Raw genomic sequence first — 54,602 nt, 5'->3', positions numbered from 1 at the left:
AGCAGCGCGAAGCCCGTGCCGACCATGCCGAGGTCCAGCCCGAGCACCTTGCGCTGCTGCGGCATCACACGGTTCAGGACGATCAGGGCGGCGCCGATGACGGCCCCCATGTACGTGCCGAGGCCCGTTCCCAGGCTCTCCCAGGCGTCCTGGCTGCCCGTGTAGCCGGTGACCGAGACGGAGTAGTAGGCGAGGAACGACGAGATGAACAGCAGCACCGCTGCACCGATCACCACGCCGTCGCCTCTAGTGAGGGAGCGGATATTCACTTCAGGTCCTTCGTCAGTCGTCTCGTCGTCGATACTGGCTCGGTAGAGGGACGACATTATCGTCCGCACGATCAGGCTGTCCGCCGGGATCAGCGCGCCGACCACTACCCGCGCAGGAAACTCACGATTCCGTCGGAGATCCCCTGCGCCGCTTTCTGCCGCCAGGCGCCGCTGGTCAGCAGTGCCGCGTCCTTGCTATCGCGCATGTTGCCGCACTCGATGAACACCTTGGGAACCGTTGACAGATTGAGACCGCCCAGGTCCTTACGCGTGACGATGCCGCTGCCGTCGCCGACGTAGTTGGAGGGCGCGGTGCCCGTGGCCCGGCCGAAGCCGGCGGAGACCAGCCGCCCCAGTTCGCGCGAAGGGCCCACGACGGCACGGGTGTCGGCGCCGCCCGCGCGCACCTCGCCCGGGAGGATCACGTGGTAGCCGCGGTTGCCGCTCCCGGAGCCGTCGGCGTGGATGGAGACGACCGCGTCGGCGTGCGCCGCGTTCCCGATCCGGGCCCGCTCGTCCACACACGGCCCGTACGGCCGGTCCGCGTCCTGCGTCAGTTTCACGGTGGCGCCGCGCTGTTGCAGCAGGGCGCGCAGCCGGTGCGCCACGTCCAGGGTGAACGCGGCTTCGCTGTAACCGGAGTTGGTGGAGGTGCCGGTGGTGTCGCACTCCTTGCGGTTGGTGCCGATGTCCACCTGGCGGTTGATCTCCGCGGTGTGCCGGTGGTTGGCGGGATTGTGTCCGGGGTCGATCACGACGACCTTGCCCTCGAGGGGCGTTGCGGCGGACTCAGGTTCGGGCTTGGCGCCGGCGCCGATCCCGCCGTTCGCGGACGTCCCGCCGGACGGGGCGGTCCACCCGCTCGGCGCCGCGCTCTTCACCCGGTCGGGCCCGCCGTCCCGCGGTCCGCCCAGGGCCGCGTACGCCCCCCAGCCCAGCAGCGCCCCGGGCACGACCACGGCGAGCGCCACGGCCGACGCCCGGCGCATGCGGGAGCGGCGGGGGTGCGGGGATTCGAAGTCAGGACCTGCGTAAGACACGCCTGCCACCCTAACGGCCACCCCGGGCCGCCCCGGGGAAGCCGCGGGACGCGAGGCCGGGGCACGGGGCGAGGGTCAAGAGAAGGTCAAAGATTCGTTAGTGTGGCGAAGCATCGGAATAGTTGCCCACGCATACGGGGTTCAGGCTGCACGTATCCCGCGATCCTCACCCGCGCATCCCGTAGCCCACCTCAGGCCGGAGGCCCCGCTCCATGACGCACACACCGACCGACCCACCCCGCCGCGCGGCGAGCGGCGCCCTCGTGCCGGTGCTCGCCTTCGCGGGCATCGTGGTCGCGGTGATGCAGACCCTGCTCGTCCCGGTCATCAAGGACCTGCCGCAACTGCTCGACACCGAACCCAGCGACGCCACGTGGGTGCTCACCTCCACGCTCCTGTCCGGCGCCGTCGCCACGCCGATCATGGGCCGCCTCGGCGACCTGTACGGCAAGCGGCGCATGCTCGTCGCCAGCCTCGCCGTGATGGTCGCGGGCGCGCTGGTCAGCGCGGTCACCAGCGAGCTGATGACGATGATCGCCGGCCGCACCCTCCAGGGCTTCGCGATGGGCGCGATCCCGCTCGGCATCGGCCTGATGCGCGACATGCTGCCCCGCGAGCGGCTCGGCTCCGCCATGGCCCTGATGAGCTCCTCCATCGGCGTCGGCGGCGGCCTCGCGCTGCCCGCCGCCGCCCTGGTCGCCCAGCACGCCGACTGGCACACCCTGTTCTACGGCGCGGCGGGCCTCGGCGCCCTCGCCATCGCCCTCACCCTGATCGTCGTCCCCGAGTCCCCGGCCCGCGCCGCCGGCTCCTTCGACCTGCCCGGCGCGCTCGGCCTCTCCGCCGGCCTCGTGCTGTTCCTGCTGCCGATCACCAAGGGCAGCGACTGGGGCTGGACCTCCGGCACCACGCTCGGCCTGTTCGCCGCCGCCGCCGTCGTCCTCGTCCTGTGGGGCGTGATGGAACTGCGCCTCTCCGCCCCGCTGGTGGACCTGCGCACCACCGCCCGGCCCGCCGTGCTCTTCACCAACCTCGCCTCGATCATGGTCGGCGTCAGCTTCTACGTCGTCTCCCTCGTCCTGCCGCAGCTGCTCCAGCTGCCGAAGAGCACCGGCTACGGCCTCGGCCAGTCGATGGTCGTCGCCGGCCTGCTGGTCGCCCCGCTCGGCCTGACGATGATGTTCACCGCGCCCGTCTACGCCCGTCTGTCCGCCAAGTACGGCCCCAAGGTCACGCTGATCATCGGCATGCTGATCATCGCGATCGGCTACGGCGCCGGCCTCGGCCTGATGAGCGCCGCCTGGCAGAGCCTCGTCATCGCGGTCGTCCTCGGCGCCGGCATCGGCCTCGCCTACTCCTCGCTGCCCGCGCTGATCGTCGGCGCGGTCCCCGCCTCCGAGACCGGCGCGGCCAACGGCCTCAACACGCTCATGCGGTCCATCGGCACCTCCGTGTCCAGCGCCGTCGTCGGCATGGTGCTCGCCAACACCGCGAACACCGTGAACGGCGTCGCGATCCCCACCCTCCACGGCTTCCGCGTCTCCTTCCTGATCGCCACCGCCGCCGTCGCCGTCGGCCTGCTCCTCGCCCTCCTCCTGCCCGGCCGCACCCCGGCCGCCGCCGAGCCGCGACTGCGCGCCAGCAGCGAGGAGGACGCCAACCTGGAGCGCGCCGAGGAGGCCCTGCGGGGCTTCCACGGCCGGGTCCTCGACGCCGGCGGCGCACCGGTCGCCGGCGCCCGGGTCACCCTCATCGACCCGCGCGGCCGCCGCGCCGGCTCGGCCCTGTCCGGCGACGACGGCGGCTACGTCATCGCCGTCCCGGCCCAGGGCGCGTACGTCCTCGCCGCGAAGGCCTCCGGCCACGGTCCCCTCGCCTCCGCGGTGACGCACGGGGGCGACGAGCGGGCCGTGGGCCTGGATCTGTCGCTGCCCGGCGAGACGGTGACCGCTTGACGCCGAATGAGCTGCCTGGCCCGGGCGTTCGGCGGGTGCGGGCATCGCTGTGGCTGGTCGCGCAGTTCCCGGCGCCCCTGCGGCGTGCTCCCCACGCACCCCCGGTCCGAACGCCGGCCGGGGGTGCGGCAGCATGGGGCGGCACACGTACGCACGACCGAAGAGGAGCCCCATGACCGCGGCGCCCGAGCCCGAGATCCTGGCCGCGTTCGAGGCCGCGAAGGGATTCATGCCCGTGGACGAGGGGCTGGCGCTGTACGCGGCGGCCGTGGACGCGGGCGCGCTCGGACTGCCGCTGCTCGAAGTCGGCACCTACTGCGGGCGCTCCACGGTCCTGCTCGCCGACGCCGCCCGCCGGGCCGGCGTCCCCGCGCTCACCGTCGACCACCACCGCGGCAGCGAGGAGCAGCAGCCCGGCTGGGACTACCACGACCCCGGCACCGTCGACCCCGAGCTGGGCCTGATGGACACCCTGCCCGCCTTCCGCCGCACCCTGCACCGGGCCGGCCTGGAGGAGCACGTGGTGGCGCTGGTCGGCCGCTCGCCGCAGATCGCCGCGTTCTGGAACTCGCCCCTGGGCCTCGTCTTCGTCGACGGCGGCCACACCGACGAGCACGCGAACGCCGACTACGACGGCTGGGCCCCGCACGTCGCCGACGGGGGCCTCCTCGTCATCCACGACGTCTTCCCGCACCCGGAGGACGAGTTCACCGGCCAGGCCCCCTACCGCGTCTATCTGCGCGCCCTGGAGTCCGGGGCCTTCACGGAGATCTCCGACACGGGCTCGCTGCGCGTGCTGCGGCGCACGGGCGCGGGGATCTGAAACGACCACGGGAACGGCCCCCACATCCCGGTGGTACGAGGATGCGGGGGCCGTTCGCGCTCACCTGCGCGGTGTGGTCCTACTCGCCGGCGCCGCGCCTGCGCTTGATCCAGACGAGTGCCGCGCCGGCGGCCAGGAGAGCCGCGGCGAGCCCGGCGATCGTCAGGACCTGGGTGCCGGTGTCGGCCAGGCTGCCGTCCGTGTCGCCTCCGCCGGTTCCTCCGGTGGGCAGGGGGGTGTGACCGCCGTTGCCGGACGGGGCCGGCGCCGGGGTGTGGGAGGGGGCCGGCGATCCGGTGGGCTGGTCGGTCGGCTTGCCCGTGGGCTTGCCGGTCGGGCTGGGCGACGGGCCGGGGCCGGGCTCGCCGCCGCCGGGCTGACCGCTGTTGTCGCCGCCCATCACCGTGACACCGGTCGCCTGGTAGTCGAGGGCCTCATGGCGCGAACCCTTGGTGACGGAGGGCAGGTTGGGCTTCTCGGCCTGGAAGCGGGCCTTGCTGACCTTCTCCTGGGGCTGCTGGGTCAGGTCGACGCCGCCGACCGTGTAGACCCAGATCTCGCCGCCGACGGGGATCTCGTACTTGAAGTCGCCCTCGGTGAACGACCGCTTCATCTCCTTCCAGACGGTCATCTTGTCCCAGGCGGCGTTCTTGCCGCGCAGCGGCCAGCGCTTCACCTGGTTACGGTCGATGATGCCCGCGAAGGAGCCGCCGAACGCCTTCTTGTCCCGGGCGACGGTCTGGCGGACGTACTCGGCGGCGATCCGGGCCTTGTAGACGCGCCGCAGGTCGGCGTACTTGGCGTCCTCGTTGACCTGCTTCTGGACCACCGGCAGGATCGTCCGCCCGTAGACGTCCATGTTGTGGGCGGTCTGCTCCTTGGTCAGGGTGCAGGGCATCCCGCCGCCGGGGCCGGGGGTGTTGTACTCCTGGGCGACGCTCTTCACCTCGAGCGGAGCGCTGAGGATGTAGGCGCCGTCGTCCTCGATGCGGACCTCGGCCTTCTTCGGGACGATCCAGTTGCGGGTGGAGCCCATGCAGGGCTTGCCGTCGACCTTCGTGATCTGGTCCCAGAACCGTTTCCCCGCGTCGGTCTTCGGGTCCTCGGCGCGACCGAAGTCCCGCTTCATCTCCATGTCGGCCTCGAGCAGGATCCGGCCGGCGTCGGTCTTGTCGAACGGCGCTTTCATGATCGTGTTCGGGTCGTCCGGGTTGAGGTTGACCCAGAAGTGGTCGGGGGTCAGAGCGAGCCAGGTGAAGAAGGCGTCAGAGATGAGCTGGGCCTTCTCCTGGCCTCCGTAGCCCGGTGCGCTCTCCTCGTCGGCGTTCTTCGCGCTGAAGGAGTAGGAGAGGTTCCCGGTCTTCGTCTGCCCGATGTAGGAGATGTCGAGGGTGGAGAAGTCGACGCCGCCGGGGCCGCGCAGGCTGTTGCCGGGCTGCTGGATCAGGCCCCGGGCTCGTTCGATCTGACGGCGGGCGTCCTCGGGGGTGGGCGCGGACCGGCGGGCCATGTCGCCGCCGGAGCCGAAGGAGGGCCGGTTCGGGTCCGGCGTCATCAACTGATTGCTGTTGGGGGTGTACTTGCCGACGGTGAACCGTGGGTTCGGCGTGGCGGCGTGCCGGTAGTGCTGCACGCCGGCGGCCCGGTACTTCTCGATCGTCTTCGCGTCGGGCTCCTGCCCGTTGATGTAGACGACCCTCCAGCCCCGGCGGACGAGCTCGGCGTCGATCTTCAACTGCCGGGCGTCGTAGCCGATCCCGGACTTGATCTCGTAGACGGTCCTGGTGCGCTGGTTGACCGCGTCGAAGACCCGGCCGTCCTTCATCACGTCCTTGCCGAGGGTCCGCTCGAGGTCCTTGTACAGGTTCGGGTTGAGGTCGCGGAGGTTCTTCTGGCAGATCCAGTCCACGCCGCCGAGGTCGAAGTACTTCACCACCTCGGACTCGAAGGCGTTGCCGCGCTTGTTGTTGCCCTCGTTGCGGGAGTAGACGTTGTTCAGCCACTCGTTGAAGGTGCCCGCGTAGGGCTTGGCTCCGGCCTGGTTCTGCCGCCAGGTCGTGACGGCGTTCTCGGGCGTCCCCCAGGCGTACTTCTTCGGGTCGTTCCCGGCCGGCAGGTCGATCAGACCCGGGTCGGTGAGCGCCTCGAAGCCCTTGGCGAGGTGGTCGTAGCCGTAGAAGCGGTCCTCGGCGTTCGGCGTCTTCCACTGGTTCGCGCCGGCGGGTCGGTAGCCGGGCAGCTTGTACGTCGGCGGCGGCGTCGCGCTCGTGCCGTACTTGTCCATGCAGCGGCCCAGCATCGGCTTCGGCGGTGCGGCGTCGGCGCTGTCGCGGACGCCGGGCAGCGGACCGGCGACCAGCACGGTCGCGCCGATCGCGACGATCGCCGCCCGCATCCTGAACCAGCCGCGTACGCGTATCGCAGAATGCATGTGTCTGTCCCTCGTGGGGGCGGATCTGAACCCCTGTGCGCAGGGCGAGGGTAGGCAACGGGGCGGTGGACAGCCCCCGTTGATGCCACCGCCTGCCCGGCACACTAGCGGCTGACGACCCGTCGAACACAGGAGTTGCACAGGCAAGCCGTGCAACAAACACGCATCGGTGAAACCCACTTGGTCTCGCCGCGGGTCCGCGGCCTACGCTTGCCGACCATGACCGCCGACGCGCATCCGCCCGCTCACGAGCAGCTTCTCGAACGGTGGCTGGACGATCTGCAGGTGCTGGCCGCACGGCTCCAACAGGTCCATCTTCCGGGCGACTTCCCCTTCGACTACACGCCCGCCTCGCTGGCCGAGCTCGAACACGAACTGCTCGACGAGGACCCCGACGACGGCTTCCGCCGGGCCGCGACCGCCTACCTCGGGGAAGTCCTGATGGACGTCTGCGGCGGCCGGTGGGACGTCGACCCCGACACGGGAGGCGAGGACGGCGATCCGCTCGTCCGCCCCGACCCCGCGCTCGGCCTGCCCCCGCTGTCCGTCGGAGTCCTCATCGACGTCGCTCTCGCCGAACGCTCCGGCGAGGTGTTCACCCGCGAACGGGAACGACTCGCCGACGCCGTGTCCGGCCTGCGCCGCACCGCCCCCGGCTGGGAGCCCGTCAAGGAGCGCTCCCCCCTGGACCCGATCGGCCCCCAGCCCGTGGACGACTGGCTCCGGCGGTGGCTCGCCGACCGGCAGGCCGCCCACCCCGACTGGGTGCGGCAGCTGACCGGGGCCGGGGAGACGCGGGAGTGGGACTTCTCCCCGGACAGCCTGGACGCCCTGGAACGACAGGTGCGCGGCCGGTACCGCACCCTCGCCGACTTCGACGCGGACCGGGAGGGGCCGTTCCTCCAGGGCGCCGTCTGGTACCTGGGACAGGTCATCTGCCTGCACCACGACAGCACTTGGGTGCACTGGGCGATCGAGCCCGACGCCCCGCGCGGCAGCCACCACCACGCCGACAACCCCTGGTCCGGCATCCCCTTCACCCACCAGCCCCACAGACGCCAGGCCCACCCCTGCGACCCCCTCGACATGCTGCGCGGCCTCGTCCGCTACGGCACCGCTCACCGCCTGGCCGGCCTCGTCTCCGAGATCTAGGACGGGCGGCGGAACTCAGAGCCAGCCCTGTTGACGTGCCTCCCGCATCGCCTCCATGCGGTTGCGGGTGCCCGTCTTGCCGATGGCCGAGGAGAGGTAGTTGCGGACCGTGGACTCCGACAGGTGCAGCCCGGCCGCGATGTCGGCCACGGTCGCGCCGTCCACGCAGGCCTTGAGGACGTCGCACTCGCGGCCCGTCAGCGGACTGGGCCCGGCGCTGAGCGCGGCGGCGGCCAGCGCCGGGTCGACGACCGTCTCGCCGGTGAGCACCCGGCGGACCGCCGCCGCCAGCTCCTCCACCGGCCCGTCCTTGACCAGGAACCCGGCGGCCCCCGCCTCCATGGCCCGGCGCAGATAGCCGGGCCGGCCGAAGGTGGTCAGGATCAGCACCCGGCAGTCGGGCGCCTGCGCGCGCAGTTCGGCGGCGGCGTCCAGGCCGCTCATGCCCGGCAGTTCGATGTCGAGGAGCGCGACGTCCGGACGGTGAACGAGGGCCGCGTCCACGATCGCGTCCCCGGCGCCCACCTGCGCCACGACCTCGATGTCCGGCTCCAGCCCCAGCAGCAGGGCCAGCGCCCCGCGCAGCATTCCCTGGTCCTCCGCCAGCAGCACCCGGATCGACTTGCCGGGGCGGTGGTCACGGGGCATCTCGTTCACGGGCCAAGCGTAGGACCGCCCGCCGGGCACGGCACCGGTCATGGCACACATCGCCCGGACCTCCGGCAGGCCTACGGGCGCAGTCACGGTGTGGCCGAGGAGGGGGCCAGGAGCCCGGCCGACGCGTGGGCGGAGGGCTCCGCCGGGGTGCCGGACGGGAGTTCCGCCGTGATCGTGAAACCGCCGTGGGGGCCGGGTTGGGCGGTCAGCGAGCCGCCGGCCGACGCGAGGCGCTCACGCAGGCCGATGAGACCGTTGCCGCCCCGACGCTCGCAGGGTTCGCCCGCGACCGCCGTACGGTCCGTGCGCGGGCCGTGGTTCGTGCCCGTGTCGCAGTCCGCACGCGCGCCGGGGGCCGTGGCCGCGACGGTCCTCGTGCCGTTGTCCGTGATCGTCAGGCGGGCCCGCTCCGGGGTGCCCGACACGGTGATCTCGCAGGCGGTGGCGTCGCTGTGGCGGACCACGTTGGTGGTCGCCTCGCGCACCACCCAGCCCAGCAGGGCCGCCGTCTGCGGCGCGAGCGCCGGGCCCGACCGCGTCACCGTCGGCTCCACGCCCGCCGCCGTCAGCGCCGAACGCGCCCGGTCCAGTTCGGTGGCGAGACTGCCCTCGCGGTAGCCGGTGACCGCCTCGCGGATCTCGGTCAGCGCCTGGCGGCCCACCGACTCGATGTCGGTGATCTGGAGGAGGGCCGCGTCCATGGCCGTCGGGGCCAGCCGCCGGGCCGCCTCCGACTTCACCACGATCACCGACAGGGTGTGCCCGAGCAGGTCGTGCAGATCGCGCGAGAACCGCAGCCGCTCCTCCTCCACCGCCCGCCGGGCCAGTGCCTCCCGGGCGGCGCGCAGATCCCGCACGGCCTCGGACAGGGACAGGATCGCGGCGGTCACCATCGTCGAGATCCAGGTCGCGTACGCCGTGCCCAGGCCGCTCCAGCCCTGGTGGAGGAAGGACACCACCCCCGCGAGGACGGTCACGGCGACGCCCGCGACCCGTAGGGGCCTGCCCCTCAGGGCAGCGCCGGCGGCGAGCCCGAGCAGAGGGAAGAACAGCAGCCAGTTGCCGCCGTAGGCGCCGGCCAGACCGCAGGTCACCGCCGCCATCGCCCCCAGGGCCACCCGTGTGCGGACGGCCTCGCGGTGCGGCTGGGAGAAGGAGCGCACGGCGACGTAGATGTAGAGGGAGTTGAACGCCAGCAGCCCCAGGCTGCCGACCCAGGGGTTCGGGGTGTCGCCCTGGAAGAGGTTGGAGAAGGCGCCCATCCCCAGCAGCAGCCACGGCAGCAGGGAGAACGCGTTGGGCGGCGGGCCGTCCGGGGACTCCCGCGCCTCCCGTGCCGAGGTGCGCCACGCGTGCCACCCGCACGTGACCGAATGCCGCAGCCTGCCTCGCGTCCGCTTCATGACTTCGTCCCCCTTCGCCGGGCCGTCCCCGCGCTGTCCGTCGTCCGGTTCCCGACGCTACGGCCGCGGGGGCCGGGTCCGGCAGGGGCGGGTGTACCGAACCCGGCGGGACAAATGTCATCGGTGCCGGGGTGCCGAGGCGGAGCGACGCGGTACGCCAGAGCTGTATCTGACGTGCCGTCAGGAGCCTTCACAAGTGCAGGGGCCTCGGCTATACAGAGGACGCCGCACTGGAACGCGTTCCAGAACGGGCGGGTTCCGCGGCCCCCATGACGACCTCGGTGCGGCCGACGGTGCGGACGGCCGTATCGGGGTCTTACGCCGCCCGGTCAGGAGCCCCATGCCCATCGACGCAGCCAAGGCCCTCGCCGCCGAACCCCGGTCCGGCGAGATCTCCTGGGACCGCAAGGACGTCCTGCTCTACCACCTCGGCATCGGCGCGGGCGTCCCCGCCACCGACCCCGACGAGCTGCGCTACACCCTGGAGTCCAGGCTGCACGTCCTGCCGAGCTTCGCCACCGTCGCCGGCTCCGGCGGGCCCGGCGTGATCAGCTCACTGTCCCTGCCCGGCATCGACGTCGACCTCTCCCGCGTCCTGCACGGCGGCCAGACCCTCACCCTGCACCGGCCGCTGCCCCCCGAGGGGACCGCCACCGCCACCGGCCGGATCGCCGCCGTGTACGACAAGGGCAAGGCCGCCGTCCTCGTCATGCGCACCGAAGTCGCCGACGGAGACGGCCCGTTGTGGACCAACGACTCCCAGATCTTCGTCCGCGGCGAGGGCGGCTGGGGCGGCGACCGCGGCCCCTCCGCCCGGCTCGACCCGCCCGCCGGTCCGCCCGACAGGACCGTCGAACGGCGGGTGCGCGAGGACCAGGCCCTGCTCTACCGCCTCTCCGGGGACTGGAACCCCCTGCACGCCGACCCCGAGTTCGCGAAGCTCGCCGGCTTCGAGCGGCCCATCCTGCACGGGCTGTGCACCTACGGGATCACCCTCAAGGCGGTCGTCGACACCCTGCTCGACGGGGACGTGACCCGGGTCCGGACGTACACCACGCGCTTCGCCGGGGTCGTCCACCCCGGGGAGACCCTGAGGGTGCGGATGTGGCGGGTCGCCGCCGCGCCGGGCGGCGCCGTACGGGTCGCCGTGAGCGCCGTCGAACGGGACGACGCGCCCGTCCTCGCCGACACCGTCGTAGAACACCTCTGAACCCGCCGGGGGAAGGCCTCCGTGACCGCCGGCCCTGCCCCGGACCCCGTTTGACACCCGTCCACAACGAAGCCGTCGAGGGGAGCCGCGCCATGCGCGCAGCGGTACTGCACGAGATCGGCCAGGACAAGCTGGAGGTCCTCGACGACGTCGAGGCGGTGGGCTTCGGCCCCGGCAGGGTCAGGATCCGGGTGCGCGCCACCGGGCTGTGCCACTCCGACCTGTCCGCGATGAGCGGGGTGCTGCCGCAGCCCGCGCCGTTCGTGCCCGGCCACGAGGGCGCGGGCGAGGTCCTGGAGGTCGGCGAGGGCGTCACCCGGGTGAAGCCCGGCGACCGGGTGGTGGTGTGCTGGCTGCCGGCCTGCGGCGCCTGTCCCGCCTGCAAGCGGGGCCAGACCGAACTGTGCCTGGCCGGGTTCATGAACGCGGGCACACCCAACTTCCGCCGTGCCGACGGAGGTTCGGACGTCTTCGGCTTCGCGGGCACCGGCACCTTCGCCGAGGAGGTCGTGGTCGACGCCGGCTGCGCCGTCCCCATCCCCGACGACGTGCCCTTCGACATCGCCGCGCTCATCGGGTGCGGGGTGACCACCGGGCTCGGCGCGGCGCTCAACACCGCCGACGTGGAAGCCGGTTCCTCCGTCGCCGTCATCGGCTGCGGAGGCGTGGGGGTGTCCGCGATCCAGGGCGCCCGGCTCAAGGGCGCCGCCGAGATCGTCGCCGTCGACCCGGTCGCCGCGCGTCGCGAGGCGGCGCTCAAGTTCGGTGCCACGCGCGCGGTTTCACCCGAAGAACTCGGCGACGCCAAGCAACAGGTCACCGGCGGCGAGGGCTTCGACTACGTCTTCGAGGTCGTCGGCCGCTCCGCCACCGCCCGCACCGCCTACGAGACCACCCGGCGCGGCGGAACCCTCGTCGTGGTCGGCGCCGGCGCCATGGACGACTTCCTCCAACTCAACATGTTCGAGCTGTTCTTCGACGAGAAGCGCATCCTGCCCTCGATGTACGGCGGCGGCGACGTGCTGCGCTCCTACGAGCGGACCGTCGCCCTGTGGCGGGCCGGCCGGATCGACCTCGAGGGCCTGATCACGCACCGCGTACCCCTCGCGGAGATCAACGAGGCGCTCGACCAGATGCGCACCGGGGCCGCCCTGCGCACCTGCATCGAGATCTGAGAGCGGGCGGGTCATGTCTCTTCCGCTCGAAGGGCTCTCGGCGATCGTCACCGGCGCCGGACGCGGCCTCGGCCGGGCCGAGGCGCTCGAACTGGCCCGGCTGGGCGCGGCCGTCGTCGTCAACGACTACGGCAGGCCCGGCCGCGACGGCTCCGGCGAGGCGTCGGCCGGCCCCGCCGAGGAGGTCGCCGCGCAGATCCGCGCAGCCGGCGGGACGGCGCTCGCCCACGCCGGGGACGTCTCCGACTTCCGCGTCGCCCGCGAACTGGTCGAGGCCGCGATCGACGCCTACGGCAAGCTGGACGTCGTCGTCAACAACGCGGGCATCCTGCGCGACCGCATGGTCTTCTCCATGACGGAGGAGGAGTGGGACTCGGTGATCCGGGTCCATCTCAAGGGGCACTTCAACACCACCCGCTTCGCCGCCGCCCACTGGCGCGCACGGTCCAAGGCGGCCGACGGTCCCGTCTACGGGCGGATCGTGAACACCTCGTCGGAGGCGTTCCTCGCGGGCTCCGCCGGACAGCCCAACTACGCCGCGGCGAAAGGCGGGATCGTCGGGCTGACGACGTCCACCGCCCTCGCCCTCGCCAAGTACGGCGTCACCGCCAACGTCATCTGCCCGCGCGCCCGCACCCGGATGACCGAGGACGTCTTCGCCGGGCTCGGCCGCCCCGAGGAAGGGCTCGACCCGCTCGCCCCCGAGCATGTCGCCCCGCTCGTCGGCTACTTGGCCTCGCCCGCCGCGGGCCGGATCAACGGGCAGCTGCTCGTCGTGCACGGAGGGATGGTCGCCGTCGTCGAACGGCCCCGGGTGCGGGCGAAGTTCGACAGCAAGCAGGAGGCGTTCAGCTACGAGGAACTGGACGCGGTGCTCGGCGCGCACTACGCGGAGCAGCCGGACGGCGAGACCTTCGCGGCGGCGGAGGTGCTGGGGCTGCGCCGGGGGCGGGACTAGCCAGGCTCGGAGCCCGGCCCTGTGGACTCGGTGGACATACGCAGGGGCCCCGTCCGTCTGGTGACGGACGGGGCCCCTCGGTGTGCCTCAGGCAGCCGTGTCGGCCTTCTCCTCGGCCGGCTTGCGGTGCCGGCCTCGCGGAGAGGTCCCGCCCTCGTGGGACGAGACCTGGCCCCGGTGCCGGCCGTGACCGGCGGACCCGGAGGCGTCTGCGGACAGCGGCTGCTCCTGCGGCTGCCGCGGCTGCGTGGTGCTTGCGTCGCTCATCGGAAGAGTTCACCCCGTCAAAACATGATCCTTCTTACAGCCGGGCGAGTGTATCCGGAGCCCGGCGGGGTGAATCCAGCCGACCACGCCACCGCTGCTAGTTCGTTACAAGGCGGTCCAACGGGGCCTGTTGGAGGGGCACCGGACGGGGGACGGCGGGCTCGGTGGGGGTGAAACATGAAGAGGGCGCGGGAGTCGAGGGGAGTGCGGAGAGCGTCGGCGTCGGCGTGAAGGCCGACGCCGGCGGAGCCTGGTGCGGGGCCTCCTGGGCCGGCGGGGTCAGCAGCGCCACCCCGCAGGGTTCCGCCGCCGTCGCGTACGGCAGGCGCAGCACGCCGTCCTCCGTCCACAGCCCGGCGCCCGCCAGCCAGCCGTCCGGCGCGGCGAGCCGGTGCAGCCGACGGTCCTCGGGACGCCACACCCCGACCCAGCCGCCGTACGGCCCGTCGACGTGCAGCGCGACCGCGCAGCTCTCCGGGCTCAGGACCTGGCCCGGCTGGATCGCGAACGGCGTCACCCGGAAGTCGGGCAGCCGCAGCGACTCAGGGAAGCGCACCGGCAGCGCGCTGCCCAGCACCCCCCAGCCCAGGCGGGCCACGCCGGGGGAGGCCGCGTCCGAGCTGACGAGCAGCAGCCCGCTGTCGGGGGCCGCGAGCAGGACGCGGTCGTCGCTGTCCGGTGCGATCTGCAGCAGCGGCGACACCTCGCCGCCGCGCGCCAGGTCCACCACGATCGCCTTCGTGCGGCCGTCGGCCCTCCGGTCCAGCGCCAGCATGCGGCCGGTGCGGTCCAGCCAGACGCCGCCCGTGCAGCGGCCGTCGATCTCGGCGACCCGCTCCGGGCCGAAGGCCCCGCCCGCCACCAGCCACAGCGCCGTCGTCCGCCGGCCCACGGCGAGGGCGTACGCGCGCCCGCCGCAGGGCGCCGGCGGCAGCAGGCGCAGGCCGCCGCCGTCCGGGCACTCCACCGCGCCCAGCGGCAGCTCGCCCGTGCCGGGGCCGGTCGGGTACAGCAGGGAGAAGACGTGCCGTCCCTGGAACCGGCGGTGGATGAGGACCCGTCCGTCGGCGAGCGGCTGCACCCGCGTGCCGGGCTCCTCCGGCTGGTTGCCCGGCAGCGGCACGGCGTACGGCTCGGGGCCGTCCAGCGTCCAGCGCTCCGGGAACCAGCAAGCGGGGTCGCCGCCGGGGGCACGGGCCAGGCGCGCCGCGTAGGCGCCGTCCGCCGTGATCACGCAGTCCGCGTGCGGCGGGGGGTCGTCGTCGTCCTCGGTCTCGGCGGCGGGTTCGATGGCACAGACCGTCATTGTTCGGTCACCTCCGGCGACGAAGCTAGTTTTCGGACGCGGGGGTGGGGGATCGGCGGACGGGGGCTTCGCTCGTAAGAGTGGCGCAGAACCGATTCTCCTCCGGCGGTTGAACGGCGTGTGCGTGCGGGGGTCGCGGTTTTTCGCCCACCCGTCCACCCGACTCGGTCGGTCAAGAGGTCCCCCCACGGGGCTGCGCCCCGGACCCCGGCGAGCCGGCCCCCCGTGTCGAACGAGCCCCCGCGCAACCGTGCGGTACGGGCGTCCGAACGGCCAGGTAGCCTTTTCCCGTGCCGCTGCCTCGTCTGTCCGATGTGATCGCCGCCCTCGAGAACCTGTGGCCCGCCGAGCGGGCCGAGTCCTGGGACGCGGTCGGAACCGTCGTGGGGGAGCCAGGACAGGAGGTCGGCCGGGTCCTCTTCGCCGTCGACCCCGTCCAGGACGTCGTCGACGAGGCCGTGAGGCTGGGCGCCGACCTGCTGGTCACGCACCACCCGCTCTACCTGCGCGGCACCACCACCGTCGCGGCCTCCACCTTCAAGGGCCGCGTCGTGCACACCCTCATCAAGAACGACATCGCCCTGCACGTCGCCCACACCAACGCCGACACCGCCGACCCCGGCGTCAGCGACGCCCTCGCCGGCGCGCTCGACCTGCGCGTCGTACGGCCCCTCGTCCCCGACCCCGCCGACCCCGACGGGCGGCGCGGCCTCGGCCGGATCTGCGAGCTCGACCACCCGCTCACCGTCCGCGAACTCGCCGCCCGCGCCGCCGAACGGCTGCCCGCCACCGCGCAGGGCATCCGCGTGGCCGGCGACCCGGACGCCGTCGTACGCACCGTCGCCGTCAGCGGAGGCTCCGGCGACAGCCTCTTCGACCACGTCCGCGCCGCCGGCGTCGACGCCTTCCTCACCGCGGACCTGCGCCACCACCCGACGTCCGAGGCCCGCGCCCACAGTCCTCTCGCGCTGCTCGACGCGGCGCACTGGGCCACCGAATGGCCCTGGTGCGAGCTGGCCGCCGCCCAGCTCGACGAGATCTCCGACCGCAACGGATGGGGCCTCAGGGTCCACGTCTCCCGCACGGTCACCGACCCCTGGACCGCCCACGCGGCGTCCACCGCCACCGAATCCCTGGGAGCCCCCAACTGAACGCCGCGCCCGCCGACCAGATCCGACTCCTCGACGTACAGTCCCTCGACGTCCGCCTCCAGCAGCTCGCCCACCGGCGCAAGTCGCTGCCCGAGCACGCCGAGATCGAGTCGCTGACCAAGGACCTCACGCAGCTGCGCGACCTCCTGGTGGCCGCGCAGACCGAGGAGAGCGACACCGCCCGCGAGCAGACCAAGGCCGAGCAGGACGTCGACCAGGTGCGCCAGCGCGCCGCCCGCGACCAGCAGCGGCTGGACTCCGGCGCCGTCACCTCCCCGAAGGACCTGGAGAACCTCCAGAAGGAGATCGTCTCCCTCGCCAAGCGCCAGGGCGACCTTGAGGACGTCGTCCTGGAGGTCATGGAGCGCCGCGAGGCCGCGCAGGAGCGCGTCGCCGAACTGACCGAGCGGGTCGGCTCCGTGCAGGCGAAGATCGACGACGCGAACGCCCGCCGCGACGCCGCCTGCCAGGAGATCGACGGCGAGGCCGCCACCGTCACCAAGGACCGCGAGGTCATCGCCGGCTCGGTCCCCGCCGACCTGCTCAAGCTCTACGACAAGCTGCGCGGCCAGCAGGGCGGCATCGGCGCGGCCAAGCTGTACCAGCGCACCTGCCAGGGCTGCCGCCAGGAGCTGTCGATCACGGACGTCAACGAGATCCGCAAGGCCGCCGCGGACACCGTCGTACGGTGCGAGAACTGCGGCCGCATCCTGGTGCGGACCTCCGAGTCCGGCCTGTAGCCGTGGGCGCGCGGGAGTTCGTCGTCGAGGCGGACGGCGGTTCGCGGGGCAACCCGGGGCCCGCCGGCTACGGCAGCGTGGTCGTCGACGCGGCGACGGGGGAGACCCTCGTCGAACGGGCCGAGTACATCGGTGTCGCCACCAACAACGTGGCCGAGTACCGGGGCCTGCTGGCCGGACTGCGCGCCGCCCGCGAACTCGACCCGGACGCGGTGGTCCGGGTGCGGATGGACTCCAAGCTCGTCGTCGAGCAGATGTCGGGCCGCTGGAAGATCAAGCACCCCGACATGAAGCCACTGGCGACGGAGGCGGCCCGGGTGTTCCCACCCGGCCAGGTCACCTACGAGTGGATCCCGCGCGAGCACAACAAACACGCGGACCGTCTGGCCAACGAGGCGATGGACGCGGGGAAGCGGGGCGAGCGGTGGGAGGCGGGGCCTCTCCGCCCCGGCTCAGCACAGGCCGACGCCCGGGCGGCCCGAGCCGTGGCTACCCCGGCGAAGCCCGAGGGTGCCGCGTCGGCGAAGCCCGAGGTCGCCGCCCTCGACACTGCTGACGGTGCCTCCCATGGGGCCGACGTCGGCGGCTCGGCCGGTACCGGCGCCGCAGCCCCGACCACGCCCGCCACGGGCGCCCCCTCTGCCGCCTCCTCCACCCCCCAGCCCTCCGTCGGCTGGGGTTCTGCTCCTGATCTCGGGGCTCCCGCCACCCTCGTTCTCCTGCGGCATGGCGAGACTCCGCTCACCCCGCAGAAGCGGTTCTCCGGTAGCGGCGGCAGCGATCCCTCCCTCTCCGCCGTGGGCCGGGAGCAGGCGGAGCGGGTCGCCGCGGCACTCGCCCGGCGCGGGACGATCCAGCACATCGTCGCCTCCCCGCTGGCCCGCACCAGGGAGACCGCCGACGTGGTCGCGGCCCGCCTCGGCCTGGAGGTCGCCGTCGAGGACGGCCTGCGCGAGACCGACTTCGGCGCGTGGGAGGGGCTGACCTTCGGGGAGGTCCGCGAGCGCCACCCCGAGGACCTCACCAGGTGGCTCGCCGACCCCGAGGCCGAACCCACCGGCGGCGGCGAGAGCTTCGCGGCCACCGCCACCCGGATCGCGGCCACCCGCGACAAGCTGGTCGCGGCCTACGCGGGCCGCACGGTGCTGCTGGTCACCCACGTGACACCGATCAAGACGTTCGTACGGCTCGCCCTGGGCGCCCCGCCCGAGTCCCTGTTCCGGATGGAACTGTCGGCGGCCTCCCTCTCGGCGGTGGCGTACTACGCCGACGGCAACGCCAGCGTGCGACTGCTCAACGACACGTCCCACCTGCGCACGTAGGGAAGACGGCGGCGCAGGGAAGACGGCGGGCCCGCCTCAGTGGATCTCCTCCACCAGGACGTCCAACGTCCACGCCGCCCCCGCCCGCGCCGGCGCCTTCTCCTCCACCGTGTAGCCGAGGTCGCGCAGCGCCACCACCAGCTCGGCCGGGTCCCTGGGCGCCGACCCCGTCGTCAGCAGGCTGCGGACGATCCGCCCCTTCGTCGCCTTGTTGAAGTGGCTGACGACCTTCCGGGTCGGCGCGTGCAGCACCCGCACGCTCGCCGTCCGCGCCGCGACCTCGCCCTTCGGCTTCCACGCCGCCGCGTAGGCCGCCGACCGCAGGTCAAGGACCAGCCCGTCCCCGGCCGCCTCCGGCAGCACGGCCGCCATCGGCGTACGCCAGTACGTCCCCAGCGCGCCGAGCCCCGGCAGTTTCACGCCCATCGAGCAGCGGTACGAGGGGATGCGGTCCGTCACCCGCACCGCCCCCCACAGCCCCGAGAACACCAGCAGCGACCTGGCCGCCCGCCGCTTCGCGGCCGAGTCCAGCGAGGCCAGGTCCAGGGCGTCGTAGAGAACACCCGTGTAGATCTCCCCGGCCGGACGCGCACCCGCCGTACGCAGCTCGACGTTCTTCGCGACCTCGCCGCGCAGCCCCTCGCTCAGCCCGAGCACCTCGCGCGCCTTCTCCTCGTCCCCGGCGCACAGCTCGACCAGCTCGGTCAGGACGGCCTCACGCGCGTCGGCGAGCCCCGGCAGGGCCAGAGCCTCCGGCTTCAGCGGCGCGCCACGGCCGGAGGCGGCCTTACCTTCGGACGGGGGCAGCAGGACGAGCACGGGCGTTTCTCCTTCGTTCAGGCTCCACGGCCAGGTCCAGTCAGCCTCCACGGCCGAGCCTGCGAGCCAGCGTACGGGGTCCCCCCGAGCCGCCTCATCCCCTCCCGGACCTCCCGCACGAGCACTCCCGGATCGTCCGCGTGCAGGCGCACCACACTCACCTCCCGCCGGCGCCCGAAGAAGCCGACGTGGGAAACCGGCTCGGTCAGCTCCAGCGTGACCGAGGTCATCGAGCCCACCGGCAGGTTCAGCTCGCGCGAGGAGTCCCCGGCGGGCTCGTGCGTGGTGCGCGACTCGTGCCGTACGGCGGCGATCCGCTCCAGCGGGACCGTCAGATCGACGTGGCCGGCATGACGTACGCGCAGACGGTCGCCGTGCAGGACGTGCGGGCGCACCCGCCAGGCCGCGTACAGGCCGATGACGACGAACACCGTGTACAGGTCGAGGACCAGCACCACCGTGTGCACGGTGGGCCACGTACGGAGCAGCAACGACATGGCGACCGTCTCGACCCCGCACACGAACGCGAGGCCCGCCGTCACCGCGCCCTGCCCCCGCGCGTACCCGAACGCCCGGCCGTCCCCGACCCCGTGCACCCGCCGGGCCGCCCAGAGCCACAGACTCACCAGCAGCCGCAGCTCGTGCCGCACGAGTGCGGTGGCCGCCGCCCTCAAGGCCGGCCGTCCCGCGCGAGGAGGCGCAGTGTCCGGCGGATCGCCTCCGCCTGGGCCGGGGCGAAGTCGGCGTACAGGGCGCGCAGGAAGGCGTGGTCCTGGTCGACGTCCGCGGTCTGCGGGAGCAGCTCCCTCGGGGTGCACTCGGCGAGCCGGCGGGCGGCCGCCTCCACGCGGGGGTCGTCGGGATCGGCGTCGGCGAGCGCGTCGAGCAGCGCGTACGCCTCGTGGGCACGGGCCACCGCCTCAGGGGACGCCACCACCGCGCCCACCGCCGCCATCAGCCGCTCCCGCTCCTCGGGAGCCGCGGCCGTATCGATCAGCGCGAGCACCTCGCGGTCCCGGGCGGCCATGGGGGAGTCGGAGGCGGGTATCCCGGCGAACAGCGCGGCCAGCTCGGGCGAGACCGGTCCCTCGGGGGGCAACTCCTCCGCCTCGAGCAAGGCCCGCAGCCGCTCCCGCCGTCGACGCAGGGCAGACTCCTGCCGGGCCAGGTCCTCGTCCAGCTCGGTGAGCACCTCGACGAGGTCCTTGCCCGCGTCGTCCGCGAGTACGTCCCGCACCTCGGCGAGCCCCAGCCCCAGCTCGGTGAGCCGCCGGATCCGGGCGAGGGTCACGGCGTGCCGGAGGGTGTAGTCCCGGTACCCGTTGGCACGCCGGTCGGGCTCGGGCAGCAGCCCCAGATGGTGGTAGTGCCGGACGGTCCGCGTGGTGACGCCGACGGCCTCGGCGAGTTCTCCGATCCGCATGCCACCAGTACAGACGTTGACGTCGCGGCAGGGTCAAGCGCCGGTCTCCGGTCGACGGAGGCGATCCTGTGCCACGATCGAGGGAACGGTTTCCGATCCTGCGGACAGGTGATCCGGCGATGTCCCAGTCTGGCGAGCGACCGAAGGAGGGGCGTGACATGACGTCCACGGCCCACGAGCCGCTCACGCAGGAAGAAGTCCTGCTGGAGGGCTTCCTCGCCCTGGACACACCGGAAGGTTTCCGGGCGGAACTCGTCGAGGGGGAGATCGTCGTGACGCCGCCGCCGGACGGGGATCACGAGGACTACATCGGGCTGATCGTGAGCCAGGTGATCAAGCGGTCCACGATCGACATGCAGTTCTCCGGGAACAAGGGGCTGAGGCTGGGGAAGGCGGAGGGATGCCCGAATCATGTGATCCCGGACGGCACGTTCGCGCCGCAGGCACTGCGGCTGTACCGGGGCGCCGAGCCCTGGATGCCCAGCCAGGGCGTCGCCATGGTGCTGGAGGTGACGTCCACCAGGCCGCGGGCCGACCGTGAGGTCAAGCGCCGGTGCTACGCGCGCGCCGGCATCCCCCTCTTCCTGCTCGTCGACCGGGAGACCTCGGAGGTCACGCTTCTCAGCGACCCCAGGCAGGACGACTACCGTCAGCGCTGCACGCTGCCCTTCGGCAAGCCGCTCGCGCTCCCCGAGCCCTTCGCCTTCGACCTGGACACGTCCGACTTCCTCTGAGAGCCCGGTACCATGGTCGACACGGCAGACGAGCCGGGCGGACGGCCGCGTGAGGTCCCCTAGGGGGCTTCCCGAGGAACGTCCGGGCTCCACAGGGCAGGGTGGTGGCTAACGGCCACCCGGGGTGACCCGCGGGACAGTGCCACAGAAAACAGACCGCCCGGCGCTCAGGCGCCGGGTAAGGGTGAAACGGTGGTGTAAGAGACCACCAGTGCCCAGGGTGACCTGGGCAGCTAGGTAAACCCCACCCGGAGCAAGGTCAAAAGGAAACACCTCGGTGTTTCTGCGCGGACGTTCGAGGGCTGCCCGCCCGAGTCCGCGGGTAGACCGCACGAGGCCGGTGGCAACACCGGCCCTAGATGGATGGCCGTCTCCCCGACCGCCGCGAGGCAGTCGGGCGACAGAACCCGGCGTACAGCCCGACTCGTCTGCCGCTCAGATCACTGACCTGCTGCGATGCCCTCCCATTCCTCGGATGATCTTGCGCTGGGGAGAATTCGGGGATTCAAAACCGAGGGAATCGCTGTGCCCCAGCCCCGCCGCCAATTGCGATGGTCTCGCCCGCCTGCAGCACGATCGACGCACGCACGGCCAGAGTGGGTTTCAGGACGCTCCCCTTCGTCCGTGTCGCTTGCGTGACAGCGGCCGCCTCGTGGGCTGCGGATCGACCGCGCCCATTGCCGCAGCTTGGGTCCAGAACCGGATTCGTTGGCCGATTGGCGCCCTTTCCGGCCTCGTCCCATGGTTTCACCCTGAAGGAAACAAGGATGAACACCGTGCACGGGCAGCGCCGAGGGGGACGCCATGTCCGTACCGCTCTACGTTCCCGTCCTGCCGACCCGGCCGCACGCCACGGCCGCCTACCGTGAGTTGACGCCGGACGCACAGCGCCGGGTCGCCCCGCTGTGGACGCTGCCTCCGCGTCCCGGCATGCTGCCGAAACCGCTGGCCGAACGGATCGGCAAGGACGCCGACGGGGTCACCGCGGCGCAGCGTCATGGATCGGCCTGGCTGGACGCGCCGTTCGCCGACGAAACCGAAGCCGTGGTCCTGGCCGAAACCCTCACCCCCGACTGGTGGGACCATCGCAACCTGCGGCCGGTCACCGGACCCGGGCGCCCCGGCCCGCAGCAGTCACTCGCGCTCGCCGTGGCGCGGCGGCGGGAAGAGCCGCTCGGTATCCGTGTGCGCCTACCCGGCGAGTGGAACGACGACACGGCGTCGGACGTGCGCGAGTTACTGGACCGGCTTTCCCCGGGCCACCCGGCCGCCCTCTTCCTCGACCTCTGTGCTGTCCTGCCCGACCGCCCCGAAGCCGCCAAGGAGGCGCTGCGCGCCCTGGACGCTCTCGTACCGCTCACCTCGTGGCGCACCGTGACCGTGGTGGCGGGCGGTTTCCCCGAGCCGCCCGCCGACTTCCGCGAGGGTGTCCCGTACGAAGCCCCGCGCACGGACTGGGAATCCTGGCACGAGATCCAGCACGGTGACCGCCCGTACCTTTCCCGACTCCATTACGGCGACTACGGAATCCACCCCGCCACCTACGTCGCACAACCCCCGCCCGCCCGCGGCGGCGGCCCGCCCTGGGGCATCCTCCGCTACACCGCTGCCCGCTTCTACCACCTGGCCAAGGTGCCGCACGGCAGGCAGTACGACGACGCGAACCGTGAGGCCGCCCAAAGCCTCACGCGCCTCACGGCCTTCCGGGGCCCCGAGGCGGGCCCGGGGGAGAGGTGGCTGCGCGACCGAGCTCAGGGCAGGACCAGTACGGGCAATCACGCCACATGGAACCGAGTGGGGAACGTCCAGCACATGACGTTCGTGGCGCGCAGCCTTGGCAGGTGAGTGGGCCTTGACGTCGCCGGATAGTTCCTGGGGGTGAGCCGCCTCGAAGTCCCACGCGACGGTAGGTGGTGGGGCTAACCGCCCACGGCCCACCGCACTGCCGCAACCGATGCAACAGCAGTGCGTGCGACGCCACCTGCTTGGCGATGTCCTCGGGCGTCCAGGGTGCCCGGGCCACTGACGTGACGAAGCCTCAACGAGGCGGAACATACAGGGCCCTTGTAGCACGAAGCTACTGTAGATTTTTCTGCCATGACGCACGGCAAAGATGTCGAGAACTCCGAGTCGCGTTTCTTCTCGGTGCTGTTGGCGGCGGCGAAGCTTCCGGGTGTGCGTATCGACAGGGGGGCGTACCTCCGAAGTGCGCTGGCGCGCCACTGCTCCGAGGAAGACATCCGGCGCGCGATAGATGAGACCCCCGCGGCGGCGGGCATCACCGTCGAGGTCCTCGACAAGGTGGCCAACGACTCCATCCGCTACGAGACCGCCAAGGTCAGCGCCCTCTCGGCCGCCGCCGGGATCCCCGGCATCCTCGCCCTTCCCGCCACGATTCCGGCCGACACGGCCCAGTACTTCGGCCACATGCTGCGCATCGCGCAGAAGCTCGCCTATCTCTACAGCTGGCCCGATCTGTTCTCCGACGAGGGCGATGAGGCCGATGACGCCACCATGGCGGTGCTCACGCTGTTCTTCGGAGTGATGTTCGGAACCCAGTCGGCGAACGCCGCTGTGGGGAAGGTCGCGGGGATGATGGCGGAGCAGGTCGCCAAGAAGCTGCCCCAGAAGGCGCTCACCAAGGGCGTCATTTATCCCATGGTGAAGAAAGTCGCAGCCTACATCGGCGTGAAGGTGACGAAGCAGTCGTTCGCGAAGAGCGTCTCGAAGGCCGTCCCTCTCGTAGGTGCCGCAGTCTCAGGCACTCTCACTTTTGCGACTTACCTTCCGATGGCAAAGAGGCTCAAGAAACACCTCGCCGGCCTGCCGCTGGCGGAACCGTCGCACCGAGTGATGGACGGGGAGGTCGTGGACGGCGAAGTCGTCGAAGAGCACGACTCCTTCGATGCAGCATCCGCCGAACAACTCGGCGCAGAGCACGCCGTCGTCAAGTTGGAGGGCCCTCAATCCTGACGCCGCAAAGTCCGCCGAGCCGTCAGTTCGATCAGTAGTGGTAGCGGGCCTTGACGATCACGACTTCCTCGTCGTCGGTCCGCCGCGACCAGTAGCCGGACAGGCCGCGCTTCATGGGCTCCGGCTTACCGACGCCCGTGAAGGAAGTGCACTGGATCTCGGCGATGAGCCGGGTGGTCCTTCGGACCATGGCGCGGTCCGAGCCGAGCCAGAAGAGGATGTCCTCCCAGCCTGCCGGGTCGAAGGGGACGCTCCTCACCCTTCACCTGCCGGCTCTTCCAGTTCTGCCGTGGTCCTCGCCGGCCCTGTCCCGCGCGACGGCTTCCATGAGACTTCGCGCGTTGGCGGGGGACCGCAGCAGGTAGACGGTCTCCTGCCAGGAGTCGTAGTCCTCGGCGGACATCAGTACGGCGTCGCCGCTCTCGGAGCTGATGCGCACGGGGGTGTGGTCGTCATTGACGCGCTTGATGAGCGGGAAGAGATCCCTGCGGGCCTCGCTGGCGCTGATGGTCATCGCGGCACCCTCCCTGGTGGTACTGGAAAACGGTACTGCGATTCCGGTGCCGGACTCCGGGTGAGTTGCCGCTCGCCCGGTCAGGGTAGTGAGCGTCGCGCCACTCGGTTCAGGTGATGGAGGAACACGTCCTCCGCCTCCGGGGTCAGGGTTCGCAGGGCCACCAGGGCTGTGATCGCCACGTCGCAGAGTTCCGCCTGGACGTGCTCCCAGGTGTGGGTGGTGCCCTTGCGCGGGTTCTCGCCCGTCGCGCCGATCACCGCCTGTGCCGTCTCGCCCACCTCCTCCGACAGCTTCAGGATGCGCAGCAGCAGGGCCTCGTGGCCCGTCCCGGCCGGCCGACCGGCGTCCAGCCACGTGTGCAGGGCGTCCACGGTGGTCCAGAGGTCGTCGGCCTCGGCGGCGCTGTCGGTCATGGGGCCAGCCTGCCCCACCCAGAGGCTCCCGAAGACCTCACTCCTCGAACAGCGGCTCCTGCTCGCCCTCCTTGCGCTGCCGCAGCCGCTTGTTGCGCAGGCCCACGATCACCGACGTGGCCGCCGCCGTCACGCCGAGCGCCACCGGCACCATCCAGTTCCGGTTGACCGCGTGGCCGAGGGCGTGGTCCAGGGAGAGGCGGCCGGGGCCGGTGACCGCGAGGGACGTGCCGGTCAGGGCGAGGGTCGCGGCGTACTCGTAGCCGCCGCTCTGCGCGAAGAAGCCGTTGGGGGCGTGCACCGCGGACGCGCCCGCCATCGCGCCGGCCGCCGCCGCGCCCGCCGCCGGGGTGGCCAGGCCCAGCGCCAGCAGCGCGCCGCCGCCGGTCTCCGCCAGGCCCGCCGCCGCCGCGCTCGCCTTGCCGGGCGCGTAGCCGACGGACTCCATGAACTGGCCCGTTCCCTCCAGGCCGTGGCCGCCGAACCAGCCGAACAGCTTCTGCGTACCGTGCGCGATCAGCACGCCGCCGGTGCCCAGCCGCAGCAGCAACAGGCCCAGATCACGTCGGTCGTATGCGGTCATGTTGACTCCCGGCTTCAGCCGCTTCCAGCGCGGACGGACATGGGTGGTCCCCCTCCGGTTGTCCACCGTCGCACCCCTCACACCCGTCCGGCCCGTCCTGGACGCCGTTCGGGTGGCGGGGTGCGGAGGGCGGTGTGAGGGTGACCGGTATGACGATCCAGACCGCGAAACTCCGCGACCCGGCCGTACGGGCCTTCGTCAGCGCCGTCAACTCCCATGACCGGGAGGCCTTCCTGCGCCTCCTCACCCCGGACGCGACCATGGCCGACGACGGCTCCGACCGCGACCTCGCCGAGTGGGTCGACCGCGAGATCTTCTCCAGCCACGGCCACCTGCGGGTCGACAACGAGTCCAACGGCGGCCGGGCGATCCTCGCCCACTACAGCAACGACACCTGGGGCGAGATGCGCACCGAGTGGCGCTTCGTCGTGGAGGAGGACGGGCGGATCTCGCGCTTCGAGACCGGCCAGGCCTGAGCGGCCCGGAAGGGGACGCGTCGTACGGCAGCCGTTCCACGGTGCGGTGTGTTCCTCGCGGCCCGCGCGAGACCCACCCCCAACCCGCGCCGTGGAACGGCTGCCGTCCTCCCCCTTCGGATGTGGTCGACGGGAGTCCGACACTCCGAGTGTGAAGCTTCTGTGGAGAGTGGGACGAGCATAAGCCCCCGACCGGTCACTATGGTGCGGAAGTTGACATTCCGTTTGTGCAGATCGATTCGGGCGTCAGTCGAGGGGCGGCCAGGGGTCGCCCCAGTCGGCGTCCCGGGCCGCCTTGTACAGGTCGCCGTGCCGCTTCGTCACCGTCGTGCGGTCCAGCCGCTCCTCGCTCTCGCACAGGTCCAGGAGCACCTGGCCCTTGCGGATCTGCGGCCGCCGGACCACCCGGGCGGGGGCCGGCGTCACGGGGAAGCGGGCGGCGGCGACGTAGCTGAACTTCTCGTCCTCGTACGGCAGTGAGCCGCCCTTGACCTGGCGGTGCAGCGAGGAGCGGCTGACCCGGGCCGAGAAGTGGCACCAGTCCGTGCCGGGGGCGATCGGGCAGGCGGCGCTGTGCGGGCAGGGCGCGGCGATCCGGAAACCGGCGGCGATCAGACGGTCGCGGGCCTCGATGACGCGGGCGTAGCCGTCCGGGGTGCCCGGCTCGACGATCACCACGGCCCGGGCGGCGGCCGCGGCGGCGTCGACGAGGGCGGCGCGGCCGGGGGCGGGCAGCTCGTTGAGCACGTAGGAGACGGTGACCAGGTCGACGGGGTCGAGGGTGAGCGACGCGTCGATGCGGGCGCGCTGCCAGCGGGTCTCACGCAGGTCGGGATGGGCCGCGGCGATCTCCCGGCCGAGGGCCAGGGCGGGTTCGGCCCAGTCGAGGACGGTGACCGGGCGGGAGCCGGGCCAGGTGGCGGCCGCCGCCCAGGTCGCCGCGCCGGTGCCGCCGCCGACGTCGGTGTGGCCGGCGGGGGCCCACTCGGGCACGGCGTCCGCGAACGCCTCCAGCGCGGAGCGGACCGCCTCGTACGTCGCGGGCATGCGGTACGCGGCGTAGGCGGCCACGTCGGCGCGGTCGCGCAGGATGGGCGCGTCGGTGGGGGTGGCGCCGCCGCGGTAGCTGGCGATGAGGCGGTCCACGGCCTGGGCGGCCTGCTTGGGCGGCAGCCCGTCGAGCAGGCCGGCGAGACTGCCGCGCAGGGCTTCCGTGGGGGTAACGGGGGCGTTCACCCGGAGATTCTAAAGGGGCGCACACCTCCTGGGCCCGCCCGGACGAACGCCCTCCGCGCACACCTCCTGGGCCCGCCTAGCCCAAACGGCCCCCGCGCACGCCTCCTGAGCCCGCCCAGCCGAACGCCCTCCGCGCACACCTCCTGAGCCCGCCCAGCTCAAACGGCCCCCGCGCACGCCTCCTGAGCCCGCCCAGCCGAACGGCCCCCGCGTACACCTCCTGGGCCCGCCCAGCCGAACGCCCTCCCCGCACCTCCTGGGCCCGCCCAGCCCGAACGGCCCCCGCGCTCACCTCCTGAGCCCGCCCGCACGAACGCCCCCCGCGCCCCGCCGTCCCGGCACACCCCCCTCACCGCACCGCCCGCCGCAGTCGTGTCCCCGCCCTCGCCCGGGGCCCGCTGTCCGGCGGGCGGCGGCGCGGGTGGACCGTGTTCGCCAGGAGGATCAGGAAAGTGTCCGTCGCCCGGTCCAGGACCAGGGACGTGCCCGTGAAGCCGGTGTGGCCCGCCGCGCCGCGGCCCGCCAGCTCGCCCATGAACCAGGGCTGGTCCACCGCGAAGCCCAGCCCCGGCGGGGCCAGGAGCAGGTCCACGAAGTCGGGGCCGAGGATGCGCGCCGTCCCGTAGGAGCCGCCCGACAGCAGGGTGCGGCAGAACACCGCCAGGTCGTCGGCGGTGGAGAAGAGGCCGGCGTGGCCGGCGACCCCGCCGAGGGCCCAGGCGTTCTCGTCGTGCACCTCGCCCCGCAGCATGCCCCGGTCCGCCTTGGCCCAGGGGCGGCGCTGGTCCTCGGTCGCCGCCGCGCCGGGACACGGGCCGAAGCGGGTGGACGTCATCCCCAGCGGGCGGGTGATCCCGTCGCGGACGAGGACGTCGAGGGAGCGGCCGGTGAGGCGCTCCAGGAGCTGCTGGAGGAGCAGCAGGTTCACATCGGAGTAGACATGCCGGCCGGGCTCGGCGACCGGGGCCTCGGACCGCAGCCGCTCCAGGCGTTCGGCGTCGTCCGCGCAGTCGTACAGCGGCAGCTCGGGACGCAGCCCGGAGGTGTGGGTGAGGAGCTGGCGGACGGTGAGGCCGTGCGCGGCGGCCGCGTGGAAGTCGGGCAGGTAGGCGCCCACCCGGGCGTCGATGCCCAGCGTGCCGCGCTCGATCTGCTGCACCGCCGCGACCGACGTGAACAGCTTGGTGAGGGAGGCCAGGTCGAAGGGGGTGCCGACGCTCATGGGGACGCGGGCCGCGGGCGGCGCTTCCACACCGGCGTCGGCCTGGGGGTCGTAGGCCGTGTAACGGACCGCCCAGCCGGCCGCCTCCCGCACGGCGATCACCGGGCCGCGCCCGGCGACCACGACCGCACCGGCCGCCCAGGGGCGGTCGCCGGCGGTGAGGGCCCGGACCTCGCGGGCGAGCCGGCGCGTCTCCTCGCGGTCGAGCCCGGCCCGTTCCGGGGTGTCGGCCCGCAGTCTCGCTGTGCTCAGCTGTCCTCCCCGGGCCGTGAGGCCGCCGCCGCCCCCGCGGGGCCGCTGTCCTCGGCCGCCGGGTCCGCCCACGGGCGGCACAGCCCGACGAAGCAGGCCGCCGCCGCCAGCGCGGCCGTCAGCTGGACGACGGCCATCGGGACGGCGGTGTCCTCGCCCGCGACGCCGACCAGCGGAGTGGCGATCGCGCCGATGAGGAACGACGACGTGCCGAGCAGCGCGGCGGCGGAGCCCGCGGAGTGCCGCACCCGCATCAGCGCCATCGTCTGGGTGTTGGGCAGCGTGACGCCCATCGCCGACATCAGCACGAACAGGGCCGCCGCCACCGGCGTCAGCCCCACCTCGCCGAACACGCCCGCCGACATCAGCAGCAGCGCCGTCGCCGCCAGCACGACGACCGTCAGGCCGACGGCCAGGACGCGGTCCAGGCGGACCCGGCCCACCAGCACCTTGCCGTTGAGCTGCCCGACCGCCACCAGCCCGACCGAGTTCACGCCGAACAGCAGGCTGAACGTCTGCGGGGAGGCGCCGTAGATCTCCTGGATCACGAACGGCGACGCCGAGATGTAAGCGAACAGCGCGGCGAACGCGAAGCCGCCGGTGAGGAGATAGCCCGCGAAGCGCCGGTCGGTGAGGAGGCCGCGCATCGCGCGCAGCGCCTCGCCGACGCCGCCCGAATGGCGTTCCGCCGGCGCCAGCGTCTCCGGGAGCCTCACCGCGACCAGCGCCGCCAGCCCGGCCCCGACGGCGGCCAGGACCACGAACACGCCCCGCCAGTCGGTCACCCGCAGGACCTGCCCGCCGATCAGCGGCGCCACCACGGGGGCGACGCCCGAGACCAGCATCAGGGTGGAGAAGAAGCGGGCCATCGCCACCCCGTCGTACAGGTCGCGCACCACCGCCCGCGCGATCACTATCCCGGCGGCCCCCGCCAGCCCCTGCACCAGCCGGAAGGCGACCAGCGCCTCGACGGTGGGCGCCAGCGCGCACAGGACCGTCGCCACGACGTACACGGCCAGGCCCGCGAGCAGCGGACGGCGGCGGCCCCAGCGGTCGCTCATCGGACCGACCACCAGCTGCCCGAACGCCATCCCCGCCAGACAGGCGGTCAGGGTGAGCTGGACGGTCGCCGCCGGCGCGTGCAGGGAGCGGGTGACCTCCGGGAGTGAGGGGAGGTACATGTCCATCGCCAGCGGGGGAGTGGCCGTCAGCCCGCCGAGGACCAGCGTCACGAGCAGCCCGGTCCGGCGGCGCGCGCCCGACGCCCCTTCCGCGGCCCCCCGGCCCGCTTCCGCGAGCCCCGCCGCCGTGTCCCGTCCGCCGTCCTTCGGCCCGCGCCGCGCCGCGTCCGGCGCCGGCGCCCCGCCCTCGGGCATGTGACCCCTCCCTCTCAGACATCCGAGCCACCTATGCTCTCAGCTCGGACGGACTGCTGGGACGGCACACGAGGGCGGGCGGGATGACGAGGGACACAGTGCGGTGGGGGATCCTCGCGACCGGCGGGATCGCCGCCGCGTTCACGGCGGACCTGATCGACCTGCCGGACGCGGAGGTCGTCGCGGTCGCCTCCCGCACCGAGACCGCCGCGAAGGCCTTCGCCGAACGCTTCGGCATACCCCGCGCCTACGGCGACTGGGCCGCGCTCGCGGACGACGAGGACGTCGACGTCGTCTACGTCGCCACCCCGCACGCCGCGCACCGGACCGCCGCCGGGCTCTGCCTGGAGGCCGGCCGCGGGGTGCTGTGCGAGAAGCCGTTCACGCTGAACGTGCGCGAGGCCGGGGAACTCGTCGGCCTCGCCCGCGACCGGGGACGCTTCCTCATGGAAGCCATGTGGATGTACTGCAACCCGCTGATCCGCCGGCTCAAGGCGCTGGTCGAGGACGGCGCGATCGGCGAGGTGCGCACCGTCCAGGCCGACTTCGGGCTCGAAGGGCCCTTCCCGCCCTCGCACCGGCTGCGCGACCCCGCCCAGGGCGGCGGCGCCCTGCTCGACCTCGGCGTCTACCCGGTCTCCTTCGCCCACCTGCTGCTCGGCGAACCCGACGGCGTCGCCGCGCAGGCCGTCGTCTCCGCCGAGGGCGTCGACCTCCAGACCGCGGCCGCGCTGTCCTGGGACTCCGGCGCGCTGGCCGCCCTGCACTGCTCCGTCGTCGGCGGTACGGGCACCTCCGCCTCCGTGACCGGCTCGCGCGGCCGGATCGACATCCCGAACGGCTTCTTCCACCCCGACCACTTCGTCCTGCACCGCGCCGGCCGCGACCCCGAGAAGTTCGCCGCCGACCCGGCCGACGGACCCCGCTCGACCATGCGGCACGAGGCCCTCGAGGTCATGCGCGCCGTGCGCGCCGGCGAGACGGAGTCCCCGCTCGTCCCGCTGGACGGCACCCTCGCCGTGATGCGCACCCTGGACGCCGTACGGGACCTGATCGGGGTCCGCTACCCGGGCGAGAGCTGACCGAGACGTCCCGTCTCACCACCTTGGTACGGTCGACGCATGGTCACCCAGTCCGGAAAGCCGGCCCCCGACACCGCCCGGCGCAGCGAGCGGTCCCGCCGCGCGATCTACGACGCGGCACTCGACCTCGTCGCGGAGGCCGGCTACCCGAAGACCACCGTCGAGGGCATCGCCGCCCGGGCAGGCGTCGGCAAGCAGACGATCTACCGCTGGTGGGGGTCGAAGGCCGACGTCCTGCTGGAGGCGTTCCTCGACCTGTCCGAGCAGGCCGCCGCGGACGCCGGACAGGTGCCCTACGCCATCCCGGACACCGGCGACCTCGCCGCCGACCTGAAGCTGGTGCTGCGCCTCACCGTCGACCAGATGGCCGACCCCCGGTTCGACGCCCCCTCCCGGGCCCTGGCCGCCGAGGGCCTCGTCAACGAGCAGCTCGGCCGCGAGTTCGTCGCCAAGCTGCTCGAACCGCAGCTCCAGCTGTACGTCACCCGCCTGCGCTCCGCGCAGCACGCCGGTCAGGTCCGCGCCGACGTCGACCCGCGCATCGCCTTGGAGCTGTTCGTCTCCCCGCTCGCCCAGCGCTGGCTCCAGCACACCGGGCCCATCACCCACGAGTACACCGACACCCTCGTCGACTACGCCCTGTTCGGCCTCGCTCCGCGCTGACGCCCGCGCCCCATCCGCACCGCTCGTCCCACCTGCCCCGATTCGGCGCTCCCGACCCCCGATGCGCAGGAAGATGCGACCATGAGGCATGCTGTCCGCACCAGGCGAGGCAAGGGGATAGATGAGCGCGGAGTTCGGTGGCCGAAGCGGCCGGCAGGGCAAACTCTCCCAGTGGCTGCGCGGACGCCGCCCCAAGGAAGCCGCCGACGAGGGCGGCCGTGAGGCCCTGCTGCTCGCCGCCGCCGGAGCGGGACTGCCCCTCGCGCCCGCCGCCCACCCGGTCTCCGGCTACCGCTGCTCCTGCGACCGGGTCGGCTGTCCCACCCCCGGCCGGCACCCCGTCTCCTTCGCCTGGCAGACGCAGGCGACCACCGACCGCGCCCAGATCGAGCGCTGGGCCGGCCACCAGCCGCAGGCCAACTTCATCACCGCGACCGGTATGACGCACGACGTGCTGGACGTGCCCCTGGAAGCCGGCCGCGAGGCCCTCGACCGGCTGCTCGGCTCCGGCGTCGAGGTCGGCCCGGTCGCCGTCGACGACGGCCGCATGCTCTTCTTCACCCTCACCCGCGGCACCCCCGAGGACGAGGACGAGTGGTGGCCGTGCGCGCTGGACTGCCATCCCGAGACCATGGACGAACACCCCGGCCTGCGCTGGCACTGCCGCGGCTCCTACGTCCTCGTCCCGCCCGCCCGGCTCCCCGGCGACGACGGCCGGTCCGTCCGCTGGCTGCGAGGCCCCGAACACCCCCTCCCGGACCCTCTGACCCTCCTGGAGCCGCTGACGGACGCGTGCGCCAGGCACGTGGGCGAGGAAACGGACCAGGCGACGGCAGCCTGGCCCCGGCGGCACTGACTCACCGAGGACGCGGGGCCGTGACCAGGCCCCACCGGCCCGCCTACCCGCGCCGGACGACGGGACCTACTCGCCCTTCGCCGCCGTCAGCCCCTCGAGCCGGCTCAGCAACGACACAGCCGAGCCCCGGGCGGAGCCACCCCGCACCACGGCCGCCTCGTTCGCCACGAACTCCATGGTCAGCGTCCGCGACACCTCTCCCGTCGTCAGCGCCCGCACGTTCTGGTTGGGCGCCGGCACCGACGTCCCCGCCGCGGCCGTCTGCTTCACGTAGTGGTGCGTGGCGAAGAACACCAGCGCCCCGCCGTCCGCCGTGCGCAGCGCCAGCGGCGCGAAGTCCCCGTCGGTGAGCGGCTCGTCGATGTACTGCGTGACCAGGCCCGGCCTGATCGAGTTCTTCGCCCGCGCGGAGCGCAGCGCACTGGTGTACGGGCCGTCGGCGAACGAGGTCCCGCCGGAGCGCAGGTACGCCGTGTAGTCCTTGCTCAACTTGCCGGGGGCGCGCGAGAGTTGACGCGAGTCGGCCGGAACGGCCTGCGCCCAGCCGTCCTTGTCCTTCGCGAACGCGGGCAGCGCGCCCGGCGCCACCAGCGTCAGGTACGCCGCCTCCCACGGGTCCGACAGCGCGTCCCGGGTGAACACCAGCACCCAGCGCGCGTCGCCGCCCTTGTTGGCCTTGGCGTCGGCGACGAACCAGCGCGGCCAGCCCGCCTTCTTGACGATCGTGTACTTGACGTCCGTCAGCTTCAGCGGGGTGTGCCGCGGGTTGCCGCCCGGGTTGTTGACCCGGCCCGCCTTCAGCCGCGCGGCGTCGATCGCGCCGAGCGCGCCCGTGGTGTGACCGGCGTCGAGAGAACCGTCGTACGCGGCGTCGGCCTTGTTGTACGCGGTCGTGAACTCCTGGAGCGCCTCGGCCGCTTCGGCCCGGGTGACGGCGGGTAGCACCTCGCGCTCCCCGTGGACCACCACGCAGCCGCTCGCCGTCAGCGCGACGACGGTGAGCGTGGCCGCGACGGTCGTCTTCCGGTCACGCCCGAGGAGCCGTGGACGGCTGGTCGTCAGGCTGCGTTCCCTGGTCATCAGGTGACTTCACCTTCCCCTTCCCGGAGGCGAACCCTACCGGGGCGAGGAACAGGGCGAGTGTCGGGACCAGGTAGAGCAGCCACACCGTGACCTGGAGGACCGTCGGATCGGGCTGGAAGTTGAACACGCCCTTCAGCAGCGTCCCGTACCAGCTGTCCGGCGGGACAGTGCCGCTGACGTCGAAGGCCTTGTCCGTCAGGCCCGGCAGCCAGTCGGCCTCCTGGAGGTCGTGGAAGCCGTACGCCAGCACGCCCGCCGCGACGACGACCAGCATGCCGCCCGTCCAGGTGAAGAACTTCGCCAGGTTGATCCGCAGCGCGCCCCGGTAGAACAGCCAGCCGAGCGCGACGGCCGTCGCGATGCCGAGGAGCACGCCGATGAGCGGGCGCGGGGTGCCGTCGCCGGCCGCGTGCACCGACGCCCACACGAACAGGGCGGTCTCCAGGCCCTCCCTGCCGACGGCGAGGAACGCGGTGGCGACCAGCGCGCCCGTGCCCATGGCGAGGGCCGCGTCCAGCTTGCCGTGCAGTTCGGTCTTCAGATGCCGGGCGGTGCGCCGCATCCAGAACACCATCCACGTCACCAGGCCGACCGCGATGACCGACAGGGAGCCGCCGAGCGCCTCCTGCGCCTCGAACGTCAGCTCCTGGGAGCCGAATTCGAGCGCGGAACCGAAGCCCAGCGCGAGCAGCACCGCCACGGCGATGCCTGCCCACACCGGCTTCAGGGCGTCCCGGCGGCCGGTCTTGACCAGGTAGGCGATGAGGATGCAGACGACGAGAGAGGCCTCCAGGCCCTCGCGCAGTCCGATCAGGTAGTTGGAGAACACCGGCTACGCACCCTTCCCGCTGCCGTCGAACAGGGCCCGGCCCCACCAGTCGTCCGCGTCCCGGACGCCGGGCGGGACGGCGAAGACCGCCGAACCCACGTGCTGGATGTACTCGTTGAGCGCGTCGGTCGCCAGGTTGCGCTGGACGGGGATGAACCCCTTGCGCACGTCCCGCTGGTAGGCGAGGAAGAACAGACCCGCGTCGAGGCGGCCGAGGCCGTCGGAGCCGTCGGTGAAGGAGTAGCCGCGGCGCAGGATCGTCGCCCCGCTGTTGGAGTCGGGGTGCGCGAGCCGCACGTGCGCGTCCGGCTTCATCGCCTTCAGGAAGGGCTCGTCCCGCTCCTTGGCCTTGCCGACGGGCGCGCCCTCGCCCTTGTCCCGGCCGAAGATGTCCTCCTGCTCCTGCAGCGAGGTGCGGTCCCACGTCTCGATGTGCATACGGATCCGGCGGGCGACCAGATACGAACCGCCCTTCATCCACGCGGAGTCGGCGTCGACGTCCTTGTCCCCGACCCAGACGAACTTCTCCAGCCGGTCCGTCTCGGTGCCGGCGATGTTGCGGGTGCCGTCCTTGAAGCCCATCAGGTTGCGCGGGGTCTGCGCGTCGGGCGTCGTGGAGGAGGTCTTGCCGAAGCCGAGCTGCGACCAGCGGATGACGACCTTGCCCATGCCGATCCGGGCCAGGTTGCGGATCGCGTGCACCGCGACCTGCGGATCGTCCGCACAGGCCTGTACGCACAGGTCGCCGCCGCTGCGGGCGGCGTCCAGGTTGTCGCCGGCGAACTGCGGCAGGTCCACCAGCGCATCGGGCCGCCGCGAGGCCAGGCCGAACCGGGAGAACAGGGACGGCCCGAAGCCGACGGTCAGCGTCAGCCGGGACGGCTTGAGGCCGAGCGCCTCGCCGGTGTCGTCCGGCGGCGCCTCGGGCAGCCCGCCGTACGCGCCCTCCCCGACGGCCTTCCCGGCCGTCATCAGCCGGGCCGCCTCGGTCCAGTCCTTCAGCAGCTGGACGAACGCGGCGCGGTCGTCGGTCTTCACGTCGAACGCGGCGAAGTGCAGCCGGTCCTGCACCGGGGTGGCGATGCCCGCCTGGTGCGGGCCGTGGAAGGCGACGGCCGCGCCCGCCGAGGCGGCCGGCTCGGCGTCGTCGCCGGTGCGGGCCATCGCGGCCGCGCCGCCGGCCGCGGCGGCCCCGATCGCGAGGCCCGCCCCGCCCCAGCCGATCAGCGTGCGCCGGGTGGGCGAAGGGGGAGTGGCGCCGGCGGCGCCTTCAGTGGCCTTCGTGTCCGTGGGGTCTGTCATGACCGTCGCCCTCCGCTCACTTCGCCGTGGCGGCGGCGAGCTTCGACAGCGGCTCCGCGAGTGAGTTCACGCCGTCCGACAGCACCTTGCGCCCCGCCGCGTCGACCTTGTCGTACGAGGTGAAGTCGTACGTGTTCTTGTCCGCGCGGTACTTGTCCAGCAGCGCGTTCAGCGCGGCGAACTGCTTGTCCAGCTCGGTGACCAGCGCCGCGTCGTTCTCCCGCACCACCGGCTTGAGCAGCTCGTACGACTGCTGCGCGCCCTCCACGTTGGCCTTGAAGTCGACCAGGTCGGTGTGCGAGTAGCGCTCCTCCTCGCCGGTGACCTTGCCGGTGGCGACCTCGTCGAGCAGTTCCTTGGCGCCGTTGGCCATGGAGGTCGGGGTGATCTCCGCCTTGCCGACCCGCTCCTGCCAGTCCTTCAGGTCGGTGACCAGCTGACCGGCGAGCGCCTTCTCCTCGGCGCCGATCTTCTTGTCCTGCCAGAGCGCCTTCTCCAGCCGGTGCCAGCCGGTCCACTTCTGGCCGGCCTCCAGGCCGTCCGCGCGGACGTCGACCTTCGGGTCGATGTCGCCGAAGGACTCCGCGACCGGCTCGGTGCGCTCCCAGCCGATCCGGGAGGTCGCGTACGCCTTCTTCGCCGCCTCGAGGTTCCCGGCCTTGACCGCGGCGGCGAACGCCTCCGCCTTCGGCAGGGTCTCGTCGGCCTGCGCTTGCGCGTAGGCGCGGTAGGAGGCCACGGCCTTGTCCAGACGCGGGTCGCGCTTGGCCGCCGCGCCCTCTCCGGTGACCTTGAGGGCCTGGCGGATGCCGTCGCCCTTCATGCCCGGCTTGCAGGCGATCTCGTAGTCGCCGGCCTTCACCTCGGCGGTGACGCGCTGCTTGGTGCCGGGGCCGATGTTCTCGCGCTCGGTCACCACCCGGTCGTCGGGGAAGAGGACGTAGACCTCGGTGACCTTGGAGCCCTTGTTCTCGATGGCCAGCTCGACGTGCCCGGCGGCGATCTCCTTCGTGGAGGTCTCGCACTTGTCGTCGGAGGCGGTCACGTTGATCACACGGTCGCCGTCGGCGGAGTCGCTCTTCTGTGTGCAGCCCACAGCGGTCAGAGCCACCGCGGCGGCGGTGGCGGTGACGACGGAGAGTCTGACGGCGTGCATGAAGGCTCCCAGGGTGGCCGAGGACAGCGTGACGGCACTCAGTGCGTAGTGAGGCTCGCCTAACTTAGCTCCCCCTAATCTGGCCAGTACCTGCCCGTGCCGTGATTCAGCTCTCATAGACGCTGTAAGAGCACGAGACGATCACGAAGGGGTAAAACGGACACCATAGGAAGGTCAAAGAAGGTTCAAAGGTCGGCGAGCGGCCGTGCGCCTCCGTCAGCGGCTTCTCGCTCGTGGTCACGGCGTCCGCGATGCTTCAATGCCCGCGTGACTGATTACGACGTGCTCCGCGTCTTCTGCGCGCCCAACGGCGGATACGGCAACGAACTGGGCGTCGTCCGCGACGGCTCCAGGGTGCCCGAGCGGAGCGACCGGCAGGACATCGCGGCCAAACTCGGCTTCAGCGAGACCGTGTTCGTGGACGATCCCGAGCGCGGGGTCGTCGACATCTACACCCCCGCCCTGCGCCTGCCCTTCGCCGGCCACCCCTGCGTCGGCACCGCCTGGCTCCTCGACGTGCCTGAACTCGTCACCCCCGCCGGCACGGTGGGCGTCCGCCTGGACGGGGAGTTCAGCTGGATCGAGGCCCGCGCGGAGTGGGCCCCGCCGCGCACCCTGCGCCAGTACGCCACCGCCGCCGAGGTGGACGACCTGCCGGTGCCGCCCCCCGGCGAGTGGATCTACGCCTGGGCGTGGGAGGACGAGCCGGCCGGGCGGATCCGCGCCCGCGGCTTCCCCGGCCGCGACGACGGCATCGAGGAGGACGAGGCGACGGGGGCGGCGGCGCTGCTCCTCACCGACCGCCTGGGCCGGGCGCTGAACATCACCCAAGGTGCGGGCTCCCAGATCCTCACCGCCCCGCAGCCGTTCGGCTGGGTGGAGATCGGCGGCCGGGTGCTGCTGGAGCGCTGAATGCTACGCAGGGTGCGGGCGTCCGGCGTGTTCTGGGGGGCCGTACGGGTGGTGGCGCGTGTGCGCGGGGTGGCGAGCGGTTACCTCTGGGCGTGACCACACCGCCTCCGTGAGAGGAGCACCATGCGTATCCGCTCTGCCCTGGCCGCCGCCACCCTCGGGATCGCCCTGGCCGCCACCGGTGCGACGAGCGCCGTCGCCGACGAGAAGCCGCACCACGACGGCCCCAAGCACCACTACGCCACGGACGAGGTGTGCAGCCCCTACATCGGCTTCGTCGACACCGCCGCCAGCGACATCTTCTGGGCCGGCGCGCACTGCGACAGCATCCGCTGACCCGACGCCGCCACGGCACCGGGCCTCCTCCCGCCGCGGACGGAGGCCCGGTCAGGCCGACAGCGGGAACTCCTCGCCCAGCTCCCGGAACACCGCCGTGTTCAGCGCGAACGCCTTCTTGCACTCCGCCACGATCCGCTGCTTCTCCAGGTCGTCGGCGCGCACCGCGTCCAGCAGTTCCCGGTACCCGCGCTTGAACGCGGCCGGGTTGCCTATCTCCTCGAAGACGTAGAAGCGGACGCCGTCGCCCTTCCTCTCGAAGCCCCAGGCCTTCTCGGCGCGGTCGCGGATGATCTGCCCGCCGGAGAGGTCGCCGAGGTAGCGGGTGTAGTGGTGGGCCACGTACCCGGCCGGCCAGCGCTCGGCGCACTCCCGCACCCGCTCCGCGTACGCCCGGGTCGCCGGCAGCGCGGACATCCCGGCCCGCCAGCCGGGGCCCCGCAGATGTGCGAGGTCACGCTCCAGCGCGCCGCGCCGGAACAGCTCCGGCCGGATGAACGGACCGGCCACCGCATCCGAGGCCAGCCGCCCGGTCTCCGCCTCCAACGCCTCGTAGACGAACCACAGTTGCTCGGTGTACCGCGTGTACGCGTCGACGCCGAGGCGGCCGCCGAGCAGGTCGCTCATGAACGTGGAGGTCTCGGCCTCGACGTGCTGCTCGTGGGACGCGGCGCGGATGACGTTCGAGAAGGAGTCCATAACCCGGATTTTCTGTGGTTAGGTTCACCTAAGTCAACGGGGTGCCGACTCTCTGTCGGCAAGTTTACCGACAATTCGTCGGCAAGACCTGCCGGAGGGCGAGTACCCGGAACGCGCAAAGCCCGCCCTCCCGAGGAGAGCGGGCTTGTGAGCGCAAGGTCCTACGGCAGCGTGAGGATGTCCGCGCCCGACTCCGTCACCACCAGGGTGTGCTCGAACTGCGCGGTCCGCTTGCGGTCCTTCGTCACGACCGTCCAGCCGTCGTCCCACATGTCGTACTCGTGGGTGCCCAGCGTCAGCATCGGCTCGATCGTGAACGTCATCCCCGGGCGCATCACGGTCGTCGCGTGCGGGCTGTCGTAGTGCGGGATCACCAGCCCGGAGTGGAAGGACGAGTTGATGCCGTGACCGGTGAAGTCCCGCACCACCCCGTACCCGAACCGCTTCGCGTACGACTCGATGACCCGCCCGATCACGTTGATCTGCCGGCCCGGCCGGACCGCCTTGATCGCCCGGGCGAGCGACTCCCTGGTCCGCTCCACCAGCAGCCGGCTCTCCTCGTCGACGTCCCCGACCAGGTAGGTCGCGTTGTTGTCGCCGTGCACCCCACCGATGTACGCCGTGACGTCCAGGTTGACGATGTCGCCGTCCCGCAGCACCGTCGAGTCCGGGATGCCGTGGCAGATCACCTCGTTGACCGACGTGCACAGCGACTTGGGGAAGCCGCGGTAGCCGAGCGTGGAGGGGTAGGCCCCGTGGTCGCACATGTACTCGTGCGCCACCCTGTCCAGCTCGTCGGTCGTCACTCCCGGCGCGATCAGCTTCGCCGCCTCCGCCATCGCCCGCGCGGCGATCCGGCCGGCGACGCGCATCGCCTCGATCGTCTCGGGGGTCTGCACCTCCGGCCCGGTGTAGGGAGTGGGCGCCGGTTTGCCGACGTACTCGGGACGGCGGATGTTTCCGGGCACGGAACGGACGGGGGACAGCTCCCCGGGCACGAGCAGCGACTGGCTGGACATGCCGGCGAGTCTAACGAGCCGCCGTGGGGGAACATGACGGTGGCGAGAGGAGCTGGTCATGCCCCTGTTCAAGAAGCACACCGCCGGCAAGCCCGGCGAGTGGTTCTACTGTCTGGAGCACAAGAAGGTCGAGGAAGGCCCGGACTGCCCGGGCAAGGACCGTTTCGGTCCGTACGCCACGCGCGGCGAGGCGGAACACGCGATGGAGACCGCCCGCGAGCGCAACCTCCAGTGGGAGAACGACCCCAAGTGGCACGACGCCCCCACGGGCGGCACCACGGACGACGACTGACGGCGGGGGCCCGGCCGCAAGGGCTGCCGGGCCCCCGCCCCGGTCAGCTCCCCACCGCGGGCACCGAGCCCTCCCGGCTCCCGCGCCGCTGCTCGCGCAGCCGGACCGCGTGCTCGTTCGTCCGGGCGTCGTAGCGCATCAGGCCCGGCAGGCACAGGGCCAGCAGGCCCACCGCGCCCACGCAGAGCAGCCCGCCCGACCACACCGACGCCCGCACTCCGAGCAGGCCGGCGAACCCGCCCGCGCGGACCTGACCGAGCTGCGGACCCACCGAGTACGACAGCAGCTCGATCCCGGCGAGCCGGCCGCGCAGCCCGTCCGGGATCGTCTGGTTCCACATGGCGGCCCGGAAGACGCCGCTCACCATGTCGCAGGCCCCCGCGACGACCAGGCACAGCAGCACCAGCCACACGTTCCGGGTGAGCCCGGCCCCGGCGATCGCCACGCCCCACAGCGCGGCCGAAAGCGCGACCATCCGGCCGTGCCGGTGGATCCGCGAGGTCCAGCCGCTGGTCAGGCTCACCAGCAGCGCCCCCGCCGGCACACTCGCGTACATCAGCCCGAGCGCCCACTCGGCGTCCAGCTCGTCCGCTAGGAACGGCAGCAGCGCGAGCGGCATCGCCAGGAACATCGCCGCCAGGTCGACGGCGTACGTGCCGAGCAGCTCCTTGCGGCTCCAGGCGTACCGCGCGCCCTCCGCGATCGCCCGCAGCGAGGGCCTGGCCGCCTCGTGGGCGGCGGGGGAGGCGGCGATCCCCACCGTGAGGGCCACCGAGACGGCGAACGTCGCGAAGTCCGCCGCGTACGCCCAGCCGAGCCCCGCGTAGGCCACGACCACGCCCGCCACGGCCGGTCCGGCCACCCCGCCGACCGTCCAGCGCAGCGCGTTCAGCGAGGCCGCCGCGGGCAGGTGCTCGTGCGCCACGATCCTCGGCCACAGCGAGTCCAGCGCCGGCCGCTGCACCGACACCAGCGCCGAGGACAGCGCCGCCACGACGTACAGCGGCCACACGGCGGGCGTCGGCAGCAGCACGTTCAGCAGCAGCACCGCCGACAGCAGGCCCTGACCGGCCTCCGTCCACAGGATCAGCTTCCGCTTGTCCCAGGCGTCCGCGAGCGCACCGCCGTACAGCCCGAACACCACCAGCGGCACCAGCTCCACGGCCCCGATCGCGCCGACCGCCGCGGCGGACCCCGTCAGCTCCTTCAGCTGCACGGGCAGCGCGACGAAGGTGAGGAAGCTGCCGAAGTTCGACACCAGCCCGGCCGCCCACAGCCGCCGGAAGTCACGGGAGGCCCGCCACGGGGCGAGATCCGGAAGCAGCGCCCGCAGACCGGAGGGCGGGGCGCCGGCGGGGGGAGGGGCGGTGGTGGGGCAGTCGTCGGTCACGAGGGGCCATGGTCGGCACGAGACCGTCCCGGGGCAACCGCTTTTCCGCTCACCACAGGGGCGGCGGCGGGGCCGTCAGGTGTTCCGCCAGCTGGGACAGGCGGTCGCGGAAGCGGCGGCGGGGACGCTTCGGCGGCGAGGACTCGCCGGCCGCCGCGCTCACCAGGTGCTGCACGGTGTCCAGGTCCAGTTCCGAGCCGTCCGGCACCGTCAGCGCCTCGTGCGCCAGCGCCGTCAGCTCCCGCCCGCCCGGACCGAGGGCGAGGACCGTCACCCCGGCCCTGCGGGCGTCGGACACCCGCTCCAGCAGCGGCGCGTCCCCCTCCGGCGCCGCCACCAGCAGCGTCTCGCCCCGCCGCGCCGCCTCGATCCGGCCGAGGCCCACCGCGAGATGCGCGGGATCCGAGGGACGCGCGCCGTGGCGCACCAGCGTGGGCGCCAGCTCCGGCGTCCCCGACCACGCCGCCTCGTCCACCAGATGCGCGGCCAGATGCCACGGCTCGTGCTCCGGGGTGCCCACGAGCAGCAGCCCGCCCCCGTGCGCGAGCACCGACCCCCGCAGCACCGCGCCGAACCTGCGGGTGGCCCCCAGCCACTCCGTCCCGGCGAGCACCTCACGCAGCAGCGCGACCCGTACGGCGTCCATGCGCCGGCATCCTGCCGCACCCGGCCCGGCCCGGCGCGGGATTCGCCCGGGATTCCCCCGACCCGGGGAACCCGCCCGCCGCCACCCCGCCCCACGGGGCCGCTCAGGCGCACGTAAAGTCGGCCCATGACCTCTAGCGACAGCGCACAGAACGCCCCCGCGAAGGCCCCCGCCAAGGACCCGTGGGACCTCCCCGACGTCTCCGGGCTCGTGGTCGGCGTGCTCGGCGGGACCGGACCGCAGGGCAAGGGCCTCGCCTACCGGCTCGCCAAGGCCGGCCAGAAGGTGATCATCGGCTCACGTGCCGCGGAGCGCGCGCAGGCCGCCGCGGAGGAGCTCGGCCACGGCGTCGAGGGCGCCGACAACGCCGAGACCGCCCGCCGCAGCGACATCGTGATCGTCGCCGTGCCGTGGGACGGCCACGGCAAGACCCTGGAGTCCCTGCGCGGGGAACTCGCGGGCAAGCTCGTCGTGGACTGCGTCAACCCGCTCGGCTTCGACAAGAAGGGCGCCTACGCGCTGAAGCCCGAGGAGGGCAGCGCCGCCGAGCAGGCCGCCGCCCTGCTGCCCGACTCCCGCGTCGCCGCCGCCTTCCACCACCTGTCGGCCGTCCTCCTCCAGGACCCCGCGATCGACGAGATCGACACCGACGTGATGGTGCTGGGCGAGGAGCGCGCCGACGTGGAGATCGTGCAGGCGCTGGCCGGCCGTATCCCCGGCATGCGCGGCGTCTTCGCCGGCCGGCTGCGCAACGCCCACCAGGTGGAGGCGCTCGTCGCCAACCTGATCTCCGTCAACCGCCGCTACAAGGCGCACGCCGGGCTCCGGGTCACCGACGTGTGAGACGCGGGAGCGATGGGGGACACTGGTCGGCGTAGGACCGGTGTCCCTTCGGCACCCCTGGCAGCCCTGGTAGGAGAACAGCCCCCATGCCCCGCCTCGCTCTCTACTCCCTCGCCGTGTGCGTCCTTGCGGTCGCCGCGGCCGTGGTCTCCTTCGTCCAGGGCAGCTGGCTGGGCGTCGTGTGGGTGCTGCTGGCCGGCCTCACGTCCAACATGACCTGGTACTACGTCCGGCGCGAGCGGATCCGCCGGTCCGTCAGGGGCTGACCGAGCAGATGTCCGGCGTGCTCTCCCAGAAGCGGTAGAGGGTCTGACCGCAGTACGTCTCGACGTCCCCGATGCCGAGGCCGCGCAGCGCCGCGTCGACCACGTCGAAGAACGCGGAGTTCACCGCCGGCAGCCACAGCAGCGCGAAGACGAACAGCAGCCCGAACGGCGCGAACGGCTCCACCTGGCGCTTCACCCCGTACGGCAGCCAGGGCTCCAGGACGCCGTAGCCGTCGAGGCCCGGCACCGGCAGGAAGTTCAGGAGCGCCGCGGTGACCTGGAGCAGGGCCAGGAACGCGAGCGCGTAGCGGAAGTCCGCCGGCACGCCGTCCAGCGCGTCCAGCCAGAACGGCGCGGTGCACACGGCGGCGAACAGCACGTTCGTCAGCGGCCCCGCCGCCGAGATCAGACTGTGCCGCCACCGCCCCCTGATCCGGCCCCGCTCGATGAACACGGCACCGCCGGGCAACCCGATCCCGCCCATGATCACGAACAGCACGGGCAGCACGATGCTGAGCAGGGCGTGGGTGTACTTCAGGGGATTGAGCGTCAGATACCCCTTGGCCCCGACGCTGATGTCCCCCGAGTGCAGGGCGGTGCGGGCGTGCGCGTACTCGTGCAGGCACAGGGAGACGATCCAGGCGGCCGTCACGAACAGGAACACGGCCACCCCGGGCTGCGCGGCGAACCCGGTCCAGGTGGCCCACCCCGTGACCGCGGTGACGGCCGCGATCCCGACGAAGACGGGACTGATCCGCCGGTCACTGCGACGACTGAGGGCGGTGGTCATGAGGGCAGGACTCCTGAGGTCGGACATCGGGTGTGCGGGTCGACGGTACCGGTGGTGTGAGGGGAACGCCCCGCGGCGGCCCCGGGTTCCTGGGGCCGGGCGCCCGGATATCCGGAGCGGATCAGTCCGTAACGGCGGGGCCCGGGGCGGGAAACCCGGGGGCGTCGGGGCTGTGTCGCCGGAGAGAATGAACCCCGTGCGCTACCGCATCCTCGGAACCACTCAGGCCATCCGTCCCGACGGCACTCCCGTCGCCGTCGGCGGTGCGCGGCTGCGCGCGCTGCTCACCGTCCTCGCGTTGCGCGCCGGGCGGACCGTGCCCGCCGGGCTGCTGGTGGAGGAGGTGTGGTCCGGGGACCCGCCCGCCGACGCGCCGGGCGCGCTCCAGGCGCTCGTCGGGCGGCTGCGCCGGGTCCTCGGCGCGGAGGCGGTCGCCTCGGCGGAGGGCGGCTACCGGCTCGCCGCCGGCCCCGACGCCGTCGACCTGCACCGTTTCGAGCGGCTGACCGGTGACGGGCTGCGCGCCCTCGCCGACGGCGACCCCGCCAAGGCGGCCGTCGTCCTCGACGACGCGCTCGCCCTGTGGCGGGACCCGGTCCTCGCCGACCTGCCCGACCGCACCTCCGAGGCCGCCCGGTGGGAGGCCCGCCGCCTCGACGCCGTCCGCGGCCGCCATACCGCCGCCCTCGCCCTCGGCCACGGCGAGCAGTCGCTGCCCGAGCTGAGCGCGCTGTGCGGCGAACACCCCCTGGACGAGCCGCTCCAGGCGCTGCGCCTGCGCGCCCTGCGCGCCGCCGGCCGCACCGCCGAGGCCCTCGTCGCCTACGACGGCATACGCCGGCTCCTGGCCGACCGCCTCGGCTCCGACCCCGGACCCGAACTGCGCTCCGTGCACGCCGAGCTGCTCTCCTCCGGCGATCCGTCGCCCGCCGCGGAGCCCGCGCCGGCCCCGGCCCCGGCCCAGGTCCGGGCACCGGCTCCCGCCCCGGGCAACCTCCGCGCGCGGCTCACCTCGTTCGTCGGTCGGGAGGGCGACATCGAGGTCATCCGCGCCGACCTCGCCGGCGCGCGGCTCGTCACACTGCTCGGGCCCGGCGGGGCCGGCAAGACGCGGCTGTCGCAGGAGGCCGCCGAGGCCGTGCGCGGCGGCCTGGCCGACGGGGTGTGGCTGGCCGAACTGGCGCCCGTCGCCGACCCGGACGCCGTACCGCAGGCAGTCCTCACCGCCCTGGGCGCCCGCGAGACCGTGCTGTACGGCGCCGGCGCCGAGGAGATGCGCGCGGTCGCCGAACGGCACGACGACCCCGTGGAGCGGCTGATCGAGCACTGCGCCCGGCGCCGCATGCTGATCGTCCTCGACAACTGCGAGCACGTCGTCGGGGCCGCCGCCCGTCTCGCCGAGGACCTCCTCGCGCACTGCCCCGGTCTGACGATCCTGGCCACCAGCCGTGAACCCCTCGGCGTGCCCGGGGAGACGCTGCGCCCCGTCGACCCGCTGCCCGAACCGGCCGCGCTGCGACTGCTCGCCGACCGGGGCGCCGCCGCAAGCCCCGGCTTCCGCGTCGACGCCGACGACGAGACCGCCGCGGCCTGCGCCGAGATCTGCCGCCGGCTGGACGGCCTGCCCCTCGCCATCGAACTGGCCGCCGCCCGGCTGCGGATGCTGACCGCCCGCCAGATCGCCGACCGCCTCGACGACCGGTTCCGGCTCCTCACCTCGGGCAGCCGCACCGTCCTGCCCCGCCAGCAGACCCTGCGCGCCGTCGTCGACTGGTCCTGGGACCTGCTCGACGAGGCCGAACGCGAAGTCCTGTGCAGACTCTCGGTGTTCGCCCGCGGCTGCGACCTCGCCGCCGCCGAGGCCGTCTGCGGCCCCGCCGCCCTCGACGCACTCGGCTCCCTCGTCGACAAGTCGCTGGTCGTGGCGACCCCGGCCCCCGACGGCGCGATGCGCTACCGGCTCCTGGAGACCGTCGCCGAGTACGCCGGCGAACGCCTCGACGAGTCCGGCGACCGCGGCGCCGCCGAACGCGCCCACCTTACCCACTACCGCGAACTGGCCCGCACCACCGAACCGTTGCTGCGCGGCCCCCGCCAGGGCGCCGCCATCGCCCGGTTCCAGCTGGAGTACGAGAACCTGCGCACCGCGCTGCGCCGGGCCGTCGCCGCCCGCGACGAGCAGGAGGGGCTGTGCCTCATCCTGTCCCTCGCCGCCTACTGGCAGATGCGCGACCAGCGGATCGAGGCCCGCGCCTGGTGCGAGGAGGTCATGGCCCTCGGCCCCGACCCCTTCACCGAGCCCGTCCGCCCCGCCGCCCCCGTGTGGAAACCCTGCACCGACGCCCCGCCGCCGATGACCGGCGAGGTCCTCGCCGAGGCCCGGCGCGGCGTCCACCTGGCCCATCTCGCCTGCATGGACACGGACCTGGCGGCCTGGGAGACCCCCGAGGCCCAGACGAAACTGCGGGTCATCGCCGAGACCTACCGGCCCGGTCTCCCGCAGACCTGCCGGGTGCCGGGCATGCTCTGGTTCTACGCCGTGATGCTCAGCGGCGACGCGGCCCGCGTCCGCGTGATCATCGACGCCAACGTCCGCACCTGCCGCGAGACCCCCGGCTACGAGTGGGAGCTCGCCGCCTGCCTCCAGATGCGCGCCAACGTCCTGGCCAACCGCTCGGACTGGGCCGGCGACGCGCTGGCCGACGCCGACGAGGCACTGGAGATCTTCCGCCGCGTCGGCGACGCCTGGGGCACCGCCGAGGCCCTCTCCGCGCGCGCCGAGGCCCACGAACGGCTGGGCCGCTACCTGGAGGCCGCCGCCCTCTACGAGGAGGCCATGGAGCACGCCGAACGACTCGGCGCCCGCGCCCAGTTCTCCGTCCTGTCGGCCCGGCTGGGCGCCGCGCTGCTGGAGGCCGGAGAGGCCGAGCGGGGCGAGCGGATCCTGATGGAGGTGCTGGACGAGGTGGGCGGCACGCACACCGAGGCGATGCCGTTCAGCCGTCTCGTCCTCGCCGCCTGGACCAGCATCACCGGCCGCGTCGCCGAGGCACGCGAGCACATCCGCAGCCTGCGCGAGGACTTCGCGATCGCCCACTTCGTGGTCTTCGACACGTTCATCCTCAGCCAGGAGGCCTGGCTGGACGCCGTCGAGGGCTGCCACGCCGAGTCCCGGGAGAAGATCCGGCGCGGGCTGGAGATGGCCGTGACCCCGCTGGCGCAGGCCATGTCCCCGCACGTCCAGTCGGTGTTCCTGACCGTCGCCGCCCTGGCCCTCGCCGAGGGCGACGCGGACGCGGCCGGCGGCGGGGCACGCGACGGCGCCCGCTGCCTCGGGGCCGCCGACGCGCAGCTGCCCCCCGGCCATCGGCGCACCGCCGCGGAGCGCGTGGCCCGCGAGCGCGCCGAGGCCGCCGTACGGGCCGCGCTCTCCGCCGAGGAGTACACGGCCGCCTACGACGAGGGCGGCGCCCTCACCGGAGAGGAGGCCGCCGCCCTGGTCTGAACGCCTCACAGGAGGGTCCCGGTCAGTTCTTCGTACGGAACTTGTGGATGGCCACGGGTGCCGCCACCGCGGTGATCAGCACCGACCAGGCCAGGGTCACCCACAGGTCGTGCGCGACCGGGCCGCCGACCATCAGCCCCCGGGCCGCGTCGGCCAGCGTGGACAGCGGGTTGTAGTCGGTGAAGGCCTGGAGCCAGCCCGGCATCGACTGCGTCGGCGCGAAGATCGACGAGCCGAACTGGAGCGGGAACAGCACCAGGAAGCCCATCGCCTGCACGGACTGCGCGTTCTTGAGCGTCACGCCCAGGGTGAGGAACACCCACATGATCGACGAGGCGAACACGGTGGACAGGCCCACGGCCGCGAACAGGCCGGGCCAGCTGCGGATGTCGAAGCCGACCAGCACCGCGACGACCATCAGCACGGACGTGGCGAACAGCATCCGCATCAGCTCGACGGAGATCTTCGCGAACAGCACCGAGCCGCGCCCGATCGGCAGCGACCGGAACCGGTCCATGACCCCGGAGTTGAAGTCCTGGCTGAAGCCGGTCCCGACGCCCTGCGACAGCGTCATGCTCATCATCGCGATCATGCCGGGGATCACGTACTGCACGTACCCGTCCTGACCGCCGCCCAGGGCCTGCCCGATCGAGCCGCCGAAGACGTACACGAACAGCAGGGTGAAGACGACCGGCATGAACAGCGCGTCGAACATCGACTCCGGGTCCTGCCGGATCCACAGCAGGTTGCGGCGGACGAGGGCGCCGGTGTGACGCAGATGGCCGCGCAGGGTGATCCGCGCGTCGGCGGCGGGCTGGGTGAGGGTGGCGGAGCTCATACGGCGACCTCTTCGCGGTTGTCGGCGGGCACGGTGTCCTGCGGGGCGCCGGCGCGGTGGCCGGTGAGGGACAGGAACACCTCGTCCAGGCTGGGGAGTTCGGTGGTGACGGAGGAGAGCGTGATGCCGCGCGCGGTGACCGCGCCGATCACGGCGGTGAGTTGCTCGTCGCTGAGGACCGGCACCAGCACCGAGCCGCGCTCGGCGTCCACGGTCGTGCCGGCGAGTCCGGTGACGCCCAGGTCGTCGATCCAGCCCGCCAGCGGCCGCAGTTGCGCCGGATCGGCCGGGCGGACCCGCAGGGCGCGGCCGCCGACCTTCGCCTTCAGCTCCTCGATGCCGCCGCCCGCGATGACCTTGCCCCGGTCGACCACGGTCAGCTCGGTGGCGAGCTGCTCGGCCTCCTCCATGTACTGGGTGGTCAGCAGCACGGTCACGCCGTCGCCGACCATGCGCTTGACCTCGTCCCACACCTCGTTGCGGGTGCGCGGGTCCAGACCGGTGGTCGGCTCGTCGAGGTACAGCACCGCGGGGCGGCCGATCATCGACGCGGCCAGGTCCAGGCGGCGGCGCATGCCCCCGGAGTAGGTGCTCGCGGGGCGCTTGGCGGCCTCGGTGAGGGAGAACCGCTCCAGGAGTTCGTCGGCGCGGGCGCGGGCCTCCCTGCGGGACAGGTCCAGCAGGCGGCCGATCATGTACAGGTTCTCCCAGCCCGGGAGCTTCTCGTCGACCGAGGCGTACTGGCCGGTCAGACCGATGACCCTGCGCAGCTGGCGGGGCTGGTGGACGACGTCGTAGCCGGCGACGGTGGCCTGCCCGGCGTCGGGGACGAGGAGGGTGGAGAGGATGCGGACGAGGGTGGTCTTGCCGGCGCCGTTGGGGCCGAGCACCCCCATCACGGTGCCCTCCCGGACGTCGAGGTCCACCCCGTCCAGGGCCTTGGTCTCGCCGTAGTGCTTGACCAGGCCCCGGACGGTGACGGCGGTCCCCGTGGCGGCATTGGGGTTCTTGTCGGTTCGCGTCATGGGAACGACAGTGCCGCCCCCCACCGACAGACGGCCGACAAGCCGCGCCCGCGCCCGAGGACCGCCTGCAAACCGCCTACAGACGACCGACAGAGCTCAGCGACAGAGCCCGGGCGGCCTCAGTGGACCGAGTGCTGCTCCGTCGGGAACGTCCCGCCGACGACCTCGTCCGCGAACGCCCTGGCCGCCCCGCTCATGACCTCGCGGAGGTTCGCGTACTGCTTGACGAACTTCGGGACCCGCCCACCGGTCAGGCCCAGCATGTCCGTCCAGACGAGGACCTGCGCGTCCGTCTCGGCCCCGGCCCCGATGCCGACCGTCGGGATGTGCAGCACGCGCGTCACCTCGGCGGCCAGCTCCGCCGGCACCAGCTCCAGCACGACCGCGAACGCCCCGGCGTCCTGCACGGCCTTCGCGTCCCGCAGCAGCTGCGCGGCCGCCTCCTCGCCGCGCCCCTGGACGCGGTAGCCCATGGCGTTCACGGACTGCGGGGTCAGGCCGATGTGGGCCATGACCGGGATGCCGGACTCCACCAGCAGCTCGATCTGCCGGTGCGAGCGCTCGCCGCCCTCCAGCTTCACGGCGCCGACCCCGGCCTCCTTCACCAGGCGGGTCGCCGAGCGCAGCGCCTGCACCGGGCCCTCCTGGTAGGACCCGAACGGCAGGTCGCCGACGATGAGGGCACGCCGGGTGCCCCGTACGACGGCCGCCGACAGCATGGTCATCTCGTCGAGGGTGACGGGGACGGTCGTGTCGTACCCCAGGTGACAGTTGCCCGCCGAGTCGCCGACGAGCATCACGGGGATGCCGGCCTCGTCGAAGACGGACGCGGTCATCGCGTCGTAGGCGGTCAGCATGGGCCACTTCTCGCCGCGCTCCTTGGCGGTGGCGATGTCGCGGACGGTGATGCGGCGCGTGCCCTTGCCCCCGTACAGCGCGGTGCTGCCGTCGGAGGGAGTCGACTTCGCAGTCTGGGCAGCCGAAAGCTGCGTCATTGCAACGGCTCCTAACGTCATCTCGAGGCGCCCTCACGGCGTCCCCGGACCACTGCCCATGGTGGCACCTCGGCACAGGGAGAGCCAGACCGGCTCCTGTGGGTAAGACCTCAGTAAAAGAATTGCGATACGAGACGGTCTCGTATCGCAATTCCCCTAGCCTCGGCGGCATGACTACTCCCGCCGCTACCACCGGGCCGGCAGCCTCCCGCATACCCGAAGAGGTCCACAGACGCCGCTGGGCGATCCTCGCCGTGCTGATGTTGAGCCTGCTGATCGTCGTCCTCGACAACTCGATCCTCAACGTCGCGATCAAGACCATCTCCACCCCCGCGCCGACCGGTCTGGGCGCCACCCAGAGCGAGCTGGAGTGGGCGATCAACTCCTACACGCTCGTCTTCGCGGGACTGCTGTTCTCCGCCGGTCTGCTCGGTGACCGCGTGGGCCGCAAGAAGGTCCTGCTCGGCGGTCTCGCCGTGTTCGGCATCGGCTCCGCGCTCGCCGCCGAGTCGGGCTCGCCCGCCCAGCTCATCGCCTTCCGCGCGGTGATGGCCCTCGGCGCCGCCTTCGTGATGCCGGCCACCCTGGCCGTCCTGATGAACGTCTTCGAGCGGGAGGAACAGCCCAAGGCGATCGGCCTGTGGGCCGGCGGGGTGGGTCTCGCGATCGCCATCGGCCCCATCACCGGCGGTCTGCTCCTCGACCACTTCTGGTGGGGCTCGGTCTTCCTGATCAACGTGCCGATCGTGCTCCTCGCCATCGCGCTGATGCTGTGGCTGGTGCCCGACTCCCGTGACCCGAACCCCGGCCGGATCGACCCCGTCGGCGTCGTCCTGTCCGTCGTCGGCCTGGTCCTGCTCGTCTACGGCATCATCAAGGGCGGCGAACTCGCCGACTTCTCCGACCCGACCGTCCTGTCGACGATCGGCGCCGGCCTCCTCGTCCTGGTCGCGTTCGTGCTGTTCGAGAAGCGCAGCGACCATCCCTCCATCGACGTCACCTACTTCAAGAACAAGGTGTTCTCGGCCGCGATCAGCGTCATCGCGCTGGTCTTCTTCGCGCTGATGGGCGTGACGTTCTTCGCCGTCTTCTACACCCAGAGCGTGCGCGGCTACTCGCCGCTGCAGACCGGTCTGCTGATGCTGCCGCTGGCCGCCGCCCAGATGATCTTCGCGCCGCGGGCCCGGCTGGTCGTCGACCGCTTCGGCATCAAGGTCACCACCACGACCGCCATGCTCGTCATCGCCGCCACCCTGACGGCGTTCGCCACGCTCGACGAGGACACCCCGATCTGGATCCTGGAGGTCGTCTTCTTCTTCATGGGCGCCGGGATGGCCCACATCATGACCCCCACCAGCGTCGTCATCATGCAGGCCCTGCCCCGCGAGAAGGCCGGCTCCGCCTCCGCGCTCAGCAACACCTTCCGCCAGGTCGGCGGCGCACTCGGCATCGCCGTCCTCGGCTCCGTGCTGTCCACCACGTACCGCACCGGCATCGAGGACCGGCTCGGCGCGCTCCCGGCCGGGCTGCGCGAGACGGCGGGGGAGTCCATCGAGGCGACCCTCGGCGTCGCGGCCAGGCTCGGCGACCAGGGCAAGGCGCTGGTCGGCGCCGCCGACGCCGCCTTCCTGCATGCGATGCACGTTACCGCACTGTGGGGGGCCGGCGTGGCGGTGGTGGGCGCCGTCGTCGTCGGGACGTTCCTGCCCGGCAAGCCGAAGGCGCCCCAGACAGCCGAGAAGGACGAGGACTTGGTGCGGGCCGAGTCGTAGGTCCGGCCTGCGGGCCGTCCCCTGAGCGACAATCTCCCCAGTGTTCCCGGTACGACGAAGGGACGGACACACGTGAGCCTCGCCGACAGCGACACCGGTGTGGAGCAGCCCGCACGCGGGCGACCCCGCAGCGAGGCGGTGGAACGGGCCATCATCGAGGGGACGATGAGACTGCTGGAGGAGGGGGTTCCGCTCGGTGAGGTGTCCATCGAGCGGATCGCCCGCACCGCAGGCGTCGGCAAGGCGACCATCTACCGCCGCTGGAGCGGCAAGGCGGAACTCTTCATCGACGTGCTGCGGGCCGTCGAACCCGAGGACCTCGCCCTGCCCGGCACCTCCCTGCGCGACGACCTGGTCGTGCTGCTGGAGTCGATGCGCCGGCGCGGACTGGCCAACCGGTCCTCCGCGCTGCTGCACAACGTCCTCGCCCAGATGAAGACCAGCCCCAGCCTGTGGGCGGAGTACCACAACACGGTCGTCGCGCCGCGCCGCAGGCTCGGCCTCGAAGTCCTGCGCCGGGGCCGGGAGAACGGCGATCTGCGCGCCGACCTCGACCTGGAGCTGATGTACGACATCGTCATCGGACCCATGCTGGTGCGGACCGTGCTGCACCCCGACGCCGACCTCGCCGACGGGCTCGCGGAGCAGATGGTCGACGCCGTGCTGGCCGGCCTACGGGACGTCAGTTCGGTGCAGGCCGCGCCCTGATGTGAGCGTTTCGTCACAGGCCTGTCCCCGGCTCCGACGACCGGAACCCTGCGCACCGCCCTCTTCGTCATCGTCGCCGTACGGCCGTCACGGACGGCAGGACCAGGGCCGGACATCCCCTAGGGTCGTACCCGGGGGACGGACGGTGCACGGCAGGCAGTGAGGCGACGGTATGGCGCGGCAGGCGTACATGACGGAGACGGAGAACGGCGGCTCGGGGCCCGAGCGCCGAGGAGCCCGGCTCCGGCGCCTGTTCGGCCGGCTGGCCGCCCGGATGCCGGACGGCTGGCGCGGTGACCCGAGGATCTGGCGGCGCGGCCTGGTCGTCGCCGCCCTGGCCCTGCTGCTGGCCGCGGTGATGGTGGTGCACTCCCACATCCCCAACCGCTTCGGCAACCTCGGCAGCCTCACCGAGACGTTCCTGCCCTGGCTCGGCGTCTTCATCCCCCTGCTGCTGGTGCTCGCGCTGGTGCGCAGGTCGGCGACGGCGCTGATCGCGGTGGTGGTGCCCGCCGTCGTGTGGACGAACCTCTTCGGCGGGCTGTTCACCGACAAGACGGCCCCCGGCGGCGACCTCACCGTGGCCACCCACAACGTCAACGCCGACAACCCCGACCCGTCCGGCACCGCCCGCGACGTCGCCGCCTCGGGCGCGGACGTGGTGGCCCTGGAGGAGCTGACCGCCTCGGCGGCCCCCGTCTACGAGAAGGCGCTAGCGGAGACCTACCGGTACCACTCGGTGCGGGGCACGGTCGGCCTGTGGAGCAAGTACCCGATGAGCCAGGTCGCGGACGTCGACATCAAGCTGGGCTGGGTGCGGGCGATGCGGGCCACGGTGACGACCCCCGAGGGACCGGTCGGGTTCTACGTCGCCCACCTGCCGTCCGTACGCGTCAAGCTCCAGGCCGGGTTCACCGCCCGCCAGCGGGACAGGAGCGCGGACGCGCTCGGCGAGGCGATCGCCGCCGACTCGCTCAGCCGGAAGATCCTGCTCGGTGACCTCAACGGCACCATGAACGACCGTTCGCTGAACGCCGTCACCTCCCAGATGCGTTCGGCGCAGGGCGCGGCCGGCAGCGGCTTCGGCTTCAGCTGGCCGGCGTCGTTCCCGATGGCGCGCATCGACCAGATCATGGTCACCGGCGTGGAGCCGGTCACCTCCTGGACGCTGCCGCAGACCGGCAGCGACCATCTGCCGGTGGCCGCACGTGTGAACGTCGCCACACCGTGAGCGGCTGAACTGCCGGAATAGCGGGCCGGGCGGGGTTTGTTCCGTACTTGAACATACGATGGAACCAACCCCCTCCCGGAAAGGAACAGGCCCCTCTATGCCCTTGGCGCTGCTCGCCCTGGCCGTAGGTGCCTTCGGCATCGGCACCACCGAGTTCGTGATGATGGGCCTGCTGCCCGATGTCGCGGACGACCTGAACATCTCGATCCCGACCGCCGGACACCTGGTCTCCGCCTACGCCCTCGGCGTCGTCGTCGGCGCCCCGCTGCTGGCCGCGGCGACCGCCCGGATGTCCCGCCGCACGGTCCTGATGTCCCTGATGGGGCTGTTCGTCGTGGGCAACGCTCTGTCGGCGCTCGCCCCCGACCACCACTGGCTGCTGGCGGCCCGGCTGCTCAGCGGACTCCCGCACGGCGCGTTCTTCGGCGTCGGCGCCGTCGTCGCCACCGGCATGGTCGCGCCCGAGCGCAAGGCGCGCTCC

Annotated in this window: 55 protein-coding genes and 1 other RNA gene (2 of these 56 running past the window's edge); 27 read left to right on the top strand and 29 right to left on the bottom strand. The window is 72.7% G+C overall.

Features of this window, described 5'->3' with window-relative positions; all coding sequences use genetic code 11:
- Positions 1–236, bottom strand: the start of a protein-coding gene (locus ACFYXA_RS15350) for a hypothetical protein (protein WP_389032701.1). 520 nt of this gene lie to the left of the window's left edge; only the first 236 of its 756 coding nucleotides appear in the window; its start codon is at positions 234–236; its stop codon lies off the left edge, out of view.
- Positions 237–373: 137 nt separating this feature from the next.
- Positions 374–1,309 carry an N-acetylmuramoyl-L-alanine amidase gene (locus ACFYXA_RS15345; protein WP_389032698.1) on the bottom strand — a complete coding sequence of 312 codons (936 nt, stop codon included), beginning with the start codon at positions 1,307–1,309 and terminating at the stop codon, positions 374–376.
- Between the two features lie 212 nt (positions 1,310–1,521).
- Between ACFYXA_RS15345 and ACFYXA_RS15340 the strand changes: the two genes are divergently transcribed.
- Positions 1,522–3,264, top strand: a complete 1,743-nt coding sequence (locus ACFYXA_RS15340) for an MFS transporter (protein ID WP_389032695.1) — start codon at positions 1,522–1,524, stop codon at positions 3,262–3,264.
- 172 nt (positions 3,265–3,436) lie between these two features.
- The gene (locus tag ACFYXA_RS15335) at positions 3,437–4,087 is read left to right on the top strand and encodes a class I SAM-dependent methyltransferase (protein WP_389032693.1); all 651 of its coding nucleotides are present in this window, start codon (positions 3,437–3,439) and stop codon (positions 4,085–4,087) included.
- A gap of 79 nt (positions 4,088–4,166) precedes the next feature.
- Here ACFYXA_RS15335 and ACFYXA_RS15330 read toward each other — a convergent pair whose 3' ends face one another.
- Positions 4,167–6,518, bottom strand: a complete 2,352-nt coding sequence (locus ACFYXA_RS15330) for an LPXTG cell wall anchor domain-containing protein (RefSeq protein ID WP_389032690.1) — start codon at positions 6,516–6,518, stop codon at positions 4,167–4,169.
- Between the two features lie 219 nt (positions 6,519–6,737).
- Here ACFYXA_RS15330 and ACFYXA_RS15325 point away from each other — a divergent pair, with 219 nt between their 5' ends.
- Positions 6,738–7,670 (top strand): hypothetical protein, encoded by a 933-nt coding sequence (locus ACFYXA_RS15325; RefSeq protein ID WP_389032687.1) that lies wholly within the window; start codon positions 6,738–6,740, stop codon positions 7,668–7,670.
- 15 nt (positions 7,671–7,685) lie between these two features.
- Here ACFYXA_RS15325 and ACFYXA_RS15320 read toward each other — a convergent pair whose 3' ends face one another.
- Together ACFYXA_RS15320 and ACFYXA_RS15315 are read right to left on the bottom strand one after the other, a co-directional pair.
- A complete protein-coding gene (locus tag ACFYXA_RS15320; RefSeq protein WP_389033416.1) occupies positions 7,686–8,318 on the bottom strand; it encodes a response regulator in 633 nt (210 codons plus the stop codon).
- 92 nt (positions 8,319–8,410) lie between these two features.
- A complete protein-coding gene (locus ACFYXA_RS15315) occupies positions 8,411–9,730 on the bottom strand; it encodes a sensor histidine kinase (protein WP_389032684.1) in 1,320 nt (439 codons plus the stop codon).
- A 340-nt stretch (positions 9,731–10,070) separates the two neighbouring features.
- Here ACFYXA_RS15315 and ACFYXA_RS15310 point away from each other — a divergent pair, with 340 nt between their 5' ends.
- From ACFYXA_RS15310 to ACFYXA_RS15300, 3 genes are all read left to right on the top strand, one after another.
- Positions 10,071–10,940, top strand: coding sequence for a MaoC/PaaZ C-terminal domain-containing protein (locus tag ACFYXA_RS15310; RefSeq protein ID WP_389032681.1), 870 nt, complete (start codon positions 10,071–10,073; stop codon positions 10,938–10,940).
- A gap of 92 nt (positions 10,941–11,032) precedes the next feature.
- Complete coding sequence (locus ACFYXA_RS15305; protein WP_352252358.1) at positions 11,033–12,115, top strand: Zn-dependent alcohol dehydrogenase; 1,083 nt, start codon at positions 11,033–11,035, stop codon at positions 12,113–12,115.
- Positions 12,116–12,128: 13 nt separating this feature from the next.
- Positions 12,129–13,073: a 3-oxoacyl-ACP reductase gene (locus ACFYXA_RS15300; protein WP_389032678.1), complete on the top strand. Its 945-nt coding sequence runs from the start codon at positions 12,129–12,131 to the stop codon at positions 13,071–13,073.
- Positions 13,074–13,160: 87 nt separating this feature from the next.
- Here ACFYXA_RS15300 and ACFYXA_RS15295 read toward each other — a convergent pair whose 3' ends face one another.
- Together ACFYXA_RS15295 and ACFYXA_RS15290 are read right to left on the bottom strand one after the other, a co-directional pair.
- On the bottom strand, positions 13,161–13,340 hold the full coding sequence (locus ACFYXA_RS15295; RefSeq protein WP_389032675.1) for a hypothetical protein: 180 nt from the start codon (positions 13,338–13,340) through the stop codon (positions 13,161–13,163).
- Between the two features lie 97 nt (positions 13,341–13,437).
- The gene (locus tag ACFYXA_RS15290; RefSeq protein ID WP_352252352.1) at positions 13,438–14,646 is read right to left on the bottom strand and encodes a hypothetical protein; all 1,209 of its coding nucleotides are present in this window, start codon (positions 14,644–14,646) and stop codon (positions 13,438–13,440) included.
- 296 nt (positions 14,647–14,942) lie between these two features.
- On the opposite strand from ACFYXA_RS15290, the gene ACFYXA_RS15285 reads away from it, so the two are divergent.
- From ACFYXA_RS15285 to ACFYXA_RS15275, 3 genes are read left to right on the top strand one after another with little or no spacing between them, the layout of a single operon-like run.
- Entirely contained in the window at positions 14,943–15,797 is an 855-nt protein-coding gene (locus ACFYXA_RS15285; protein WP_351334619.1) for a Nif3-like dinuclear metal center hexameric protein, read from the top strand.
- Positions 15,794–16,537: a C4-type zinc ribbon domain-containing protein gene (locus ACFYXA_RS15280; RefSeq protein WP_352252384.1), complete on the top strand. Its 744-nt coding sequence runs from the start codon at positions 15,794–15,796 to the stop codon at positions 16,535–16,537. The genes ACFYXA_RS15285 and ACFYXA_RS15280 overlap by 4 nt, the downstream gene beginning before the upstream one ends.
- Before the next feature lie 2 nt (positions 16,538–16,539).
- On the top strand, positions 16,540–17,859 hold the full coding sequence (locus tag ACFYXA_RS15275) for a bifunctional RNase H/acid phosphatase (RefSeq protein ID WP_389032672.1): 1,320 nt from the start codon (positions 16,540–16,542) through the stop codon (positions 17,857–17,859).
- Positions 17,860–17,895: 36 nt separating this feature from the next.
- Here the strand turns inward: ACFYXA_RS15275 and yaaA are convergent, their stop codons facing one another.
- The 3 genes from yaaA to ACFYXA_RS15260 are packed head-to-tail and all read right to left on the bottom strand — an operon-like array spanning position 17,896 to position 20,101.
- Entirely contained in the window at positions 17,896–18,678 is a 783-nt protein-coding gene (yaaA, locus tag ACFYXA_RS15270) for a peroxide stress protein YaaA (RefSeq protein WP_389032669.1), read from the bottom strand.
- 17 nt (positions 18,679–18,695) lie between these two features.
- Positions 18,696–19,352 carry a hypothetical protein gene (locus ACFYXA_RS15265; RefSeq protein ID WP_389032666.1) on the bottom strand — a complete coding sequence of 219 codons (657 nt, stop codon included), beginning with the start codon at positions 19,350–19,352 and terminating at the stop codon, positions 18,696–18,698.
- Positions 19,349–20,101 carry a MerR family transcriptional regulator gene (locus ACFYXA_RS15260; protein ID WP_389032663.1) on the bottom strand — a complete coding sequence of 251 codons (753 nt, stop codon included), beginning with the start codon at positions 20,099–20,101 and terminating at the stop codon, positions 19,349–19,351. Before ACFYXA_RS15260 ends, ACFYXA_RS15265 begins: the two co-directional genes overlap by 4 nt.
- A gap of 158 nt (positions 20,102–20,259) precedes the next feature.
- On the opposite strand from ACFYXA_RS15260, the gene ACFYXA_RS15255 reads away from it, so the two are divergent.
- From ACFYXA_RS15255 to ACFYXA_RS15240, 4 genes are all read left to right on the top strand, one after another.
- Positions 20,260–20,835, top strand: a complete 576-nt coding sequence (locus tag ACFYXA_RS15255; RefSeq protein WP_389032661.1) for a Uma2 family endonuclease — start codon at positions 20,260–20,262, stop codon at positions 20,833–20,835.
- A 29-nt stretch (positions 20,836–20,864) separates the two neighbouring features.
- An RNA gene (rnpB, locus tag ACFYXA_RS15250) (RNase P RNA component class A) lies at positions 20,865–21,266 on the top strand.
- A 373-nt stretch (positions 21,267–21,639) separates the two neighbouring features.
- Complete coding sequence (locus tag ACFYXA_RS15245; RefSeq protein WP_389032658.1) at positions 21,640–22,680, top strand: hypothetical protein; 1,041 nt, start codon at positions 21,640–21,642, stop codon at positions 22,678–22,680.
- Between the two features lie 252 nt (positions 22,681–22,932).
- The gene (locus tag ACFYXA_RS15240; RefSeq protein WP_389032655.1) at positions 22,933–23,808 is read left to right on the top strand and encodes a hypothetical protein; all 876 of its coding nucleotides are present in this window, start codon (positions 22,933–22,935) and stop codon (positions 23,806–23,808) included.
- A gap of 31 nt (positions 23,809–23,839) precedes the next feature.
- On the opposite strand, the gene ACFYXA_RS15235 is transcribed toward ACFYXA_RS15240, so the two are convergent.
- The 4 genes from ACFYXA_RS15235 to ACFYXA_RS15220 form a co-directional block, all read right to left on the bottom strand.
- A complete protein-coding gene (locus tag ACFYXA_RS15235; RefSeq protein ID WP_389032652.1) occupies positions 23,840–24,067 on the bottom strand; it encodes a Txe/YoeB family addiction module toxin in 228 nt (75 codons plus the stop codon).
- 3 nt (positions 24,068–24,070) lie between these two features.
- Positions 24,071–24,322, bottom strand: a complete 252-nt coding sequence (locus ACFYXA_RS15230) for a type II toxin-antitoxin system Phd/YefM family antitoxin (RefSeq protein WP_389032649.1) — start codon at positions 24,320–24,322, stop codon at positions 24,071–24,073.
- A gap of 80 nt (positions 24,323–24,402) precedes the next feature.
- Positions 24,403–24,738 (bottom strand): MazG-like family protein, encoded by a 336-nt coding sequence (locus ACFYXA_RS15225; protein ID WP_389032646.1) that lies wholly within the window; start codon positions 24,736–24,738, stop codon positions 24,403–24,405.
- Positions 24,739–24,775: 37 nt separating this feature from the next.
- On the bottom strand, positions 24,776–25,321 hold the full coding sequence (locus ACFYXA_RS15220) for a DoxX family membrane protein (protein ID WP_352252330.1): 546 nt from the start codon (positions 25,319–25,321) through the stop codon (positions 24,776–24,778).
- 149 nt (positions 25,322–25,470) lie between these two features.
- On the opposite strand from ACFYXA_RS15220, the gene ACFYXA_RS15215 reads away from it, so the two are divergent.
- Positions 25,471–25,797: a nuclear transport factor 2 family protein gene (locus ACFYXA_RS15215; RefSeq protein WP_352252328.1), complete on the top strand. Its 327-nt coding sequence runs from the start codon at positions 25,471–25,473 to the stop codon at positions 25,795–25,797.
- A gap of 246 nt (positions 25,798–26,043) precedes the next feature.
- Here the strand turns inward: ACFYXA_RS15215 and ACFYXA_RS15210 are convergent, their stop codons facing one another.
- The 3 genes from ACFYXA_RS15210 to ACFYXA_RS15200 form a co-directional block, all read right to left on the bottom strand.
- Positions 26,044–27,033, bottom strand: a complete 990-nt coding sequence (locus tag ACFYXA_RS15210) for a small ribosomal subunit Rsm22 family protein (RefSeq protein WP_389032641.1) — start codon at positions 27,031–27,033, stop codon at positions 26,044–26,046.
- A 349-nt stretch (positions 27,034–27,382) separates the two neighbouring features.
- On the bottom strand, positions 27,383–28,492 hold the full coding sequence (locus tag ACFYXA_RS15205; RefSeq protein WP_389033411.1) for a serine hydrolase domain-containing protein: 1,110 nt from the start codon (positions 28,490–28,492) through the stop codon (positions 27,383–27,385).
- An 11-nt stretch (positions 28,493–28,503) separates the two neighbouring features.
- Positions 28,504–29,883 carry a multidrug effflux MFS transporter gene (locus ACFYXA_RS15200; protein WP_352252324.1) on the bottom strand — a complete coding sequence of 460 codons (1,380 nt, stop codon included), beginning with the start codon at positions 29,881–29,883 and terminating at the stop codon, positions 28,504–28,506.
- An 83-nt stretch (positions 29,884–29,966) separates the two neighbouring features.
- On the opposite strand from ACFYXA_RS15200, the gene ACFYXA_RS15195 reads away from it, so the two are divergent.
- The 3 genes from ACFYXA_RS15195 to ACFYXA_RS15185 all read left to right on the top strand — a co-directional run bounded on the left by ACFYXA_RS15195 (position 29,967) and on the right by ACFYXA_RS15185 (position 32,484).
- Entirely contained in the window at positions 29,967–30,965 is a 999-nt protein-coding gene (locus ACFYXA_RS15195) for a Gfo/Idh/MocA family protein (protein ID WP_389032636.1), read from the top strand.
- Positions 30,966–31,004: 39 nt separating this feature from the next.
- The gene (locus ACFYXA_RS15190) at positions 31,005–31,628 is read left to right on the top strand and encodes a TetR/AcrR family transcriptional regulator (RefSeq protein ID WP_389032633.1); all 624 of its coding nucleotides are present in this window, start codon (positions 31,005–31,007) and stop codon (positions 31,626–31,628) included.
- A gap of 121 nt (positions 31,629–31,749) precedes the next feature.
- On the top strand, positions 31,750–32,484 hold the full coding sequence (locus ACFYXA_RS15185; protein WP_389032630.1) for a bifunctional DNA primase/polymerase: 735 nt from the start codon (positions 31,750–31,752) through the stop codon (positions 32,482–32,484).
- A gap of 66 nt (positions 32,485–32,550) precedes the next feature.
- On the opposite strand, the gene ACFYXA_RS15180 is transcribed toward ACFYXA_RS15185, so the two are convergent.
- From ACFYXA_RS15180 to efeO, 4 genes are read right to left on the bottom strand one after another with little or no spacing between them, the layout of a single operon-like run.
- Positions 32,551–33,564 (bottom strand): hypothetical protein, encoded by a 1,014-nt coding sequence (locus ACFYXA_RS15180; protein WP_389032627.1) that lies wholly within the window; start codon positions 33,562–33,564, stop codon positions 32,551–32,553.
- On the bottom strand, positions 33,512–34,396 hold the full coding sequence (gene efeU, locus ACFYXA_RS15175) for an iron uptake transporter permease EfeU (protein WP_352252314.1): 885 nt from the start codon (positions 34,394–34,396) through the stop codon (positions 33,512–33,514). The genes ACFYXA_RS15180 and efeU overlap by 53 nt, the downstream gene beginning before the upstream one ends.
- 3 nt (positions 34,397–34,399) lie before the next feature.
- A complete protein-coding gene (efeB, locus tag ACFYXA_RS15170) occupies positions 34,400–35,698 on the bottom strand; it encodes an iron uptake transporter deferrochelatase/peroxidase subunit (RefSeq protein WP_389032622.1) in 1,299 nt (432 codons plus the stop codon).
- 16 nt (positions 35,699–35,714) lie between these two features.
- The gene (efeO, locus tag ACFYXA_RS15165; RefSeq protein WP_389032619.1) at positions 35,715–36,854 is read right to left on the bottom strand and encodes an iron uptake system protein EfeO; all 1,140 of its coding nucleotides are present in this window, start codon (positions 36,852–36,854) and stop codon (positions 35,715–35,717) included.
- A gap of 267 nt (positions 36,855–37,121) precedes the next feature.
- On the opposite strand from efeO, the gene ACFYXA_RS15160 reads away from it, so the two are divergent.
- Together ACFYXA_RS15160 and ACFYXA_RS15155 are read left to right on the top strand one after the other, a co-directional pair.
- Positions 37,122–37,766, top strand: coding sequence for a PhzF family phenazine biosynthesis protein (locus ACFYXA_RS15160; RefSeq protein WP_352250007.1), 645 nt, complete (start codon positions 37,122–37,124; stop codon positions 37,764–37,766).
- A gap of 123 nt (positions 37,767–37,889) precedes the next feature.
- Entirely contained in the window at positions 37,890–38,102 is a 213-nt protein-coding gene (locus ACFYXA_RS15155; protein WP_389032615.1) for a hypothetical protein, read from the top strand.
- 51 nt (positions 38,103–38,153) lie between these two features.
- Here ACFYXA_RS15155 and ACFYXA_RS15150 read toward each other — a convergent pair whose 3' ends face one another.
- Complete coding sequence (locus ACFYXA_RS15150; RefSeq protein ID WP_389032612.1) at positions 38,154–38,801, bottom strand: heme oxygenase (biliverdin-producing); 648 nt, start codon at positions 38,799–38,801, stop codon at positions 38,154–38,156.
- A 161-nt stretch (positions 38,802–38,962) separates the two neighbouring features.
- Positions 38,963–39,820, bottom strand: coding sequence for a type I methionyl aminopeptidase (gene map, locus ACFYXA_RS15145; protein WP_351097980.1), 858 nt, complete (start codon positions 39,818–39,820; stop codon positions 38,963–38,965).
- Positions 39,821–39,878: 58 nt separating this feature from the next.
- Here map and ACFYXA_RS15140 point away from each other — a divergent pair, with 58 nt between their 5' ends.
- Positions 39,879–40,112, top strand: a complete 234-nt coding sequence (locus tag ACFYXA_RS15140; protein ID WP_130437073.1) for a hypothetical protein — start codon at positions 39,879–39,881, stop codon at positions 40,110–40,112.
- A 43-nt stretch (positions 40,113–40,155) separates the two neighbouring features.
- On the opposite strand, the gene ACFYXA_RS15135 is transcribed toward ACFYXA_RS15140, so the two are convergent.
- Together ACFYXA_RS15135 and ACFYXA_RS15130 are read right to left on the bottom strand one after the other, a co-directional pair.
- On the bottom strand, positions 40,156–41,502 hold the full coding sequence (locus ACFYXA_RS15135) for an MFS transporter (protein WP_389032607.1): 1,347 nt from the start codon (positions 41,500–41,502) through the stop codon (positions 40,156–40,158).
- A 49-nt stretch (positions 41,503–41,551) separates the two neighbouring features.
- Positions 41,552–42,148 (bottom strand): hypothetical protein, encoded by a 597-nt coding sequence (locus tag ACFYXA_RS15130; protein WP_351097982.1) that lies wholly within the window; start codon positions 42,146–42,148, stop codon positions 41,552–41,554.
- Between the two features lie 126 nt (positions 42,149–42,274).
- Here ACFYXA_RS15130 and npdG point away from each other — a divergent pair, with 126 nt between their 5' ends.
- Positions 42,275–42,991 carry an NADPH-dependent F420 reductase gene (npdG, locus tag ACFYXA_RS15125; protein ID WP_352249997.1) on the top strand — a complete coding sequence of 239 codons (717 nt, stop codon included), beginning with the start codon at positions 42,275–42,277 and terminating at the stop codon, positions 42,989–42,991.
- An 86-nt stretch (positions 42,992–43,077) separates the two neighbouring features.
- On the top strand, positions 43,078–43,257 hold the full coding sequence (locus tag ACFYXA_RS15120) for a hypothetical protein (protein WP_351097984.1): 180 nt from the start codon (positions 43,078–43,080) through the stop codon (positions 43,255–43,257).
- Here the strand turns inward: ACFYXA_RS15120 and ACFYXA_RS15115 are convergent.
- On the bottom strand, positions 43,247–44,047 hold the full coding sequence (locus ACFYXA_RS15115) for a site-2 protease family protein (RefSeq protein ID WP_356679054.1): 801 nt from the start codon (positions 44,045–44,047) through the stop codon (positions 43,247–43,249). The genes ACFYXA_RS15120 and ACFYXA_RS15115 overlap by 11 nt on opposite strands.
- A gap of 187 nt (positions 44,048–44,234) precedes the next feature.
- Between ACFYXA_RS15115 and ACFYXA_RS15110 the strand changes: the two genes are divergently transcribed.
- Positions 44,235–47,552, top strand: a complete 3,318-nt coding sequence (locus ACFYXA_RS15110; protein WP_389032602.1) for a BTAD domain-containing putative transcriptional regulator — start codon at positions 44,235–44,237, stop codon at positions 47,550–47,552.
- A 22-nt stretch (positions 47,553–47,574) separates the two neighbouring features.
- On the opposite strand, the gene ACFYXA_RS15105 is transcribed toward ACFYXA_RS15110, so the two are convergent.
- The 3 genes from ACFYXA_RS15105 to panB form a co-directional block, all read right to left on the bottom strand.
- Positions 47,575–48,390 (bottom strand): ABC transporter permease, encoded by an 816-nt coding sequence (locus ACFYXA_RS15105; RefSeq protein ID WP_352249989.1) that lies wholly within the window; start codon positions 48,388–48,390, stop codon positions 47,575–47,577.
- Complete coding sequence (locus ACFYXA_RS15100) at positions 48,387–49,415, bottom strand: ATP-binding cassette domain-containing protein (RefSeq protein ID WP_352249987.1); 1,029 nt, start codon at positions 49,413–49,415, stop codon at positions 48,387–48,389. Before ACFYXA_RS15100 ends, ACFYXA_RS15105 begins: the two co-directional genes overlap by 4 nt.
- A 119-nt stretch (positions 49,416–49,534) precedes the next feature.
- Entirely contained in the window at positions 49,535–50,410 is an 876-nt protein-coding gene (gene panB / locus ACFYXA_RS15095) for a 3-methyl-2-oxobutanoate hydroxymethyltransferase (RefSeq protein WP_356679061.1), read from the bottom strand.
- 170 nt (positions 50,411–50,580) lie between these two features.
- On the opposite strand from panB, the gene ACFYXA_RS15090 reads away from it, so the two are divergent.
- The 4 genes from ACFYXA_RS15090 to ACFYXA_RS15075 form a co-directional block, all read left to right on the top strand.
- Positions 50,581–52,182: an MFS transporter gene (locus ACFYXA_RS15090; protein WP_389032596.1), complete on the top strand. Its 1,602-nt coding sequence runs from the start codon at positions 50,581–50,583 to the stop codon at positions 52,180–52,182.
- A gap of 72 nt (positions 52,183–52,254) precedes the next feature.
- Positions 52,255–52,890, top strand: coding sequence for a TetR/AcrR family transcriptional regulator (locus tag ACFYXA_RS15085; RefSeq protein WP_389032593.1), 636 nt, complete (start codon positions 52,255–52,257; stop codon positions 52,888–52,890).
- A 274-nt stretch (positions 52,891–53,164) separates the two neighbouring features.
- Positions 53,165–54,121, top strand: coding sequence for an endonuclease/exonuclease/phosphatase family protein (locus ACFYXA_RS15080; RefSeq protein WP_389033408.1), 957 nt, complete (start codon positions 53,165–53,167; stop codon positions 54,119–54,121).
- 97 nt (positions 54,122–54,218) lie between these two features.
- Positions 54,219–54,602: the beginning of an MFS transporter gene (locus ACFYXA_RS15075; RefSeq protein ID WP_389032590.1), read on the top strand. It continues 840 nt past the right edge of the window; 384 of the gene's 1,224 nt are visible here — the first part of the coding sequence; it begins with the start codon at positions 54,219–54,221; its stop codon lies beyond the right edge, outside the window.

Source organism: Streptomyces sp. NPDC002566 (assembly GCF_042889585.1).
Classification (GTDB): Bacteria; Actinomycetota; Actinomycetes; order Streptomycetales; family Streptomycetaceae; genus Streptomyces.
The sequence above is the reverse complement of the archived record's forward strand: the minus strand, read 5'-3'. Positions and strand labels throughout refer to the sequence as shown.

Coding starts and splice junctions, on each gene's coding strand:
- ACFYXA_RS15240 (WP_389032655.1), top strand. CDS start 22,933: ATGACGCACGGCAAAGATGTCGAGAACTCCGAGTCGCGTTTCTTCTCG.
- ACFYXA_RS15325 (WP_389032687.1), top strand. CDS start 6,738: ATGACCGCCGACGCGCATCCGCCCGCTCACGAGCAGCTTCTCGAACGG.
- ACFYXA_RS15185 (WP_389032630.1), top strand. CDS start 31,750: ATGAGCGCGGAGTTCGGTGGCCGAAGCGGCCGGCAGGGCAAACTCTCC.
- ACFYXA_RS15310 (WP_389032681.1), top strand. CDS start 10,071: ATGCCCATCGACGCAGCCAAGGCCCTCGCCGCCGAACCCCGGTCCGGC.
- ACFYXA_RS15290 (WP_352252352.1), bottom strand. CDS start 14,646: ATGACGGTCTGTGCCATCGAACCCGCCGCCGAGACCGAGGACGACGAC.
- ACFYXA_RS15105 (WP_352249989.1), bottom strand. CDS start 48,390: ATGAGCTCCGCCACCCTCACCCAGCCCGCCGCCGACGCGCGGATCACC.
- ACFYXA_RS15190 (WP_389032633.1), top strand. CDS start 31,005: ATGGTCACCCAGTCCGGAAAGCCGGCCCCCGACACCGCCCGGCGCAGC.
- ACFYXA_RS15295 (WP_389032675.1), bottom strand. CDS start 13,340: ATGAGCGACGCAAGCACCACGCAGCCGCGGCAGCCGCAGGAGCAGCCG.
- ACFYXA_RS15230 (WP_389032649.1), bottom strand. CDS start 24,322: ATGACCATCAGCGCCAGCGAGGCCCGCAGGGATCTCTTCCCGCTCATC.
- npdG (WP_352249997.1), top strand. CDS start 42,275: ATGACCTCTAGCGACAGCGCACAGAACGCCCCCGCGAAGGCCCCCGCC.
- efeO (WP_389032619.1), bottom strand. CDS start 36,854: ATGCACGCCGTCAGACTCTCCGTCGTCACCGCCACCGCCGCCGCGGTG.
- ACFYXA_RS15080 (WP_389033408.1), top strand. CDS start 53,165: ATGCCGGACGGCTGGCGCGGTGACCCGAGGATCTGGCGGCGCGGCCTG.
- ACFYXA_RS15130 (WP_351097982.1), bottom strand. CDS start 42,148: ATGGACGCCGTACGGGTCGCGCTGCTGCGTGAGGTGCTCGCCGGGACG.
- ACFYXA_RS15260 (WP_389032663.1), bottom strand. CDS start 20,101: ATGCGGATCGGAGAACTCGCCGAGGCCGTCGGCGTCACCACGCGGACC.
- ACFYXA_RS15335 (WP_389032693.1), top strand. CDS start 3,437: ATGACCGCGGCGCCCGAGCCCGAGATCCTGGCCGCGTTCGAGGCCGCG.
- ACFYXA_RS15155 (WP_389032615.1), top strand. CDS start 37,890: ATGCGTATCCGCTCTGCCCTGGCCGCCGCCACCCTCGGGATCGCCCTG.
- ACFYXA_RS15150 (WP_389032612.1), bottom strand. CDS start 38,801: ATGGACTCCTTCTCGAACGTCATCCGCGCCGCGTCCCACGAGCAGCAC.
- ACFYXA_RS15330 (WP_389032690.1), bottom strand. CDS start 6,518: ATGCATTCTGCGATACGCGTACGCGGCTGGTTCAGGATGCGGGCGGCG.
- ACFYXA_RS15320 (WP_389033416.1), bottom strand. CDS start 8,318: ATGCCCCGTGACCACCGCCCCGGCAAGTCGATCCGGGTGCTGCTGGCG.
- ACFYXA_RS15220 (WP_352252330.1), bottom strand. CDS start 25,321: ATGACCGCATACGACCGACGTGATCTGGGCCTGTTGCTGCTGCGGCTG.
- ACFYXA_RS15215 (WP_352252328.1), top strand. CDS start 25,471: ATGACGATCCAGACCGCGAAACTCCGCGACCCGGCCGTACGGGCCTTC.
- ACFYXA_RS15315 (WP_389032684.1), bottom strand. CDS start 9,730: ATGAAGCGGACGCGAGGCAGGCTGCGGCATTCGGTCACGTGCGGGTGG.
- ACFYXA_RS15300 (WP_389032678.1), top strand. CDS start 12,129: ATGTCTCTTCCGCTCGAAGGGCTCTCGGCGATCGTCACCGGCGCCGGA.
- ACFYXA_RS15180 (WP_389032627.1), bottom strand. CDS start 33,564: ATGACCAGGGAACGCAGCCTGACGACCAGCCGTCCACGGCTCCTCGGG.
- panB (WP_356679061.1), bottom strand. CDS start 50,410: ATGACGCAGCTTTCGGCTGCCCAGACTGCGAAGTCGACTCCCTCCGAC.
- efeB (WP_389032622.1), bottom strand. CDS start 35,698: ATGACAGACCCCACGGACACGAAGGCCACTGAAGGCGCCGCCGGCGCC.
- ACFYXA_RS15195 (WP_389032636.1), top strand. CDS start 29,967: ATGACGAGGGACACAGTGCGGTGGGGGATCCTCGCGACCGGCGGGATC.
- map (WP_351097980.1), bottom strand. CDS start 39,820: ATGTCCAGCCAGTCGCTGCTCGTGCCCGGGGAGCTGTCCCCCGTCCGT.
- ACFYXA_RS15090 (WP_389032596.1), top strand. CDS start 50,581: ATGACTACTCCCGCCGCTACCACCGGGCCGGCAGCCTCCCGCATACCC.
- ACFYXA_RS15245 (WP_389032658.1), top strand. CDS start 21,640: ATGTCCGTACCGCTCTACGTTCCCGTCCTGCCGACCCGGCCGCACGCC.
- ACFYXA_RS15100 (WP_352249987.1), bottom strand. CDS start 49,415: ATGACGCGAACCGACAAGAACCCCAATGCCGCCACGGGGACCGCCGTC.
- ACFYXA_RS15120 (WP_351097984.1), top strand. CDS start 43,078: ATGCCCCGCCTCGCTCTCTACTCCCTCGCCGTGTGCGTCCTTGCGGTC.
- ACFYXA_RS15115 (WP_356679054.1), bottom strand. CDS start 44,047: ATGACCACCGCCCTCAGTCGTCGCAGTGACCGGCGGATCAGTCCCGTC.
- ACFYXA_RS15110 (WP_389032602.1), top strand. CDS start 44,235: ATGAACCCCGTGCGCTACCGCATCCTCGGAACCACTCAGGCCATCCGT.
- ACFYXA_RS15200 (WP_352252324.1), bottom strand. CDS start 29,883: ATGCCCGAGGGCGGGGCGCCGGCGCCGGACGCGGCGCGGCGCGGGCCG.
- ACFYXA_RS15305 (WP_352252358.1), top strand. CDS start 11,033: ATGCGCGCAGCGGTACTGCACGAGATCGGCCAGGACAAGCTGGAGGTC.
- ACFYXA_RS15140 (WP_130437073.1), top strand. CDS start 39,879: ATGCCCCTGTTCAAGAAGCACACCGCCGGCAAGCCCGGCGAGTGGTTC.
- ACFYXA_RS15340 (WP_389032695.1), top strand. CDS start 1,522: ATGACGCACACACCGACCGACCCACCCCGCCGCGCGGCGAGCGGCGCC.
- ACFYXA_RS15255 (WP_389032661.1), top strand. CDS start 20,260: ATGACGTCCACGGCCCACGAGCCGCTCACGCAGGAAGAAGTCCTGCTG.
- ACFYXA_RS15225 (WP_389032646.1), bottom strand. CDS start 24,738: ATGACCGACAGCGCCGCCGAGGCCGACGACCTCTGGACCACCGTGGAC.